This is a genomic window from Streptomyces sp. NPDC091682 (genome assembly GCF_044756625.1).
GTDB lineage: Bacteria > Actinomycetota > Actinomycetes > Streptomycetales > Streptomycetaceae > Streptomyces.
This window is the reverse complement of the sequence record NZ_JBIVTH010000001.1, coordinates 86252-143922: the sequence shown is the minus strand read 5'-3', so window position 1 is coordinate 143922 and position 57671 is coordinate 86252. Positions and strand designations below refer to the sequence as shown.

46 protein-coding genes (1 of these 46 cut by a window edge) are annotated in these 57671 nt (G+C 72.0%); 16 read left to right on the top strand and 30 right to left on the bottom strand.

Annotation, left to right across the window (positions count from 1 at the left end; all coding sequences use genetic code 11):
• The 3 genes from ACIQK6_RS00680 to ACIQK6_RS00670 all read right to left on the bottom strand — a co-directional run.
• On the bottom strand, positions 1-342 hold the 5' end (the start) of the coding sequence (locus ACIQK6_RS00680) for a VWA domain-containing protein (protein WP_329107713.1). It extends 852 nt beyond the left edge of the window; the window shows 342 of its 1194 coding nt (coding positions 1-342); the start codon lies at positions 340-342; the stop codon falls past the left edge of the window.
• Positions 343-506: 164 nt separating this feature from the next.
• On the bottom strand, positions 507-2774 hold the full coding sequence (locus ACIQK6_RS00675) for a DUF5682 family protein (protein WP_329099494.1): 2268 nt from the start codon (positions 2772-2774) through the stop codon (positions 507-509).
• Positions 2771-3877, bottom strand: coding sequence for an AAA family ATPase (locus ACIQK6_RS00670; RefSeq protein WP_329099495.1), 1107 nt, complete (start codon positions 3875-3877; stop codon positions 2771-2773). Before ACIQK6_RS00670 ends, ACIQK6_RS00675 begins: the two co-directional genes overlap by 4 nt.
• A 134-nt stretch (positions 3878-4011) precedes the next feature.
• Here ACIQK6_RS00670 and ACIQK6_RS00665 point away from each other — a divergent pair, with 134 nt between their 5' ends.
• Positions 4012-5352 carry an SWIM zinc finger family protein gene (locus ACIQK6_RS00665; protein WP_329099496.1) on the top strand — a complete coding sequence of 447 codons (1341 nt, stop codon included), beginning with the start codon at positions 4012-4014 and terminating at the stop codon, positions 5350-5352.
• Between the two features lie 261 nt (positions 5353-5613).
• Positions 5614-7197: a DUF5691 domain-containing protein gene (locus ACIQK6_RS00660; RefSeq protein WP_329099497.1), complete on the top strand. Its 1584-nt coding sequence runs from the start codon at positions 5614-5616 to the stop codon at positions 7195-7197.
• Positions 7198-7571: 374 nt separating this feature from the next.
• Here the strand turns inward: ACIQK6_RS00660 and ACIQK6_RS00655 are convergent, their stop codons facing one another.
• Positions 7572-7973 (bottom strand): cobalamin B12-binding domain-containing protein, encoded by a 402-nt coding sequence (locus ACIQK6_RS00655; RefSeq protein WP_150258834.1) that lies wholly within the window; start codon positions 7971-7973, stop codon positions 7572-7574.
• Between the two features lie 174 nt (positions 7974-8147).
• On the opposite strand from ACIQK6_RS00655, the gene ACIQK6_RS00650 reads away from it, so the two are divergent.
• Together ACIQK6_RS00650 and ACIQK6_RS00645 are read left to right on the top strand one after the other, a co-directional pair.
• Positions 8148-8927, top strand: a complete 780-nt coding sequence (locus ACIQK6_RS00650) for an esterase/lipase family protein (protein WP_402694053.1) — start codon at positions 8148-8150, stop codon at positions 8925-8927.
• Between the two features lie 164 nt (positions 8928-9091).
• The gene (locus tag ACIQK6_RS00645; protein WP_402694052.1) at positions 9092-10741 is read left to right on the top strand and encodes a peptidoglycan DD-metalloendopeptidase family protein; all 1650 of its coding nucleotides are present in this window, start codon (positions 9092-9094) and stop codon (positions 10739-10741) included.
• 131 nt (positions 10742-10872) lie between these two features.
• On the opposite strand, the gene pcrA is transcribed toward ACIQK6_RS00645, so the two are convergent.
• The gene (gene pcrA, locus ACIQK6_RS00640; protein WP_329099499.1) at positions 10873-13395 is read right to left on the bottom strand and encodes a DNA helicase PcrA; all 2523 of its coding nucleotides are present in this window, start codon (positions 13393-13395) and stop codon (positions 10873-10875) included.
• Entirely contained in the window at positions 13379-13729 is a 351-nt protein-coding gene (locus ACIQK6_RS00635) for a helix-turn-helix domain-containing protein (RefSeq protein ID WP_329099500.1), read from the bottom strand. Before ACIQK6_RS00635 ends, pcrA begins: the two co-directional genes overlap by 17 nt.
• A gap of 170 nt (positions 13730-13899) precedes the next feature.
• Here ACIQK6_RS00635 and ACIQK6_RS00630 point away from each other — a divergent pair, with 170 nt between their 5' ends.
• Together ACIQK6_RS00630 and ACIQK6_RS00625 are read left to right on the top strand one after the other, a co-directional pair.
• Positions 13900-14253 (top strand): hypothetical protein, encoded by a 354-nt coding sequence (locus ACIQK6_RS00630; RefSeq protein WP_329099501.1) that lies wholly within the window; start codon positions 13900-13902, stop codon positions 14251-14253.
• Between the two features lie 143 nt (positions 14254-14396).
• Complete coding sequence (locus tag ACIQK6_RS00625) at positions 14397-15464, top strand: NlpC/P60 family protein (RefSeq protein ID WP_329099502.1); 1068 nt, start codon at positions 14397-14399, stop codon at positions 15462-15464.
• 21 nt (positions 15465-15485) lie between these two features.
• On the opposite strand, the gene ACIQK6_RS00620 is transcribed toward ACIQK6_RS00625, so the two are convergent.
• The 4 genes from ACIQK6_RS00620 to ACIQK6_RS00605 all read right to left on the bottom strand — a co-directional run bounded on the left by ACIQK6_RS00620 (position 15486) and on the right by ACIQK6_RS00605 (position 19908).
• Complete coding sequence (locus ACIQK6_RS00620) at positions 15486-16583, bottom strand: NYN domain-containing protein (protein ID WP_329099503.1); 1098 nt, start codon at positions 16581-16583, stop codon at positions 15486-15488.
• Between the two features lie 139 nt (positions 16584-16722).
• Complete coding sequence (locus ACIQK6_RS00615; RefSeq protein WP_329099504.1) at positions 16723-17826, bottom strand: alpha/beta hydrolase-fold protein; 1104 nt, start codon at positions 17824-17826, stop codon at positions 16723-16725.
• A 91-nt stretch (positions 17827-17917) separates the two neighbouring features.
• On the bottom strand, positions 17918-18616 hold the full coding sequence (locus ACIQK6_RS00610) for a LuxR C-terminal-related transcriptional regulator (protein ID WP_382510935.1): 699 nt from the start codon (positions 18614-18616) through the stop codon (positions 17918-17920).
• Positions 18613-19908: a PspC domain-containing protein gene (locus tag ACIQK6_RS00605; RefSeq protein ID WP_329099505.1), complete on the bottom strand. Its 1296-nt coding sequence runs from the start codon at positions 19906-19908 to the stop codon at positions 18613-18615. The genes ACIQK6_RS00610 and ACIQK6_RS00605 overlap by 4 nt, the downstream gene beginning before the upstream one ends.
• A gap of 131 nt (positions 19909-20039) precedes the next feature.
• Between ACIQK6_RS00605 and ACIQK6_RS00600 the strand changes: the two genes are divergently transcribed.
• Entirely contained in the window at positions 20040-21377 is a 1338-nt protein-coding gene (locus ACIQK6_RS00600; protein ID WP_329099506.1) for a PspC domain-containing protein, read from the top strand.
• Complete coding sequence (locus tag ACIQK6_RS00595) at positions 21364-21588, top strand: hypothetical protein (RefSeq protein WP_329099507.1); 225 nt, start codon at positions 21364-21366, stop codon at positions 21586-21588. Before ACIQK6_RS00600 ends, ACIQK6_RS00595 begins: the two co-directional genes overlap by 14 nt.
• On the opposite strand, the gene ACIQK6_RS00590 is transcribed toward ACIQK6_RS00595, so the two are convergent.
• The 6 genes from ACIQK6_RS00590 to ACIQK6_RS00565 all read right to left on the bottom strand — a co-directional run bounded on the left by ACIQK6_RS00590 (position 21534) and on the right by ACIQK6_RS00565 (position 27776).
• Positions 21534-22049 carry a TQO small subunit DoxD gene (locus ACIQK6_RS00590; RefSeq protein WP_329099508.1) on the bottom strand — a complete coding sequence of 172 codons (516 nt, stop codon included), beginning with the start codon at positions 22047-22049 and terminating at the stop codon, positions 21534-21536. The genes ACIQK6_RS00595 and ACIQK6_RS00590 overlap by 55 nt on opposite strands.
• Positions 22050-22067: 18 nt before the next feature.
• Positions 22068-23324 carry a hypothetical protein gene (locus ACIQK6_RS00585; RefSeq protein WP_329099509.1) on the bottom strand — a complete coding sequence of 419 codons (1257 nt, stop codon included), beginning with the start codon at positions 23322-23324 and terminating at the stop codon, positions 22068-22070.
• Positions 23325-23426: 102 nt separating this feature from the next.
• Entirely contained in the window at positions 23427-24188 is a 762-nt protein-coding gene (locus ACIQK6_RS00580) for a class II aldolase/adducin family protein (RefSeq protein ID WP_402694051.1), read from the bottom strand.
• A 295-nt stretch (positions 24189-24483) separates the two neighbouring features.
• Complete coding sequence (guaA, locus tag ACIQK6_RS00575; RefSeq protein ID WP_329099512.1) at positions 24484-26070, bottom strand: glutamine-hydrolyzing GMP synthase; 1587 nt, start codon at positions 26068-26070, stop codon at positions 24484-24486.
• A gap of 70 nt (positions 26071-26140) precedes the next feature.
• The gene (locus ACIQK6_RS00570) at positions 26141-27004 is read right to left on the bottom strand and encodes a helix-turn-helix domain-containing protein (RefSeq protein ID WP_402694050.1); all 864 of its coding nucleotides are present in this window, start codon (positions 27002-27004) and stop codon (positions 26141-26143) included.
• 13 nt (positions 27005-27017) lie between these two features.
• The gene (locus ACIQK6_RS00565; RefSeq protein ID WP_402694049.1) at positions 27018-27776 is read right to left on the bottom strand and encodes a DUF6879 family protein; all 759 of its coding nucleotides are present in this window, start codon (positions 27774-27776) and stop codon (positions 27018-27020) included.
• A gap of 794 nt (positions 27777-28570) precedes the next feature.
• Between ACIQK6_RS00565 and ACIQK6_RS00560 the strand changes: the two genes are divergently transcribed.
• A complete protein-coding gene (locus ACIQK6_RS00560) occupies positions 28571-28834 on the top strand; it encodes a chorismate mutase (RefSeq protein ID WP_030763088.1) in 264 nt (87 codons plus the stop codon).
• Between the two features lie 257 nt (positions 28835-29091).
• Here ACIQK6_RS00560 and ACIQK6_RS00555 read toward each other — a convergent pair whose 3' ends face one another.
• From ACIQK6_RS00555 to ACIQK6_RS00525, 7 genes are all read right to left on the bottom strand, one after another.
• Positions 29092-30792, bottom strand: coding sequence for an LPXTG cell wall anchor domain-containing protein (locus tag ACIQK6_RS00555; RefSeq protein WP_402694048.1), 1701 nt, complete (start codon positions 30790-30792; stop codon positions 29092-29094).
• A gap of 189 nt (positions 30793-30981) precedes the next feature.
• Positions 30982-32769, bottom strand: a complete 1788-nt coding sequence (locus ACIQK6_RS00550) for a GMC oxidoreductase (RefSeq protein ID WP_402694047.1) — start codon at positions 32767-32769, stop codon at positions 30982-30984.
• A 12-nt stretch (positions 32770-32781) separates the two neighbouring features.
• A complete protein-coding gene (locus ACIQK6_RS00545) occupies positions 32782-34413 on the bottom strand; it encodes a succinic semialdehyde dehydrogenase (protein WP_402694046.1) in 1632 nt (543 codons plus the stop codon).
• 103 nt (positions 34414-34516) lie between these two features.
• Positions 34517-36142, bottom strand: coding sequence for a serine/threonine-protein kinase (locus ACIQK6_RS00540; RefSeq protein WP_329099520.1), 1626 nt, complete (start codon positions 36140-36142; stop codon positions 34517-34519).
• A 125-nt stretch (positions 36143-36267) separates the two neighbouring features.
• Positions 36268-38793: a protein kinase gene (locus ACIQK6_RS00535; RefSeq protein ID WP_402694045.1), complete on the bottom strand. Its 2526-nt coding sequence runs from the start codon at positions 38791-38793 to the stop codon at positions 36268-36270.
• Positions 38794-38871: 78 nt separating this feature from the next.
• A complete protein-coding gene (locus ACIQK6_RS00530; protein WP_402694044.1) occupies positions 38872-41061 on the bottom strand; it encodes a serine/threonine-protein kinase in 2190 nt (729 codons plus the stop codon).
• Positions 41062-41783: 722 nt separating this feature from the next.
• Positions 41784-43490, bottom strand: a complete 1707-nt coding sequence (locus ACIQK6_RS00525; RefSeq protein WP_329099523.1) for a glycerol-3-phosphate dehydrogenase/oxidase — start codon at positions 43488-43490, stop codon at positions 41784-41786.
• Positions 43491-43718: 228 nt separating this feature from the next.
• Between ACIQK6_RS00525 and ACIQK6_RS00520 the strand changes: the two genes are divergently transcribed.
• The 3 genes from ACIQK6_RS00520 to ACIQK6_RS00510 all read left to right on the top strand — a co-directional run bounded on the left by ACIQK6_RS00520 (position 43719) and on the right by ACIQK6_RS00510 (position 45837).
• Entirely contained in the window at positions 43719-44948 is a 1230-nt protein-coding gene (locus ACIQK6_RS00520; RefSeq protein WP_329099524.1) for a nucleotide sugar dehydrogenase, read from the top strand.
• A gap of 115 nt (positions 44949-45063) precedes the next feature.
• Positions 45064-45531, top strand: coding sequence for a hypothetical protein (locus ACIQK6_RS00515; RefSeq protein ID WP_329099526.1), 468 nt, complete (start codon positions 45064-45066; stop codon positions 45529-45531).
• 138 nt (positions 45532-45669) lie between these two features.
• Positions 45670-45837, top strand: coding sequence for a hypothetical protein (locus ACIQK6_RS00510; RefSeq protein ID WP_329099527.1), 168 nt, complete (start codon positions 45670-45672; stop codon positions 45835-45837).
• Positions 45838-45909: 72 nt separating this feature from the next.
• Here ACIQK6_RS00510 and ACIQK6_RS00505 read toward each other — a convergent pair whose 3' ends face one another.
• The 4 genes from ACIQK6_RS00505 to ACIQK6_RS00490 all read right to left on the bottom strand — a co-directional run bounded on the left by ACIQK6_RS00505 (position 45910) and on the right by ACIQK6_RS00490 (position 50537).
• Entirely contained in the window at positions 45910-47034 is a 1125-nt protein-coding gene (locus tag ACIQK6_RS00505; RefSeq protein ID WP_329099528.1) for a GuaB3 family IMP dehydrogenase-related protein, read from the bottom strand.
• 142 nt (positions 47035-47176) lie between these two features.
• Entirely contained in the window at positions 47177-48676 is a 1500-nt protein-coding gene (gene guaB, locus ACIQK6_RS00500) for an IMP dehydrogenase (protein WP_329099529.1), read from the bottom strand.
• 259 nt (positions 48677-48935) lie between these two features.
• Positions 48936-49565: a sigma-70 family RNA polymerase sigma factor gene (locus ACIQK6_RS00495; protein ID WP_030389108.1), complete on the bottom strand. Its 630-nt coding sequence runs from the start codon at positions 49563-49565 to the stop codon at positions 48936-48938.
• A 360-nt stretch (positions 49566-49925) separates the two neighbouring features.
• Positions 49926-50537: a response regulator transcription factor gene (locus tag ACIQK6_RS00490; protein ID WP_003948568.1), complete on the bottom strand. Its 612-nt coding sequence runs from the start codon at positions 50535-50537 to the stop codon at positions 49926-49928.
• A 380-nt stretch (positions 50538-50917) separates the two neighbouring features.
• Here ACIQK6_RS00490 and ACIQK6_RS00485 point away from each other — a divergent pair, with 380 nt between their 5' ends.
• Positions 50918-51244 (top strand): WhiB family transcriptional regulator, encoded by a 327-nt coding sequence (locus tag ACIQK6_RS00485; RefSeq protein WP_030011164.1) that lies wholly within the window; start codon positions 50918-50920, stop codon positions 51242-51244.
• Positions 51245-51388: 144 nt separating this feature from the next.
• Here ACIQK6_RS00485 and ACIQK6_RS00480 read toward each other — a convergent pair whose 3' ends face one another.
• Complete coding sequence (locus ACIQK6_RS00480) at positions 51389-52288, bottom strand: LysR family transcriptional regulator (protein ID WP_402694043.1); 900 nt, start codon at positions 52286-52288, stop codon at positions 51389-51391.
• 89 nt (positions 52289-52377) lie between these two features.
• On the opposite strand from ACIQK6_RS00480, the gene ACIQK6_RS00475 reads away from it, so the two are divergent.
• The 3 genes from ACIQK6_RS00475 to ACIQK6_RS00465 all read left to right on the top strand — a co-directional run bounded on the left by ACIQK6_RS00475 (position 52378) and on the right by ACIQK6_RS00465 (position 54676).
• Entirely contained in the window at positions 52378-53064 is a 687-nt protein-coding gene (locus tag ACIQK6_RS00475) for an MOSC domain-containing protein (RefSeq protein WP_329099532.1), read from the top strand.
• Between the two features lie 31 nt (positions 53065-53095).
• The gene (locus tag ACIQK6_RS00470; protein WP_329099533.1) at positions 53096-53869 is read left to right on the top strand and encodes an SDR family oxidoreductase; all 774 of its coding nucleotides are present in this window, start codon (positions 53096-53098) and stop codon (positions 53867-53869) included.
• Positions 53870-53965: 96 nt separating this feature from the next.
• Complete coding sequence (locus ACIQK6_RS00465; protein ID WP_402694042.1) at positions 53966-54676, top strand: ester cyclase; 711 nt, start codon at positions 53966-53968, stop codon at positions 54674-54676.
• A gap of 79 nt (positions 54677-54755) precedes the next feature.
• Here the strand turns inward: ACIQK6_RS00465 and groL are convergent, their stop codons facing one another.
• A complete protein-coding gene (gene groL / locus ACIQK6_RS00460; RefSeq protein WP_329099535.1) occupies positions 54756-56384 on the bottom strand; it encodes a chaperonin GroEL in 1629 nt (542 codons plus the stop codon).
• A 110-nt stretch (positions 56385-56494) separates the two neighbouring features.
• Positions 56495-56803, bottom strand: coding sequence for a co-chaperone GroES (gene groES, locus ACIQK6_RS00455; protein WP_030011064.1), 309 nt, complete (start codon positions 56801-56803; stop codon positions 56495-56497).
• Positions 56804-57671 lie beyond the last annotated feature (868 nt).

Genomic DNA, 57671 nt, shown 5'->3' with positions numbered 1-57671 from the left:
GGCGGCCAGGCCCAGCCGCTCGATGGCATCGCGCTGCATGACCTGGACCACGGAGCTCGGGAAGTACGTACGGATGTCCCCGAGCCAGCGGGCCACGTTCGGCGCGGACCCGCCGAGCCCGGCCGACCGTGCCCCCGACGTCCTGCGGGACCCCGCCTCGCCGCCCCCGCCGTACAGGGCGCCGAGCGCGGCGTCCATCGCCGCGTCCCGCCCGGTCAGCGCGCAGCCGGTGCCATCGGCCTCTCCCCCGCCGAGCACCATCCGCCACCGCCTGAGCCGTTCGCCTCCGGCGGGGTCTGCGGTTTCGTGTCGTACCCCCGCGTCCATGTCCTTGCCGCCCATCCGTCCGTCCCCCTGCACTCGTCGTGTTCCCTCTGTAAAACCCGCCGTAAAACCCGGCGCCGATTGAGGCGCTCTTCCAGCCCCGTCAGGGGCACCTCCCGGCGGTAGCCGGGGGAGCCTGAGGCGCGGGGTCCGGGGCGCAGCCCCGGCAACGGCGCCGCACCTCACGCGGCGAGCAGCATCCGCACCAGCCCCACCACCGCGTCCGCCCGCACCGAATCCAGCTCGGGGGCGAAGCCCGCCGGGGCCGAGGACGCCGAGGCCGCGGCGACCGCACCGCCGGGGCCACGTCGCACCAACTCGCCCAGGGACCGCTTCACGCCCGGCTCGTACGCCCCGAACGTCCGCCGCAGGAGCGGGAGCACGTCGGTGAACGCGCGCTCCGGGACCCCCACCAGCCAGGTGTCGATCAGGCCCAGCAGCCGGTCATCGTGGAGCAGCAGAGTGCCCCCGCCCGAACTCCCGCCGGCGAAGCCCTCGATCCAGCCCGCCGCATCGGCCGGGGAGGACGCCGGGGAGAGGGCGAGCCCCATCAGCCGGGCCGTCTCCTCGGCCGGCAGCCGACCGTCGTCGAGGAGCAGCCGGGCCGCCCGGCCGCGGATCAGGCCGGGCACGGTGTCCCGGCCGGCCAGCGTGGCGAGCACCGCGGACCAGCGCTCCCGCAGCCCCTCGTCGGCGTCCGCCAGCAGGCCGATCGCTCCGTGCACCCCGTCCACGTGACCGCGCATCTCCGCCGCCGCGTCGGCGTCCAACCCGGCCGTGCAGGCCGACGGCAGTGCCACGCATATCCGCTCGGCGAGCCCGGCCGCCACGGCGCCGAGCGCCGTCGCGTCGGTGCCCCGGACGTCCCCGTACCGCAGCGAACGGGCCAGGGCCGGCAGGGCCTTGGCGAGCCGCGCCACGTCGGTGTCCAACGCGGCCCGGTCCGCGAGGGCCCGCAGTACGGCGGGCAGCGCCTGCGCGAGCCCGGCCAGCAGGCACTGCTCGGCCAGGGCCGTCACCTCGCCCAGCTCCTCGGCCCCGACGGCGTCCGCCTCGGCCTTGGCGGTGGCCGCGCCGAGGACGGTGGTCCCCCATATCCCGGCCTCGGCGATCCGCACCGACAGCTCCGGCTCCCACCGCAGCCGCCAGGTCTCCCGGAAGGTTCCGGTGCCGGCCCGGGAGGCGGTCGGCGTGCCCCAGCCGATGCCGAGCAGTCGCAGCCGGTGCAGCAGCAGGGACTTCGCGGTGTCGGTGTCCTTGCGCAGGTCCAGTTCCAGCTCGCGGTCCTGCGCCTCGGCCTTGAGCCGCAGCGTGCGCTGCTGTCGTGTCAGGTCGCGCTGGAGGGGTACGACGGGGGCTCCGTCCGGGACCTCGCCGAGCACGTCACCGACGACGAGCCGGTCCTCGATCAGTGCGAGCGGTACGTCGGAGCCGTCGCACATCACCGCCCGGACCGCTTCCAGGGTCTCCGTCAGCCCGGGCAGCGGCCGGCCCCGCATCGCGGCGAGGGTCTCGGCCAGCCGGACCGCCTCGATGACGTGTGCCGAGGAGACCTGTCGGTCCTCCTCGCGCAGCAGGCCGGCGACCTTGGTCAGCCACCGCTCGACGGGTCGGTCCCGGGCGGAGAAGAGGTGGGCGTACCAGCCGGGCGAGGTGATCCCCGCGCCGTACCCGCCGGCCCGGGCCAGCCTGCGGTGGGTCCAGGGCACCCAGGTGGTCTCCACCTTGACCTTGGGCAGGCCGCTCAGCAGGGCCTTGTCGGCGGCCACGGTGGCCTTGGCGCGCAGCGCGGGGACGTGCCAGGCTCCGCACACCACGGCGTAGGCGTCGCCGAACTCCCGGCGGGCGGCCCGCATCCGCTGGCGCATGTACGCCTCGCGCACGAGGTCGCGCTGGTGGCCGCCGTCGCCGTACGCCTCGCGCAGGGCTCCCATGGCCTCCTCGAGCGCCTCGAAGGCGCCGAGCACGTCCTCCCTCACGCCCCCGGCGCCGCGGTGCTCGACCACGTCCTCCCACCAGCGCTCGGGGTCGTCGTACCCGGCGGTCTCGGCCAGCACGGCCAGGGGGTCCAGCCGGACGGCATCGGGCCCGGCCCCTTCCTGTCCGTCCCCTGCGGCGGCGAGCGAGTGCGCCGCCGGGAGGTCGATGAACCGGACCGGAACGTCGTGCTCCTGGGCCCAGCGGATGGCCACCCACTCGGGTGAGAACCCGGCCAGCGGCCAGAACGCGGCCCGGCCCGGGTCGTCCGCCGCGTGCGCGAGGAGCGCGACGGGCGGCCGCATCCCCTCCTCGGCGGCGAGCGGCAACAGCGCGTCCCCCTCGGGCGGGCCCTCGATCAGCACCGCTTCGGGCCGAGCCGTCTCCAGGGCCGCCCGCACGGCACGGGCCGATCCCGGCCCGTGGTGCCGTACGCCCAGCAGCAGCGGACCCTTCGTCGGGCTCGGGCTCATACGGTCACCTCCCGGCAGGCCCGGTAGAAGTCCTTCCAGCCGTCGCGCTCGCGGACCACTGCCTCGAGGTACTCCTGCCAGACCACCTTGTCGGCCGCCGGGTCCCGGACCACGGCGCCGAGGATCCCGGCGGCCACGTCGGAGGGGCGCAGGACGCCGTCCCCGAAGTGGGCGGCCAGGGCCAGGCCGCCGGTGACGACGGAGATGGCCTCTGCGGTGGACAGCGTGCCGCTGGGCGACTTCACCTTCGTACGGCCGTCGTCGGTGACGCCGTCGCGCAGCTCGCGGAAGACGGTGACGACGCGGCGGATCTCCTCCAGGCCCTCGGGCGCGGCCGGCAGGTCGAGGGCGCGGCCCATCTGGTCGACGCGGCGGGCGACGATGTCGACCTCGGCGTCGGCGGTGGCGGGCAGGGGCAGCACCACGGTGTTGAAGCGGCGGCGCAGTGCGCTGGAGAGCTCGTTCACCCCGCGGTCGCGGTCGTTGGCGGTGGCGATGAGGTTGAAGCCGCGCACGGCCTGCACCTCTTCGCCGAGCTCCGGTATCGGGAGGGTCTTCTCGGACAGGACGGTGATGAGGGTGTCCTGGACGTCGGCGGGGATGCGGGTGAGCTCCTCGACGCGGGCGGTCATGCCGTCGGCCATCGCCCGCATGACCGGGCTGGGGACGAGCGCCTCGCGGCTGGGGCCGTGGGCGAGCAGCCGGGCGTAGTTCCAGCCGTACCGGATGGCTTCCTCGGGGGTGCCGGCGGTGCCCTGGACGAGGAGGGTGGAGTCTCCGCTGACGGCGGCCGCGAGGTGTTCGGACACCCAGGTCTTGGCGGTGCCGGGGACGCCCAGAAGGAGCAGGGCGCGGTCGGTGGCCAGGGTGGTGACGGCCACTTCGACGATGCGGCGCGGCCCCACGTACTTGGGGGTGATCACCGTGCCGTCGTCGAGCGTGCCGCCGAGCAGGTACGTGGCGACGGCCCACGGGGAGAGCTTCCAGCGGGTCGGGCGGGGCCGGTCGTCGGCGGCCGCCAGGGCTTTCAGTTCGTGTGCGAAGGCGTCTTCGGCGTGCGGTCGCAGAGCCTCTGCTCGCTGCTCGTTCTCGGGCGTGGTCATGGTCCCCCTCCAAAGCTCGGCAGCCGCTCCCGACTGCTGACTCCACGGTGCACCACGCCACTGACAACGGACCCTGCCGATAGCGTTGTTGCTGGTCAGAGCGATTGTCAGTGGCGGTCTCTACGGTTGTTCACATGACTGATCAGGGGGACCGCTGGACAGCGGAGCAGGTATTGGATCTGGCTCCTGACGATGCCTCACGCAAGGCGGGGGGCAGACTCGGCGGGGCGGGACCGTGGTCGCAGATCGGAGGTTCCGCTTCCGGTTCTGTGTGGGGCTTGTGCAAGGGCAGCGGCAGCAAGCCGTACCGCACGGTCGTGGACCTCACGGGCCCCGCGTACAAGTGCTCCTGCCCGAGCCGGAAGTTCCCCTGCAAGCACGCCCTGGGGCTGTTGCTGCTCTGGTCGGCCGAGGGGGTCGGCGAGCCGGGCGAGGCTCCGGAGTGGGCCGCGCAGTGGCTGGCGGACCGGGCGGCCAAGGCCGCTCGGCCGCTCGGCGGGAGGGCCGCGCCGGTCGACGAGGAGGGGGCCCGGAAGCGGGCCGAGCGGCGGGCGGCGCGCGTCGGCGCGGGCGTCGCCGAGCTGGAACAGCGGCTGGCCGATCTACTGCGCGGCGGCCTCGCGGGCCAGGAGCAGGTGGGATACGCGGGGTGGGAGGAGACCGCGGCCCGCATGGTCGACGCCCAGGCGCCCGGACTGGCCTCCCGGGTAAGGGAGTTGGGGACGATACCCAGTTGCGGCCCCGGCTGGCCGGCCCGGATGCTGGAGGAGGCGGCGCTGCTGCACCTGCTCGACCGGGCGTGGCTGGGGTTGGCCGGGCTGCCGGAAGAGCTGGCGGCGACGGTGCGCAGCCGCGTGGGACTGCCGGCCTCCGGGGAGGGGGAGGCCGTACGGGACCGGTGGCTGGTGCTCGCCCAGTACGACACGGTCTCGCCGGACGGTCGGCTCACCACCCGCCGGATATGGCTGCACGGGCTGGCGGGCGGGCGGCCCGCCCTGGTGCTGGACTTCGGACCGCCGGGGCGGCCACCGGGGCTGGCACTGCCGGTGGGGCGGGTGCTGGAGGCGGAGGTGCACTTCCGGCCCGGGTCGGCGGGGCTGCGGGCGGACCTCGGTGAGAGGTTCGCGGCAGCTGCGCCGTGCGCGGGGGTTCCGGCCGGGGTGAGCACGGGGGCGGCCCTGGAGGCGTACGGGGAGGCCCTGCGGCAGGACCCGTGGCTGGAGTCCTGGCCGGTGGTGCTCGGTCCGGTGGTTCCGATACCGGGAGAGCTCGGCTGGCAGCTGGCGGACGCGGAGGGCACCTCCGCCCTGCCGGTGCCCCTCACCGGGGGCGGCCGCTCCCGCGGGGGGCTTTGGCAGCTGGCTGCGTTGTCGGGCGGAGGCCCGGTGACGGTGTTCGGCGAGTGCGGGCACCGCGGCTTCACCCCTCTGACGGCCTGGCAGCCGGGCTCGACCGAGCCCGTCGCCCTGTCCTGATCAGGAACGGAAACAAAGAACACATCGCTGGGGGCCTGGGGGGGCCTGTGCCGTCACGCGGGGGCGGCGAGGAAACGTGCGGCGCCGGGGGCTCCGCACGCGGAACGACGACGAGCCGGGGGGCTTGCATGAATGACAACCACGCCAGCTGAACGCGAGCAGGCATACGGGGACATCGACAGCTCCGGTCCCGTGGAGGGGGCGGGACCGGAGCCCATGACGCGACGGACGACCGACGACGAGGGACTAGGGAGGGGCCCGATGGACAAGAGTGACGAGGGGTACGGGGAGTGGGAGGAGCTGGTCGCCGCCGCGCTGCTGGGCACCGAGCGGCGCCGGGGCGGGGGTCCGGCGGGCTCTCCGGAGGCGCTGCTGGACGCGGCGGCCGTGCACGCCGTACGGCGCCGGGCCGGGCTGCGCCCGGCCGAGGCCGGGCCGCGCCCAGAGCCCGCGCCCCGGGACCCCCGGCCGGCGCCACCGGAGGCGGCCGGCCACAGGCTCGCGCAGCTGCTGGCCGGCCGCAGCGGCCCGGTCAACGGCGGCGGGCGGCGCGGGACCGCCCCGGACCTGACGGAGCTGCTGCCCCAGTGGCTGGCCGCCGCCGCGCGGCACGGCTACCGCTCGCCGGCCGCACTCGTACCGGCGCTGCTGGACGCGGCCCGGGCCCGTACGGACCTGCGGCCGCAGGCCTTGGCCCTGGCGGGGACGCGGGGACTGTGGCTGGCGCGGATGAATCCGGACTGGCGGTTCGCCCTGCGCGGCGGTTCGGGCGGCACCGGGGAACTGCCGGAGGTGACGGACCGGGCGGCGGTGGAACGGCTGTGGCAGGAGGGACTGTTCGCGGAGCGGGTGGCCCTGCTCGGAGCCGTCCGGGCCCACGAGGCTGCGGCCGCGCCGCGGCTGCTGATGACGACCTGGGCCACCGAACGGGCCGAGGACCGGCTGATGTTCCTCGATTCGCTGAGGGTCGGGCTGTCCGCGGGGGACGAGCCCTTCCTGGAGGCGGCGTTGGGTGACCGCAGCCGCAATGTCCGTGCCACGGCCGCCGAATTGCTGTCGGCGCTGCCGGACTCGGCGCTGGCCGGACGGATGGCCGAGCGCGCACTGGCCTGCGTGGGCCCCGAAGGGGTGACGCCGCCGGCCGAGTGCGATGCGGGGATGCTCCGCGACGGGGTGGTCAAGCGGCCGCCCGCCGGACGCGGGGAACGTGCCTGGTGGCTCGGCCAGTTGGTGGAGGCTGCGCCACTGTCGTGCTGGCGGGAGCGGTTCGGGGGGCTCGGCCCGGCGGAGATCGTGGCGCTGCCGGTGGCCGCGGGCGACGGCTGGACGGAGGAGCTGCACGCGGCGTGGTGCCGGGCCGCCGTGCGCCAGCGCGACGCGCCGTGGTCGCGGGCCCTGCTCGGCCCGGCGTCCGCGCCGCCCGCAGCGGGCCCGGGAACGGCCTCGCTCGCGGAGCGGGCCAAGCTGCTGGAGACCCTCCCGCACGCGGAACGGGCGGAGTGGGTGGCGGAGTTCATACGGGCCCACGGACTGTCGGAAGCGTTCCAACTGCTCGGGGTGTGCGTCGTGCCGTGGGCGGGCGCGCTGGGCCAAGCGGTCGTGGACGCACTGGACACCGCCCGCGACGCCGGCAGCTACCCGTGGAGCTTCAGCGGGGTGATGGGCCTCGCGGAGCGCTGCCTCGACCCCGCAGAAGCGGGCCGGCTGGAGGCCCTGACCACGGCCGTGGAGGACCTGCCGGACGCTGCTCCCGGCGCAGCCGCGTACTGGGCCGAGGCGTTCCAGCGGCTCGTCTCGACCCTTCGCCTCCGCGCGGCGATGCTGGCCGAACTGGCCCCGGCCTAGCCCGTCCCTTCCGGATCTCGCCGGACGAGCCCGGGACGTCCGGTGCGGTGCACCCTCCACCAGCTACCGCCGGGAGGGGATCCGGACGGAACGACGTCCTCGAGCGGGGCGTCCTCGAGCGGGGCGTCCTCGAGCGGGCCCGGCCGGATCCTGAAGGACGGCCCGGTCCGGCGCCGGCCGGGGGGCCGCGCCGCAGGAACCGAGGGCTGGGGCCTCCGATCCGGGGTCCGTGCCCCGAACGCCGGCGAGGCCGCATGTACGCCTGCTGGCGTCGCACGGATGCCGGGGCTCCGCGCGACACCCCGCGCCGCAACGGCTCGCGGGGCGCGGCACGGCGCAGTCACGCCGCCCGACCCCTGCCGAACCGCCGGAGGCTACTGACGGACGTGGGCGCGGACCCAGTCCACGATGGCGGTCGTCGTCGCGCCCGGCGTGAAGATCTCGGCCACGCCCTTCTCCTTCAGGGGGGCGATGTCGTCCTCCGGGATGATGCCGCCGCCGAAGACCTTGATGTCCTCCGCGTCGCGCTCCTTGAGGAGTTCCAGCACGCGCGCGAAGAGCGTGTTGTGCGCGCCGGAGAGGATCGAGAGGCCGATCGCGTCGGCGTCCTCCTGGATGGCGGTGTCCACGATCTGCTCGGGGGTCTGGTGGAGGCCGGTGTAGATGACCTCCATGCCCGCGTCCCGCAGCGCCCGCGCGATCACCTTGGCCCCGCGGTCGTGGCCGTCGAGACCCGGCTTGGCCACCACCACACGGATCGGACCGGTCACACCCATCGCACTGCCTCCCGAGTGAACGAACGTTAAGTACAGCATCGCGCACGCCGCCGTTTCGCGGTCAATCACGAGGGGGAAATCACACGTGGGACGGCATTGCGCCACCGTGCCGGCAGCCGCACGGCACGGTGGTGCGAGCGCCGCGATCCCGCAGAGGCTCAGGGGAGGCCGTCAATGGGGCTGTCCATACCCATGTCCATGCCCTTGTCCGGCGCCGCGCTGCGGGCCGGTGCTCTCGAGATAGTGGTGTTCGGCGGGCACCTCCTGCTGTATCCCACCGGAGTGTGCCAGGAGAAGGTCACCACCCGCCCGCCCGCGACACGGCCGCCGGTCCTCCTTCTCCACGGGTTCACCGACAACCGGTCCGTCTTCGTCCTGCTGCGCCGCGCCCTCGGGGCGGGAGGTCGGCACGTGGAGGCGTACAACTACTCGCCCTTCACCCTCGACCTGCGCGTCACCGCCCGTCATCTCGCCCGGCGCGTCGAGGAGCTGTGCGAGCGCACCGGACAGGAGCGGGTGGATCTGGTCGGGCACAGCCTGGGCGGGCTCGTCGGCCGGTACTACGTGCAGCGGCTCGGCGGCGACACGCGGGTCCGGACCCTCGTCACCCTCGGCACCCCGCATTCCGGCACCCGGGTCGCCCCCTTCATGGACGCGCACCCGCTGATCCGGCAGATCCGCCCGGACTCCGAGGTGCTGACCGAACTCGCCGCTCCGGCGCCCGGCTGTGCCACACGGTGCGTGGCGTTCTGGAGCGAGTTCGACGCGATCATGACCCCGGTCGCGACCGCGCGGATCGAACACCCGGATTTGTGTGTGGAGAACGTGCAGGTCACCGGTATCGGACATCTCGCACTAGCCATCCATCCCGCCGTCATCGCGGCGGTCCGGCGCACCCTCGAAGGGCCCGGTCTGGCCGCCGTCACGGGCTCGGACACCGCCTCCGTCGCCTAGCCGACGAGCAGCCAACAGTCGAACTAATTTCGAACTCAAGGCCAAGGGTCCGCATTTCGACGACCGAAAGACGGCCGAATGCCCGGTTCCGGAGATCTGGGGACCCGGCGAAGATTGTCGTGGCGAGTAACCGCCGGGTACAGTCACGCCACTGCTCTCCTCCGGTGAACCTCGAGTTCCCGGCCACCCAGGCCCCCACTGCCGAGGCGAAAGAGAAGTTGGTGAACGACCGCCCCACGTCGGGCCAGTACCCGGATGCCGGGTACGACGGCCTTTCCACCACCGCTTTCGCTGGTGACTCGACCTACGTTTCCTATGAAACGCAGGGCCAGGGGGTCAACTACGCCGCCTACGGCTCCTACGACACCGGTGCGTACGACACCACCGCGTGGGCCTCGCAGGACAGTTACCCGTCCACGTTCCCGACCCAGGGCGCACTCGAGGACACCACCGGGAGCTGGGACGCGAGCGCCTGGAACACGCCGAGCGCGGACTACTCCGGCTACGGGCAGTACCAGCAGCCCTCCTTCGGCTACGACACCACCGGCGAGCAGACCGGACACTGGGCGATGCCGGGCTACGGCACCACCGGCACCGAGACCGGCGCCTACGACGCCACCGCATGGAACACCGTCGTCGAGACCCCGGCCCAGCCCGAGGCCGCCTACGTGTACGAGTACCAGCCCGCGCCGGAGCCCGAGCCCGTGCAGCAGGAGTACGCGTACGGGGCGACCACCGTCGGCTACGCCTACGAAGCCACCCAGGCAGTCGTCATCGACTCCGGGAACCAGAGCGGATTCGAGACCGGTTTCGAGGCCGGTTTCGAGACCGGAGCGGACACGTACAGCGAGACCGCCGTCTTCGAGGTGCTCTCCGACGAGATGCCTCAGGTCCCCGAGGCGCCTGAGGCACCCGCGGTGCCCGCGGTCCACGACCTCCCCACCCAGGCCATGCCGGTGACCTCGGCTCCGCGCTCCGCGCGCCGGACCGCCGCCAAGGGCAACGGCAAGGCCGGCGCCGGTGCCAAGGCGAGCAACAGCAGCAAGAGCGGCAGCTCCACCAGCGGCGGCAACAGCCGTCGCCGCACCCCGGCGAAGCGTTCCGCCTTGCTGACCGTCGCCGTGCCCTCCGCCTGTGTGATGGGCGTCGCGGGTGTCGCGGCCGCCTCCGTCGGCGGCCTCACCGGCACGGACCGGCCCGCCGAGGAGCCCACCACGATGGCCGCGCCCGACCCGGCTTCGGTGAAACCGGTCGCGGCGAACACCAAGCTCGACACCCAGATGGTCGCGCTCAGCGCCGATGCGGGCGACTTCGCCGACCGCGCGAGCCGCACGCAGGAGCGCATCGACCTGCGCGAGCGCCAGGAAGAAGAAAAGAAGAAGAAGGCGGAGGAGGCCGCGGCCAAGGAGGCCGCCCGCCCCAAGTTCGCCATCCCCGTCCAACAGCACGGCCTGAGCGCCAACTTCGGCCAGGCCGGCGGCATGTGGATGTCGGTGCACACCGGTATCGATTTCCCGGTCTCCTACGGGACGCCGGTCATGTCGGCCACCGACGGCACCGTGCGCACCCAGTACAACAGTGCCTACGGGAACATGGCGATAGTGACCGCGCCCGACGGCACCGAGACCTGGTACTGCCACCTCAGCTCGACCAAGATCCGCGGTGGCAAGGTCAAGGCGGGCGATGTCATCGCCTACTCCGGCAACTCCGGCAACTCCACCGGCCCGCACCTCCACTTCGAGGTCCGGCCCGGCGGCGGGTCCGCGATCGACCCGCTGCCGTGGCTGCGCAGCCACGGCCTGGACCCGACGTAACCGACCGGCGCGACCGGCCGGCGTAAGCGCCCGGCGTGAGCGCCCGGTACGACCGGCCTGCGCATCCGGCCCGACACGCTCCCCCGGCCTGATCGCCGCGCGGCCCGAAGGCCGCGCGGCCGCCCGCCGTCCTACAGCTTCTGCACCGGCGCGTAGCGCAGCAGCAGCCGCTTGGGCTTGTCGTCCCCGAAGTCGATGGTGGCCTGCGCGTCCGCGCCCGCTCCCTTGACCTCCATGACGGTGCCGAGTCCGAACTGGTCGTGCGTGACCCGGTCCCCGACCACCAGGGCAATGACCGGCTTGTCGGCAGCCCGCCGCGTGGCGAATCCGGACGGACCCGACTTCGTACGCGACGAGGACAGGAACGCCTCCGGCGAGGTACCGAACGTCGCCCTGCCCGATCCCGAAGAAGACGACCCGTACCCCGAACTCCGCATCGGACCGGCCGGCTTCTGGGTCGCGCCCGTCCGCTTCCACTGGAGGTACTCCGCCGGAATCTCCTCCAGGAACCGCGACGGCGGGTTGTACGACGGCGTGCCCCACGCGCTGCGCATGCTGGAGCGGGTCAGGTAGAGCCGCTCGCGCGCCCGCGTGATGCCGACGTACGCGAGGCGGCGCTCCTCCTCGAGTTCCTTGGTCTGGCCCAGCGCCCGCATGTGCGGGAAGACCCCGTCCTCCATGCCGGTCAGGAAGACCACGGGGAATTCGAGGCCCTTGGCGGTGTGCAGGGTCATCAGTGTGATGACGCCCGTGCCCTCGGTGTCCTCGTCCGGGATCTGGTCGGAGTCCGCGACGAGCGCGACCTGCTCCAGGAACTCGGCCAGGGTGCCGGACCCGGGAGCCGGGGCGCCGGTCTCCGCGGCCTCGGCCGCCGCGGCCTCCCGCGCCTGCTCGAACTCCAGCGCCACGGCCGCGAGCTCCTGCAGGTTCTCGATGCGCGTCTCGTCCTGCGGGTCGGTCGACGCCTGGAGTTCGGCGAGGTAGCCCGTCCGCTCCAGCACCGCCTCCAGGACCACCGCCGGGCCCGCGCCCGAGTCGACGATCGTGCGCAGCTCTTCCATCAGCACGTTGAACCGCTTCACCGCGTTGGTGGAGCGCGCGGCCATGCCGAAGGCCTCGTCCACGCGGCGCAGCGCCTGCGGGAAGGTGATCTTCTCGCGCATCGCGAGGGCGTCGATCATCGCCTCGGCGCGCTCGCCGATGCCGCGCTTGGGCACGTTCAGGATGCGCCGCAGCGGGACGTTGTCCTCCGGGTTCGCCAGGACGCGCAGGTACGCGAGGACGTCGCGGACCTCCTTGCGCTCGTAGAAGCGGACGCCGCCGACGACCTTGTAGGGCAGTCCGACCCGGATGAAGATCTCCTCGAACACGCGGGACTGCGCGTTGGTCCGGTAGAAGATCGCGACGTCGCCCGCCTTGGCGTCGCCCGCGTCGGTGAGCCGGTCGATCTCGTCGGCGACGAACTGGGCCTCGTCGTGCTCGGTGTCCGCGACGTAGCCGGTGATGACGGCGCCGGTACCGGCCTGGGTCCACAGGTTCTTGGCGCGGCGGTTCTCGTTGCGCTCGATGACCGCGTTGGCCGCGGAGAGGATCGTCTGCGTGGAGCGGTAGTTCTGCTCCAGCAGGATCGTCGTCGCGTCCTTGTAGTCCTCTTCGAACTGGAGGATGTTGCGGATGGTCGCGCCGCGGAAGGCGTAGATCGACTGGTCGGCGTCACCCACCACGCACAGCTCGGCCGGGGGCAGGTCCGGGTAGCCGGTGCCGACCAGCTCGCGAACCAGCGTGTACTGGGCGTGGTTGGTGTCCTGGTACTCGTCGACGAGGACGTGCCGGAAGCGGCGCCGGTAGTGCTCGGCGACGTCCGGGAACGCCTGGAGCAGGTGGACCGTGGTCATGATGATGTCGTCGAAGTCGAGGGCGTTGGCCTCGCGCAGTCGCCCCTGGTACATCGCGTACGCCTGGGCCAGGGTCTTCTCGAAACCGTCGACGGCCTGGTCGGCGAAGGCTTCCTCGTCGATCAGCTCGTTCTTCAGGTTCGAGATCTTGGCGTTGAAGGCCTTCGGCGGGAACTTCTTCGGGTCCAGGTCCAGGTCCCGGCAGACGAGCGCCATCAGGCGCTTCGAGTCGGCCGCGTCGTAGATCGAGAACGAGGACGTGAAGCCGAGCCGCTTGGACTCGCGGCGCAGGATGCGCACGCACGCACTGTGGAAGGTGGAGACCCACATGGCGTTCGCGCGCGGGCCGACCAGACCCTCGACGCGCTCCTTCATCTCGCCGGCGGCCTTGTTAGTGAAGGTGATCGCCAGGATCTGGCCGGGGTGGACGTTCCGCGCGGACAGCAGGTGTCCGATGCGGTGGGTCAGCACCCGGGTCTTGCCGGAGCCGGCGCCGGCCACGATGAGCAGCGGGGAGCCCGCGTGCACCACGGCCGCGCACTGCTGCTCATTGAGCCCGTCCAGGAGCGTCGCCGGGTCGATGACGGGCCTGGGGGCGCCGTCCCGGTAGTACGCGTCCCCGGTCATGGGTACGTCGAACCGCCCCCCGAAGAGGTCGTCCGCGCCCGCTTCGGGGGCGGCGTGGTCCTCGGGCGGCGGCGGGACCTCGTCGGAGGGGGTGAGGTCCGCCAGGAAACTGTCGTCAAAGAGGCTGCTCATCGCATTCCGAGTCTAGGGGGCGGGACCGACAGGCCAGCACGAGTTCGAGCAGCCCGGGGAAACGGAGCTCCAGGTCCTCGCGGCGCAGCGCGAGGAAGAGCTTGCGGCCCTGCGGGCGCTGGCAGATCACACCGCTCTCGCGCAGCGTCTTGAGGTGGTGCGTGACGCTGGAGCGGGGCAGGTCCGGGACGACCTCTCCGCAGAACGCCTCCCCGCCGGAGGACAGCTTGCGGACGATCTCCAGCCGGACGGGGTGTCCGAGCGCCGCCAGGACCTCGACCAGTTCGATGCGGTCGACGGCGGGGTGGGTCGGCTCGGCGGCGGCAGCAGGCATGACCCCACTGTACGCAGTTCTCGTACGGACATGGCCAAATCGTTCGAAGATTCCGTACGGTCCGTGCCGGCGGCAGCGACCGGTACCTCCCCGGAGGAGCGGCCGGAGGCCGTCGCGGGCGAGCTGACCCGCTTCCTCGGCCGACCGGGCCGCCTCGTACGCTCGACGCCATGGACGCACTCATCAACGCCTTCGTCGGCCTGCACATCATCGGGATAGCCGCGCTCCTCGGCGGTTTCCTGACCCAGATGAAGGCGATGAGCGCGGGCACCGCCCGTTTCACGCCCGCCATGCTGCACGGCGCGCTCACCATGCTCGTCACCGGCGTGCTCCTGGTCGGCTTCAACCAGATGGCCGGGGACCCCGTCAACAACATCAAGGTCGGCGTGAAGCTGGCCGTCCTCTTCGTGATCCTCTGCCTCGTCTACGTCAAGCGCGACGAGGAGCACGTGGACAAGGCCCTGTTCGGCGCGGTCGGCGGGCTGACCGTGATCAACATCTTCATCGCCGTTCTCTGGCACTGACCCACGCCGGAACGATCCATTCCGGTCCTCTGCAGCCAGCTCCGGTCGGATCGGGCCACTTGCGGTCATCTCGTCATCCGCCCGTTACCTGCGGGTCTAGCGTCCTCCTCCAGGCACCGACAGAGGAAGGACGTGAGGCCCTGGTGGCCAGTCATCGAAAGCCCAGGCAGCGCCCGCTCTCCGGCGGCCCGGTTCGGACGACCGCCGCCACCCTCGCCCTCGCGGGCGCTGCCACCGCCACCGCCTTCGAAGGCGCCGCCCAGGCCGACCCCCGGCCCACCCTCGCCCAGGTCACGTCGGAGGTGGACCGGCTCTACGAGGAGGCCGAGGCGGCGACCGAGCGGTACAACGGGGCGAAGGAACGGGCGGACGAGGCCGAACGCACACTGACCGGACTGCGCGAGGAGACCGCCCGCAAGACCGACCAGCTCAACACCGCCCGCAGCGCGCTCGGAACGCTCGCCGCCTCCCAGTACCGCAGCGGTTCCCTGGGCACCACCGTCCAGCTCGCGCTGGCGTCCGACCCCCAGGAGTACCTCTCCCAGGCCGCCTTCATCTCCCGCGCCGGGGACCGCAACGCCGCCGGGATCACCACCGTGCGCCGCCGGCTCGACGAGGTCGGCAAGCTCCGCGAGCGGGCCACCGGGCACCTCGCCGAACTTCGCACCCGCCAGGACGAACTCGCCGCCCACAAGGCGGAGGCCGAGGAGAAGCTGACCGCCGCCAAGAACCTGCTGGCCCGACTCACCGCCGAGGAACGGGCCGCCTACGAAGCCCAGTCGTCCGGCGGGCCGACCGCCGCTCCCGCAGCCTCCGTCCCCGTTCCGTCGCGGGGCGGCACGCTCCCGCCCCCGTCCGACGGTTCGCGCGCGGCCCGCGCCGTGGCCTTCGCGCACGGGGCGATCGGCAAGCCGTACGTCTGGGGCGCGACGGGCCCGGGGTCCTTCGACTGCTCCGGCCTGACCCAGGCGGCCTGGCGCTCGGCCGGGGTCTCCCTGCCCCGCACCACCTACACCCAGATCAACGCCGGCCGGCGCGTGTCCCGCGACCAGCTGGCCCCCGGCGACCTGGTGTTCTTCTACTCCGGGGTCACCCACGTCGGCCTCTACGTCGGCAACGGCCAGATGATCCACGCCCCGCGCCCCGGATCAACGGTCCGGCTCGCGCCGATCGACTCGATGCCCTGGGCCGGCGCCTCCCGCCCCGCGTGACCCCGGCCCGGAAGGGCCCGCTCATCCCCGGGCGCAGTGGCCGCAGGTGCCGCGCCGACGGAAGTAGTAGGCGAGGGTCGCGGCGCCCAGCGCGACGCCCCACGGCACCCACAGCATCGCGGGGTAGTTGGTCCCCCAGCCGAAGGGCTGGTCCCCGCCCCGGATCATCTGGAGGCCGCCGGGTACGAGCACCACGGACACCAGCAGGGCCGGGACGATCGCGGTGGCGAGGGCGACCGGCCGGCCCGCCTTGAACGGCACCCACCGCGGCCAGACCTCGCCCCAGCGCGCGACCAGCCCGTGGGTCAGCACGCCGCCGACGGTCGACGCGATCGCGAGGCCCAGCCCGATCCCGAGCATGCCCGGGGTGTCCTGCATGTCCTGCATGAACGCGTCGGTAATGCCCAACGGGTAGCCGAAGAACCAGGCCACCCGGGTCACGTCGTACGGGATGCTCGACAGCACGGCGACAGTTACGGCCCTGCGCCCCCAACGGGCCGCCGACTCCGGCGCGGTCCAGGCCGCGGCCCGTCCGCCGCGCCCGCAGTGCACGCACAGTCCGCGGGTGCGCCGCTGGTGGGCCAGCACGGCCAGGGTCCAGAGCACCCCGCCCAGGAACAGGACCAGCAGGTTGTCCCGGTGCCAGTAGAGGATGTCGCCGACGCCGTCCTGCGGGCCGGGCACCCCGGTGAAGGCGAACACCACCAGGAGCGGCGCGAAGGCGACCACGGCGATCAGCGTGTAGTCCTGCAGCACCACCGTGAGCGCGAGGGCCTGCGCCCAGCCGAAGCCGAGCAGGAACCGCCGGGCGGCGCTGCCGCTCGCCGGGCGGCGTGCCATGAGCACCCCGCAGACCGCCCCCGCGAGGCCGAGCGCGGCAATGATCGGGCTCACGACGGCGGCCGGGCTCGGTTCGAGGATCGATCCGGTCGAGCGGTCCTCGGGAACCGGCCCGAACGGGTAACCGGCGCCGCCCAAGGCCCAGTACAGCCCGGCCAGTCCGTAGGCGAGGGACCACGCGGCCGCCGCGTACGGGGCCCAGCGGGGCCAACCCGACCACCACCGGCGGCGCACCGCCGCCTTGACCTGCTCGTTCCTGCAGTTCACCGCATGTGCCATGACCCTGGTCCCCCTTGGATTTCGTCCTGGGACCAGACTCCCGGCCAGCGGGGGCCGGGCACATCGGCCGACCGGCAGAGATCGGCGGCGGGATCCGCGGGGCCGTCCGCCGATCGGCGGACGCAGGGCCGGGCGCGGGCTACGGGGCCTTGACCACGCCGCTCAGCCAGCCGAAGGTCTGCGGCAGCTGCTTGGACCACGATTCGAGGTTGTGCCCGCCGACGACCTTCTCCGCGTGCACCACGGTCGGGCTCTTGGCGATCGCCTTGAGGTCCGTACCGGACAGGTAGCCGTCCTGCTCGGCCCCCGACATCCACAGCGACACCGCGGGCGGGGTGGGCGCGGCCTGGAGCCAGTTCTTCAGGTTGTGCGTCTTGCGCAGTTCGGGGTCCTTGGCGACCAGCGACGAGGGCTCCTGCCCCGGGTCGTTGTAGCCGGAGAGGGAAACGGCGGCGCTGTAGCGGTCGGGGTGGGCGATCGCGAGCTTGGCGGCGCAGTAGGCGCCGGCCGAGTAGCCGGCCACGCCCCAGGTGCGGGCCTCGTCCGAGGCCCGGAAGTTGTCGACGACCATCTTGCGGACGTCGACGCTGAACCAGCTGTCCGCGTTGACCTTGCCGGGGATGTTGGCGCAGCCGGTGTCGCCGTTGCCGAGCAGCATGGCGCGCGGCGAGACCAGGATGAACGGCTGCACCTTGCCGCTCTTCATCAGCGGCTCCAGCACCTCGTGCGCCTTGAGCCCCTGGAACCAGGACTTCCCCGTGCCCGGTATGCCCGGTATCAGCTCGATCACCGGGAACTTCTTGTCCTTGTAGGCCGGGTCGTCGTACTGCGGCGGCAGCCACACCATGACATCGCCCTTGACCCCGGAGATCTTGCCGTCGAGCTCGGTCTTCTGAACCCGCCCGCCGACCCCGTCCACCGGCTGGAACTGCTGCTTGACCTTCGGCGCCTCTTCGACCTTCTTGCCGCCGAGACCGTCCGGGCCGAGGTCGGGGGCGGCCGTGACGTACTTGCCGGTGCCTAGCAGGTCGCTCCAGGAGGCATAGAAGTGCTCGGCCCGGTTCACCGCGACGAACACCACGGCAACGGCTGTGACCTGGGCGAACACCACCATCAGGGCGCGCAGAATGGTGCGGACGGCGGCCGGGCCGCGCACCTTGCTCCACACGGCCAGCGGAAGGACGACGGCGATCACCGTCAGGGCGATCACCGTCGCGAAGAAGGGTGTACCGGTCAAGCTCATCACGCCACCCTAGAGGGCGATGTGCGCGCTCCCGGTTGCCAGGTCGGCCTGCGGCGTGGGTCACACCGCAGGTCAGACCTCTGCCCGGGGCTCAGACCAGGCGGCGGGCCGTCGCCCAGCGGGTCAGCTCGTGCCGGTTGGAGAGCTGGAGCTTGCGCAGGACGGCCGAGACGTGCGACTCGACCGTCTTCACCGAGATGAAGAGCTGTTTGGCGATCTCCTTGTACGCGTACCCGCGCGCGATCAGCCGCAGCACCTCGCGCTCGCGCTGCGTGAGCCGGTCCAGGTCCTCGTCGACCGGCGGCGCATCCGTCGAGGCGAACGCGTCGAGCACGAAGCCCGCCAGCCGCGGCGAGAACACCGCGTCCCCGTCCTGGACCCGGAAGACCGAGTCCACCAGGTCGGTGCCGGTGATGGTCTTGGTGACGTACCCGCGCGCACCGCCCCGGATGACCCCGATGACGTCCTCGGCCGCGTCCGACACCGACAGCGCCAGGAACCGCACGGGGTTCACGGCCGCCGCCATCAGCGGGGCGCAGCGCCGCAGCACCTCGACGCCGCCGCCGCCGGGCAGGTGCACGTCGAGCAGGACCACCTCGGGCCGGGTGGCGGTGATGACGGTGACGGCCTGGTCGACGTCGGCCGCCTCGCCGACGACCTCGACGCCCGTCCGGTCGGTCTCGCCGATCTCGGCCTGCACCCCCGTACGGAACATCCGGTGGTCGTCGACGAGCACCACCCGGACGCGCCTGGTCTCCCCCACGCCTGCGTTCTCCCCGGCCTCGGTCATCCTGTGTTCGCCGCCCTCTCCATCTCCAGCTCGACTTCCGTGCCGCCGTCGGGCGCGGACCGCAGCCGTGCGGTCCCGCCGTTGCGCTGCATCCGGCCGATGATCGATTCTCGTACGCCCATGCGGTCGCCGGGTACCGCGTCGATGTCGAAGCCCGGTCCGCGGTCCCGTACGGACACGAACACGGTCTGCCCCTCCACCTCCGCGTACACCTGTACGGGCCCGCCCTCGCCACCGTACTTGGCGGCGTTGACCATCGCCTCGCGCGCGGCCTGGATCTGTGCCGCGAGCCGCTCGTCGAGCGGGCAGTCACCGACGACCACGACCTCGATGGGGACGCCGTGGTGGTCCTCCACCTCGGCGGCGGTCTTCTTCACGGCCTCCGCGAGGGTGGCCGGCTCCTGCGCCTCGTCCTTGCCGGTGCCCTCGGGCTTGTACAGCCAGTTCCGCAGTTCGCGTTCCTGCGCCCGCGCGAGGCGGCGCACCTCGGAGACGTCCTCCGCGTTGCGCTGGATCAGGGTCAGGGTGTGCAGCACCGAGTCGTGCACGTGGGCGGCGACCTCGGCGCGCTCCTGGGCGCGGATGCGCATCAGGCGTTCCTCCGACAGGTCCTGGGTCATCCGGATCAGCCAGGGTCCGGCGAGCAGGGCCACGCCGACGAGGACGGCGAGGGTGGCGGTGAGAACGTTGCCGAGCTGTGCGGCGGAGCCCCGTACGACGATGAAGACGGTCAGGCCCATCCCGACCAGGACGACGCCGGCGAGGGCCCGCGCGACCTGGAAGAGGCGTCCGCGCCGTTCGGCGGCCGTGGACCAGTGGGCGCGGCGGGCGTTGTCGGCCTGCCGCCACACGAGCACCACCCCGGCCCCGACCAGCAGCGTCGGCCACACGTACCGGCCGGACGCGCCGCCGAGCTGGACCTTGGAGATGAAGATGCCGGCACCGATGAACAGGGCGATCAGCGCGGTGATCTGCCCCCGGTCGGGCTTGCGCACCCGACGCGTGCCGTCGGGGAAGGTCTCGAAGAAGGAGCGGTGTCCGGTCCGGCCGCCGACGCCGAGCGGTACGAAGACCCAGAACGCGGCGTACAGCAGCACGCCCAGCCCGTCGCCCCACATGAACAGCAGGAGGAACGCCAGGCGGACCCAGCCCACCGGAAGCCCGAGGTGCCCGGCGAGACCGCGCGCGACACCGCCGAGCATCCGACCGTCGGCGCTGCGGTAGAGCTTGCGCTGCGGCACCTCGTCGGCGTCCGGTGCGTGCGGGGTTCGGGGAGCGGCGGCTACGGGCATGTCACCAAGGGTCACACGCCCGGCGGGGGCCGGTCATCAGGGCATCCCCCCACTTGTACCGGGGGGATATCAGGGTTGCACCAGGGTAGGGCCCGGTGCCGTCCGCTCCTGCGGCCCGTCACCATGGACCCATGACCGAAGTACACGACGCCCCGCCGGCCGGGTCCGGGGCCCCGCGGGCCGCCGACGGCAGGCCGCTCCTGCGCCGCAGCAAGCGCGACAAGGTCCTCGCGGGCGTGTGCGGCGGCCTCGGCCGGTACTTCGACCTGGACCCGGTGGTCTTCCGCATCGTCCTCGGTGTCCTCGCGGTCACCGGCGGCGTCGGTCTGATCTTCTACGGCTTCGCGTGGCTGCTGCTCCCCCTGGAGGGCGAGGAGGACAGCGAGGCGAAGAAGCTGCTGACCGGCCGGGTCGAGGGGGCCACGCTGGCAGCGGTGTTCGCCGCGCTGGTGGGCTGCGCGCTGTTCCTGTCGATGCTGGACAACGGCGGGCTGGCGGCCTTCTCGGTGCTGGTCGTCCTGGCGCTGGGCGGGGCCTCGTACTGGTCGCAGCGCAAGCGGCACACCGGCGGGCCCGAGGCGCAGGCGCCCGAGGCGGTCGGCAGCGTCCCCCGGGCCGCGCACTCGCCCGCCCCGCCGGAGACGAAGGCTCCGCCCGTCCCCGGCGGACCGTCCTGGTGGCGGGACCCGCTGGTCAAGGACGGCACGACCGGTCCGGTCGGCGGGACGGGGTACCTGTGGGGGCCCGACGACTCGGCGGACCCGGTGGTACCCGGCCGCACCCCGGCGGCCGCGAAGGCGCCCGCCGCCCCGACCCGTCCGCGCAGCGGCATCGGCGGCATCGGCGGCCGGGTCTTCGTGCTGGCGCTGCTCGCCGGGGTCGCGGGGACCGCCGCCACCTGGGAGGGCAATCCGCTCGGCGAGGCCCTGCAGACCGGGCTCGCCGCCGCGCTGGTCGTCTTCGGTCTGGGCCTCGCGGTCAGCTCCCTGCTGGGACGCACGGGCTTCGGCACGGTCGTACTGGCCGTGTGCACCGCGGGCCTGCTCGCGGGCGCGGCCGTCCTGCCACGGGAGATCAGCACGGACTGGCGCGAGGTCGAATGGCGTCCGGCCGCGGTGGCCGACGTGAAGCCCGTGTACGAAGCGGGCACCGGGCTCGCCACGCTGGACCTGAGCCGCCTGGACGTGCCGAAGGGCACCAAGGTGGCCGTCGAGGCGTCCATCGAAGCTGGCCGGCTCAAGGTGGTCCTGCCCAGGGAGGTCACCGCGCTGGCCGACGTCACCGTCCGGCGGGCGGGCGACATCCAACTGCCCGGCGACTACGCGGGCCGCATCGAGCGGGCCGGGCCCGGGGAGCAGAACCGTACGGAAACCCTCGAGCCGGCTCCCGGCACCGAGGCCGGCGGGACGATCGAACTGCACCTCGGTGCGGACTTCGGACAGGTGGAGGTGGCCCGTGCGGCGTCATGAGTTCCAGCCGGGACGGCTGATCGCGGGACTGGTCCTGGTGGTGGCGGGCGTGCTCTACCTGCTCGACGGCACCGGCGAGGCGGACCTGCCCTGGTTCGCGGTCGTCCCGATCACCATGGGCGGGCTCGCCCTCGCCGCGCTCGTCGGGCTGGTGACCTACGCCGTACGCCGGGACAGGCGCGACCGGATCACCGAGTCCAGCGACAGGTAGGGCGCCCCGGCGAGGATCAGCGGGGTCCACGCCATCAGGTAGATCAGGTCGTTGCCGTAGTAGTACGGGGTCACCGCCCACGACACCGTGAGCCACAGGCTGAGCGCGATCAGCGCCCCGCCGACGGCCGCGATGCGGGTCAGCAGGCCGGCCAGGGCCCCGAGGCCGACCAGGATCTCCCCGATGGCCAGGGCGACGGCGAAGCCGACGGGCGAGTTCAGCGACAGGTCCACGAGGCCGGGGATCGCGGAGGTGTCGCGCACCCCGCGCATCTGGTCGCCGATGGAGCCGTCGCCGGAGGCGGAGAGGAACGCCGGGTCGGTCAGTTTGTCGAGACCGGCGTACACGAAGGTCACGCCGAGGAAGAGCCGCAGGGGCAGCAGCGCGTGCCGGGAGGCCAGCTCGCGCAGGCCCACGACCTCGCGAGGGGCGTCGGTTTCAAGAACATCGGTTCGGTTCACGCGACATGTGTACCCCGATCACTCGGCAACATCGATGGTGCAGCGGTTGGATTCCACCCCCGCGGCCGTGACCACCTGGATCTCGACGCGCCCCGGCTCCACCTCCGCCGGGACCGGCACGGTCAGCACGGAGTCGGAAGGATTGGTGAATCCGCCCGCCACCGGGACCAGCGGCACGTGCACGTGCACCGCCCCGATCCGTACCACCAGACGGGCCAGCATCTCCGGCGTCTGCGCCCCGGGCGGCACGAAACCCACGCCCCGGATCTCGATGTCGTCCCCCGGGCGGACGGCCGCGTCCAGATCCCCGGGCTCGCGTCTGCGCACCACCGACAGCACCAGTGGGCGGCTGCCCTCCGCGTACTTCGCCGCCAGGTACACGGCGGCCGACAGGGCCACCAGCAGGGCCAGCGCCCAGGGCAGCTGCGGCAGCCGGGCGGGGAAGCGCGCCAGCGAGGCCGTCGCGTAGGCGAGCACCACCGTCGAGACCAGGACGTACTGCGCGTCCGGGAAGCTCCCGCGGCCCGCGTCGTCCGTCAGGAGGTCCGCCCCGCGCGGTCGGTCGGCCGGCAGCTTCTGCAGCCGCTGGCCCATGATCCGTACGGAGACCACGCGGCGGACCAGCACCGCGACGGCCGAGGTCAGCGAGACCACCGCCAGCAGCGGCAGCGCCCGGTCCAGCGCGAGGCCGGCGTACAGCGCCTGCCGTTCGGGTCCGGGCGCCGAGGCGGCCAGCCGCAGCGCGGGCAGCAGCGTGGCGAAGGCCGTCAGCACCACCCAGGCGGTGGGCACCGCCTTCGAGGTGGACAGCCGGTTGTCCTCCCCGACCAGCGGGGCCAGCAGCCCGCCGCGCACGGACTGGGCGCGGGCCGCGACCGTGAGCAGTCCGGCCAGCACCAGGGCCGCCAGCAGCCCGGCGGTGCGCGCCGTGGACCAGCCGGTGCCGAGCGCGGCGGCGACCTGCACCAGCAGCAGGACCCCGGCGGCGATCCAGATGGCGAGGACGGCCCGCCGCGAGAACAGGTACAGCCAGGAGTTCCCGGCCTCCCGGCCCCGGTCGGCGACGGTGCGGGCCGACAGGGTCAGCTCGTCGGAGACCCACTGGCGGGAGGCGCCGAGCGAATGGGCCACGGCGGCCGGCACGCCCTGCCCGGAGGCGAACTCGTCGCGCTTCTCCAGGAACGCCGTCACCGCGCGGCGGTGGCCCTCGCGGGCGCACTCGTCGCAGGCGCAGGCGGTGGTGTGGGTACCTCGGGACATCTCTTGGACAGCCACGTACGTGCCGCCTCTCTGAACTACGGTGCAATGCCAGCGAATTGTGCACCACTGCGGCAGTGCTCCGGATTGCGCACGATGTCAGAGCAGGTGATTAACGGTTCATGATGTTGACGCCACCAGCTCTCTGAGCGGCTGGTAGCTCACCCACGCGGCCAGATCGGACCCGAACCGCTCGCGGGTCGAGGTCGCGGCGCGGTGGTCGATGGGCACCGGCTTGCCGGCGGCCCGGGCGATCAGCTGCACCTGTGCGGCCCGTTCCGCCTCGATGAACCACCAGACCGCGGCGTCCACCGAGTCCCCCACCGTCAGCAGTCCCCGGTTGCGCAGGACCAGTGCCTTGTACGGGCCGAGTGCGAGCGCGGTCCGCTCCGGCTCGTCCGCCCCGGAGTACTCGTCGAGGAGCGCGTGGTCCTCGTAGAAGGCGCAGGCCTCCTCGGTGATCGGGGCCAGCAGTTCGCCCAGGGCCGCGAGGGCCCGCCCGTACGGGCCCTGCGCGCGGACCACGGCGACCACCTCGGGCCGCCTGCGGTGAACCGCGGCGTGCACGGCGAAGGCCAGCTGGTTGACCCGGTGCCCGCCCCGGACCACCCGCCCGTCCCCGTCGACCAGCAGCAGGTCGGCGGCGGTGAGCGCGGTGAAGGCCCGGCCGAAGGGGTTCACCCAGTAGCAGTCCTCGAACTCCGGGTCCCGCGCGGTGATCTGCCCCGCCACCCCGTCCCCGTACCCGAGGCGCCCCAGCAGCCGCAGCGCCTCGGCGAGCCGCTCCTTGCGGTGGGCGCGCGCCGCGTCGACGGTGTCGTGCACGGGCGGCATCTCGAAGCCCAGCCGCTCCACGGGCACGGGTAGGGGCTGGTCCGGCATGGGCGCTCCTTCGAACGGCTCGGTTCGCCGCGCAAGGTACCCGGGGCCCTGCCAAGTGGCCAGAGGAACGGCGAAGCCGCCGCACCAGCGGGGGCGGCGGCTTCAGCAGGGTGCGCGACCCTGGGGGCGCGCGGCGTGTGGGGATCTAAAAGGACTACTCCCACTCGGTGACTCCTCCCCCTCGCGCACACACGAGGGGGCTTCTCACTTGGGGTCGAAACCCCTCATCACGGCCAAGCCCTGACCGCTGCCGAAGCAGGATCGAAGCGTACTACGCCGCGTCACGGCTGCGGCGTCATTCCCACTCGATGGTGCCCGGGGGCTTGCTCGTGCAGTCGAGGACCACCCGGTTCACCTCCGGCACCTCGTTGGTGATGCGGGTCGAGATCCGGGCGAGCACCTCGTACGGCATGCGCGTCCAGTCCGCGGTCATCGCGTCCTCGGAGGAGACGGGGCGCAGCACGATCGGGTGGCCGTAGGTGCGGCCGTCGCCCTGGACGCCGACGCTGCGGACGTCCGCGAGCAGCACGACCGGGCACTGCCAGATCTCACGGTCCAGGCCGGCCGCGGTCAGCTCGTGACGGGCGATGGCGTCGGCCTCGCGGAGCAGGTCCAGGCGCTCCTTGGTGACCTCGCCGACGATGCGGATGCCGAGGCCGGGGCCCGGGAAGGGCTGGCGCTGGACGATCTCGTCGGGCAGGCCGAGCTCCTGGCCGACCATCCGGACCTCGTCCTTGAACAGCTGGCGCAGCGGCTCGACGAGCTCGAACTCGATGTCGTCGGGAAGCCCGCCCACGTTGTGGTGGGACTTGATGTTGGCGGTGCCGGTGCCGCCGCCGGACTCGACGACGTCCGGGTACAGGGTGCCCTGCACGAGGAAGGCGACCGCGGGGCCGTCCTCCTGGAGGATCTCCAGCTGGGCCTGCTCGAAGACGCGGATGAACTCGCGGCCGATGATCTTGCGCTTGGTCTCCGGGTCGGACACGCCGGCGAGCGCGGTCAGGAAGCGCTCCTGCGCGTCGACGACCTTCAGCTGCACGCCGGTGGCGGCGACGAAGTCCTTCTCGACCTGCTCGGTCTCGCCCTTGCGCATCAGGCCGTGGTCGACGTAGACGCAGGTCAGCTGCGAGCCGATGGCCTTCTGCACGAGGGCCGCGGCGACGGCGGAGTCCACGCCGCCGGAGAGGCCGCAGATGGCGCGCTTGTCGCCGACCTGCTCGCGGATCGCCGCGATCTGCTCCTCGACGATGTTGCCGGTGGTCCAGGTGGGGGCGAGGCCCGCGCCGCGGTAGAGGAAGTGCTCGAGGATCTGCTGGCCGTGCGTGGAGTGCATCACCTCGGGGTGGTACTGCACGCCGTACAGCTTCTTCTCGTCGTTCTCGAAGGCCGCTACGGGGACGACGTTCGTCGACGCGGTGACGGTGAAGCCCTCGGGGGCGGCGGAGCAGGCGTCGCCGTGGGACATCCACACCGACTGGTTGTCGGGGGTGCCCTCGAAGAGGGTGGAGCCCGGCTTGGAGACGGCCAGCGGGGTGCGGCCGTACTCGCGGGCGCCGGTGTTGTCGACGGTGCCACCGAGGGTGACCGCCATCAGCTGGAAGCCGTAGCACATGCCGAAGACGGGGACGCCGGCCTCGAAGATCGCGCGGTCGAGCTGCGGGGCGCCCTCCTCGTACACGGAGGACGGGCCGCCGGAGAGGATGATCGCCTTGGGGTTCTTGGCCAGCATCTCGTCGACCGGCATCGAGCTCGGCACGATCTCGCTGTAGACCCGTGCTTCGCGGACGCGGCGGGCGATGAGCTGGGCGTACTGGGCGCCGAAGTCGACGACGAGAACCGTGTCCGGGGCGCTGTCGTGGGCGGCGGAGGGTGCTTCTGGCACGGGGCGGCCTTCCGGCGGAAGAGGTGGCTGTTTTGTCGATTCTAACGGGGGACGCCACCCCCTCTTCGTCTCACCATCCGAATCCCGGCACCCCCACTGCCTGACGTGCCCGGCTGATCACACGCTGTGCGTCCGCCCCGAAGGCGGCGGATTCACGAAGGGCCTGCCAGACCCGGAGGTGGGTGGCGACGCCGTCGGTGTCGTCCAGCCAGAGCTCTGCGTGCCAGGTTTCCACGACCACCTGCCGGTCGTCGTAGATCCAGAATCCGAGTCCTGGGGGGATCTGCAGGGGTGCTCCAAGGGGAACGATCCCCAGTTCCACGGTGTCGAGGCCGATCACGCCTTGCAGGCGGTCGAGCTGGGCGGCGAGTACCGAGGGCGGACAGATCCGAGCGTGCAGGACCGCTTCCCACAACAGGATCCGGTAGCGCTTTCCGGCGTCGTACAGTCCCTCTTGCCGCTTCATCCGGGAAAGCACGGCTTCTTCTATGTCCCTGGTCGTCTGGTGCAGCTCCGCGAAGCGGCTGAGGACCGCACGCGCGTAGTCGGGCGTCTGAAGCACTCCGACGACCCAGGACGATTCCCACGCGCGGAGCACACGCGCGTCCGCCTGCGCCTGGTTGTGCACATCCTGTACGGGCCGAAGTCCCCCGGCCAGCTGGCGGCGCCATGAACGGACACGGGACTCCAGTCCGCGCAGCCGGGACAGCAGCTCCTCCGCCGCTTCCGGTTGCTCGACTCCTGCCGCCCACGCCCTCAGGTCTTCGGCCGTGGCTGTCTGCCGGCCCGTCTCCAGCTTGCTGACCTTCGACTGCGTCCAGCCGAGGCGCGCCGCCAGCGCCGTACCGGTGAGCCGGCTCCCGGGGCAGGCCTGACGCAGCTCCCGCAGCCTTACGCCGAGGGCCGCTCTCGCCTGCTGGTAGTCGGTACTCACCGGTTGCCCACGCTCACTGCCGTTCGGCTGCCGCCAGTCCTGCGGCGAACGTCTCGTACGAAACGGCGTAATGCCAGGCCGTGTCCCGCACCTGGGCATAGCGGTTGACCTCAACCGGCTCAGTGATCAACTCAACGTCGAGCAGGTCGTCACCGTCGTCGAAATTCAGCACGGCGACGAGCCGGGAATCGAAGATCCGGAAATCCTCGGTCGGCAGCCGCAGCCGCTCGGCATCTGCACGCCACAGGTTGCGGATCTCCTCCCCGAGCGCGGCGTTCTTCTCGGTGTGGGCCATGAGGTAGCGCTGCCCCGAAGTCGGTTGGCTGTCGACAACGCGTACGCGACCAACGGTGGCCCCGCCCGATGTCTTCTGCCGCATGATCGTGCTCCACGCAGTTTCCATGTCCCATGACGGACTCTCGCCCCGCAGGAACTGGGCGTACGTGTCGGTGGCTTCGTCCGAGGCGTACCGACGGCGCGTCTCCAGCCGCCACGCGGTGTGCTCAAAGTTCTCGAACAGACTCCCGAAGGAATCCAGGTCGATGATGCGGGGCACGCGGACGACCTCCTTGGGGCCGAAGTCGACGAGCAGTTCACGCGGAACCACGATCGCCGCCTCACCTGGGGAGAGGTGGCGCAGCTGGGCGACGTCATCGGGATCGGTGAGCGGCGGTCCGTGGACTACGACCTCTCCGCTGTCGAGATCTTCGTGCACGGCGGGACAGCCGCCTTCACCGCTGCCCGTACCGTTGAAGCGCAACCTGCGTGCCATCGGTCCTGCCCCTTCGCCGCGCCAGCTCCGGCTTCAAAGGATGTCGGCTGCCACACAGGAATGTCGATGCATGGCCAAGCCCGGCAGAGGAATAATCGAGAATAGTCTCGCGTGGCCCCAACCGACTGTCTCTAGGGTGCCGTTCATGGCATCTCTGACCACCATGAGCCCGCCTGTGCACCTGTCACTTCCATCAGAGGCTCCGAGACCGGCCGCAGGCTGCGACGTGTGCGCAGCACTGGCGAACCAGCGCTCGGAGGCCCACCGGCGGAGTGACCGCTCGGCGGTATCGGACTACAACGTGGAGATCGTCGCTCACCGTGGGCGCAGCCGATGCTGAGCCCGCGAGTGAAGCTCCGGTTCGTCGCCCACACCATTCGGCACGCGCCTGAAGGCGGCGTCACCTACGAGGTCTTCTGCACGGCGTACCGCTGCGGGGCGGAGTCCGGGCCGCAGGACGAGCAAGGAGCAGCGCAGGACTGGGCGCTGCGGCACACAGGGGGGACCGGCCACCACCTCTTCCGGCGCGTGTACACGGACCACGCGCGCGTCACGCGCGCCTCTGAACCGTCTCACCATCCGAACGCGATTGGTCCGGAAGGAGACGGAAGGTAGTGTTCGCGCCATGCGCAAGCAGCTGAGCTTCGTCTTTACCTATGGCACCGGTCGGTCCGGTCGCCATGGGTCCTCGTGATGCTCGCTTGAGCCACTGACTTCCCAGAGCGCCCCGGTCCGACAGGACCGGGGCGCTCTGGCGTTTCCGCTCCTGTCGGCACACACCTTCAGGAGAGACCATGACCACGATCACCACCACCCCCGAGCAGCTGATCGCCGACTCCCGTACGCGCATCGACGCCCTCGACGACCGGATCATCGGCCTGATCCAGGAACGGATGGCCGTCTCGACGGTCATCCAGGACGCCCGGATCGCGTCCGGCGGGCGCCGGGTGCACCTGTCGCGCGAGATGGAGGTGCTGTCCCACTGGAGCGATGCGCTCGGAAAGCCCGGCACCGCCCTCGCCATGACCCTGCTGGAGCTGTGCCGGGGACGCGTGTGACGGCTGTTCGTCACCCGTCCGGGCCGTGACCGGCCCCGGGGCCCTTCGTTGGTGAGGGTGTCCGCGTCAGCCAGCCGCGGAACCGCAACACCATGCGTGGATCCGCTGGAGCGATGAGACGCACGCCCCGTGGAGCGTACGTCGTGGGACCTCGCTCCTTCGCGTGACCGGACGGCAGGGGACAGCAGCCCGGTCACCCCGTAGAGGACGGCCGGCCCGGGGGACGCCCCGGGCCGGCCGTTCTGCGTCGTCGCGCGTTACGCGTGCCCGCCCGCCTTGCGGCGGAACGCCAGGAACAGCCCGCCGCCGACGGCCAGGAGCACCGCGCCGCCGAGCGCGATCGTCCGGGCGGAGCTGCCGGTGGAGGCGAGGCCGCCGTTCGCCGTGACGCCCGTACCGGTGGCCGAGGTGCTCGGCGAGGCGGTCGCGGTGGGCGTCGCGGAGCCGGTCGGGGCCGGCGTGGCCGAGGTGGTGGCGGTCGGGGTCGGGGCCGGTCCGCTGCCCTTCGCATTGATCACGAAGGCCGCCTTGTTGTTGGCGTGGTTCGGGTCCCAACGCTGGCCCGTGGTGCCCTCCGGCGTCCATGCGCCGACCGTGATCGAGCCCCTGGCGTCCGCCACGACCTTCTCGATCTTCAGCTGGAACGGGTAGGCGAACGTCTCCTTCTCCCCCACGACATGGCCGGTGGAACAGAAGTAGCGCGGCGCGCCCAGGGTCTGCTCGCGGTGGGTGCCGTCGGCGTTGACCCCCGTGCAGCCGGCCGGGACCTTGGTGACCTTCGCGCCCGCCGGGATGACGATGTCGGTACGGGCGACGTCCTCGCCGGAGCGCAGGTGGGCGACCCACGCGGGGCCGTCGTTGCGGAAGCCGAAGTCGGCGGTGACCGTCTCGCCGACCCCGCCCTTGAGGGACACGCCCGTGGCCACCAGATCGGCGGTGTTGCGCGTCGTGAAGTCGAACTCCCGGATGTTGTTCCAGGGGTCGAGGTCGGGCGCCGGCTGGGCGGAGCGGGCCGCGGCCTTGGGGGCCTGCTTCGCCGCCGCCAGCTTGTGGCCGGCCGCGGGCGCGCGGTTCTTCGCCGCCTTCGACTGGTCGCCGGCCGCGGGCGCGCCGCCCTTCGCCGACTTCGGCTGGTCGCCGGCCGCGTACACCGCGTAGGTCAGGCCGTCGATGAAGGCGTGCGGGGCGGCCTTGAGGGTCAGCGGGCCGTCGACGCCGTAGACCGCGTCCGGCTCGTACTCGCCTTCCAGCAGGCACTGCACCGTGGTCCAGCCCGTGGTCCGCGGCTGGCCCGCGCGGGTGTCGTCGGAGTAGGAGCAGTTGTCGTACTGCTCGACCAGATCGATGCCGTGCGTGGTGCGCATTTCGAGGACCACGCCGTTGACGGGGTCGGTGCCCTCGTTGGCGAAGATGATCGACAGGTTCTGCTCGTCGCCCGGCTTCTGCTCCGCCTTCAGCGGGGCCCGGTCCAGAACCAGGTCGGGGCCGCCGACGCGCACCTTGGTCGTGGCGGACGTGAAGGTGGCGCCTTCCGCCGTGCCGGTGAGCGTCAGGTCGGCGGTCGCGCCGACCTTGCTGTCCTTGGCCGCGGTGAGGTCCAGGTCCACGACGGTGGTCTCGCCCGTCCACAGCGCCCAGCGCTTGCAGGTCACGGCCGCGGCCGTGAGCTTGCAGTCCGCGCCCTTGTCCTTGGCGAGCTGCACGTCGGCGACGCCCTTGAGACCGCTCAGATCGATCGTGAAGGTGCTCTGGCGGTCGAACGTCTTGGCGGAGTCGTTGACGATCCGGAACTTCACCGAGGTCTTCTGCGGCTCACCGCCCTGCCCGGGGTACGGGCGCAGACCGATCCCGGCCGGTCCGGCCAGGGTGAAGACGGGGTCCGCGGCGTGTGCGGGAGCGGTGGCCGGCCCCAGGGCCACGAGGGCACCGGCAGCCAGCAACGAGATGCGCTTTCTCATGCAGCCGTTGACCGTCGAACATCAGTCGCAGTTGCACACTTCATCGTGTGATCGACACCACAGCCCGGCACGGCGGATTCCGATACAACCATCAAGGCTGAACATCTGTCACGTATGTACCGCGGTGGGTACCGCGCTCGGAGGGGGAGCGCGGTACCCACCGCTGTCGCAGCACCGGTTGCGCGTCCCTCACGGGCTGCGTGGCGGAACCTCCGGGACCGCCACGAACGGCAGCCGCAGCGCGCCGAAGGCATCCTTCGGGACCGCCGGACGGACCGGCTCCACCGCGTCCAGGCGCGCATACGCGGCCCCCTGCTCGGGCCGCGGGTCCCGATCGCCGTTGTTCGGCCAGTACGACATCGCCCGTTCCGCCTGCGCGGTGATCGTCAGCGACGGGTTCACCCCGAGGTTCGCGGAGACGGCCGAGCCGTCCACCACCGAGATGCCCGGGTGCCCGTAGAGCCGGTGGTACGGGTCCACCACGCCCTCTTCGGGCGAGGCGCCGATCGGGCAGCCGCCCAGGAAGTGCGCGGTCAGCGGGGTCCCCATCAGCTCGCCGATGTTGCTGCCCGGGAAGCCGTTGATCTCCTCGGCCAGCAGGGTCGCGGCCTGCGTGGCCTCGGCGATCTGGACCGGGTTGGGGGCACCGTGGCCCTGGCGGGCGGTCAGCAGGCCCTTCCCGATCCCACCGGGCTTGCGGTACGTGGTCAGCGAGTTGTCCAACGACTGCATGACGAGGCCGATGATGGTCCGCTCCGACCAGCGCCGGTTGGACAGCGAACGCGCCAGCTGCACCGGGTGGCGCACGGTCCGGCCGAGCCAGGCACGGACCCGGTGCTTGCTGTGGGGCACTTGGAGGACGGTCATGAACCCCATGGCGTTGGAGCCCCTGCCGTAGCGGACGGGCTCGATGTGGGTGTCGGCGTTGGGGTGGACCGAGGAGGTGATCGCCACGCCCCGGGTGAAGTCGGCCCGGCGGTCGCCCCCGTGCCGCTTGCGGTAGCGGCGGTCGTCGGTCTGCGCGCCGACCAGGCCCTCGGAGTTGGTCCGGGTCAGCTCCCCGAGCCGGTGCGAGAGGCGCGGGAGCTCGCCGCGGTCCTTCATCGTGTGCAGCAGGGTCTGCGTGCCGTACGTACCCGCCGCGACGACGACGTACCGGGCGCGCAGCACCTTCGCCCGACCCCGGCGGCGGCCGTCGGTGGGGACGGTGCGGACGCGGTAGCCGCCCCCGGGGTGGTCGGAGAGCGCGGTGACGGTGGTCATCGGGTGGATGACGGCGCCGGCGCGTTCGGCGAGGTGCAGGTAGTTCTCGTTGAGGGTGTTCTTCGCGCCGTGCCGGCAGCCGGTCATGCACTCGCCGCATTCCGTACAGGCCTTGCGGGCGGGGCCGGCGCCGCCGAAGTACGGGTCGGGCACCTCGTCCCCGGGCCGGACCTTCGGCTGGGCATCGCCGTCGTCGCCGTCGCCGAAGAAGACGCCGACCGGGGCCATGTGGAAGGAGTCCGCGACGCCCATCTTCGCCGCGGCCGCCTTGAGGTGGACGTCGGAGGGGGTCATGGTCGGGTTGAGGCGCACCCCGAGCATCCGCTTGGCCTGCTCGTAGTAGGGGGCGAGCTCCTCGTGCCAGTCGGTGATGGAGGCCCACTGCCGGTCCTCGAAGAAGGCGGTGGGCGGCACGTACAGCGTGTTGGCGTAGTTGAGCGAGCCGCCGCCGACACCGGCGCCCGCGAGCACCATCACGTTGCCGAGCAGATGGATCCGCTGGATGCCGTACAGCCCGAGGACCGGGGCCCACAGGTAGTTGCGCAGGTCCCAGCTGTTCTTCGGCAGGCTCTCGCGGGTGAAACGGCGCCCGGCCTCCAGGACGCCGACCCGGTAGCCCTTCTCGGTCAGGCGCAGCGCCGAGACCGATCCGCCGAATCCCGATCCGATGACGATGACGTCGTAGTCGTACGACTCAGACTCAGACTCAGACACGGTGCTGCCCCTTCAGCGGAGTCGGAGGGCCTTCATGACCTTGAGGCTGCGGGTCATGAACGCCGCGTACTTCTCGTCGTCCATGCCCAGCGAGGGCGCCATCGGGAGCAGCCGCTGGTGGGCGACGGTCTGGGCCTCGGTGTACTTGAGGATGCCCTCGGAGCCGTGCCGGCGGCCGAGGCCGGAGTCCTTCATGCCGCCCATGGGTGCCTGGGCGCTGCCGTAGGCGGGGGCGTAGCCCTCGTTGATGTTGACGGTGCCGGTGCGCAGCCGGGCGGCGACGGCGTGGCCGCGGCGGGCGTCCTTGGTCCAGACGCTGGAGTTCAGGCCGTACGCGGTGGCGTTGGCCTCGGCGATCGCCCGGTCCTCGTCGGTGAAGCGGTAGATCGAGACGACGGGGCCGAAGGTCTCCTCGCCGCACACCGCCATGGGGGCCTCGACGCCGTCGAGGATGGTGGGCTCGTAGAAGAGCGGGCCGATGTCGGGGCGGGCGGTACCACCGGCGACGAGGGTGGCGCCCTTGGCCACGGCTTCGTCCACGTGCCGCCGTACGGTCTCCAGCTGGCGCTCGCCGACCAGGGAGCCCATGTCGGCGCCGTAGGCGAGCGAGGCGCCGAGCCGCATGGCCTTCGTACGGGCGGCGAACCGCTCGACGAAGGCGTCGGCGACGGAGGCGTGGACGTAGAGCCGCTCGATGGAGATGCAGAGCTGTCCGGCGGAGGAGAAGCAGGCGCGGACGGCGCCCGCGGCGGCCTTCTCGATGTCGGCGTCGTGCAGCACGAGCATGGCGTTCTTGCCGCCGAGTTCGAGGGAGACCCCGACGAGGCGGTCGGCCGCGCCCCGCGCGACCTCGCGGCCGGTGCGGGTGGAACCGGTGAAGGAGACGTAGTCCGCGTGCCGGACCACTTCCGGGCCGACGACGGGGCCCTCGCCGAGGACGATCTGGAAGACCTCGGCGGGCAGGCCGGCCTCGATCAGCAGGTCGCGGGCCCACAGGGCGGTCAGCGCGGTCTCGGTGTCGGGCTTCATGACGAGCGCGTTGCCGGAGACGAAGGCGGGCAGGGCGTCGCCGACGGACAGTTCGAGCGGGTAGTTCCAGGGGGCGATCTGGCCGACGACCCCGCGCGGCTGGCGCAGCTCGGTGACCTTGGTGAGGGTGGGCATGGCGCCGGTGTGGCCCTTGGGGCGCAGGTAGCCGGGGGCCTTGCGCCCGTAGTGGCGGGCCGAGACGGCGACCGCCTGGACCTCCTCGTGCGCGTGCAGGCGGGCCTTGCCGGTCTCCAGCTGGATCAGGTCGAGGACCTCGGCCTGCCGGTCGAGGATCAGGTCGTGGAAGCGCAGCAGGACCGCTGCCCGCTTGGCGACGGGGACCGCCGCCCAGGCGGGCTGGGCGGCGCGGGCCCGGTCGAAGGCCTCGGCCACGTCCTCGGGGGTGGCCTCCGGGAGCTCCGCCAGCCGGTCCCCGGTGAAGGGAGTGTGGTTGGCGGTGCGGCCCGATCCGATCACCCCGCGGGTCAGCCGGGCGACCAGGTCGGGGGTCACCACGTCGGCGGCGGTGCGGGCACCGGCCGGGGCCGGGGCGACCGGGTTGGTGGGCTTCGGTGCGGTCCGGAGGGGGGCGGCGGGGGCCTGCGAGTCCGTCATGCCGGTGAGCGTATTGCGCCGGACAGCCTTTGGGTACCCGCCGGTAACCGGATTTTGCCTTTTCCGCCAGTGAACGCTGGCAGGATGGCGGGGTCGGGGTCGATCAGGACTTCCCGGCGGGTGGCTCCCAACCGCTGAGCACAACGTCGAACTGCTGCTCGGTCGTGGGCCAACTGTCGATCGGGCTCGAGATGTAGATGGCGTACTCCGTGCCGTCGGGGGCCACGTACATCTGCTCCTTGGCCCTGCGCGGGCCCGGGTGGTTCTGCTTCTCCGTCCAGGTGAAGTCCCAGAGCGCGGCCCGGGTGCTGTCCCGGAAGGTGTTCTGGTTCAACCGCACCATCTTGTAGTCGGTCCGCTTCGCGACCTGCTTCTCCAGGTCGAGGAGGTGCGCGTACGGGTCCTGGTAGTCAGGGGTGGAATCGGCGGCGATCCGGATGAAGTGCTTCCCGTCGTCCGGGGTGTAGTCGATCTGGTCGCCGTTCGCCTTGCGCGTCCAGCCCTCCGGAACGAACAGGGTGAAACCGGCGATGGGGTCGGTGACCTTGTTCCAGCCCGCCGGGGGGCCCGCCGCGGTGACCGCCTTGTCCGGGACGTCGTCCTTGCCCGTGTCCCCGGTGTACTTGAGCACCCCGAACACACCGCCGCCGCCGAGCAGCGCCGCCACCAGGGCCACGACCACGGCCCGCCCCCGCCAGCCCCCGGCCGGGTCGACGGTGGTCGCGGTGGAGGCGGCTGCTGTGGCGGTGGCCGTGGCCGCGGGCACCGGGGGCTCCTCCAGAGCGGCCGTCGCCCCGGATTCCGCCGACACAACCGGCACATCGAACCGTTCCTGCGCCGGGGCCAGCTCCTCCGGGGTCACCGCACGCGTGGGCACGTACGCCTGCGCCGCCTTCGGCTCGCGGCCCTCCATCGCCTCCAGCAGCATCCGCTCGGCCTCCTCGGCCGAGGGACGCTCCGTCGGATCCTTGCGCAGCAAGGACGTGATCACCGGACCGAGCGCCCCGGCCTGGCGCAACGCCGGCGGCTCGTCGTTGACCACGGCCTGCAGGCTGGAGATGGGCGACGTGCGGCGGAACGGCGAACGGGCCTCCACCGCCGTATAGAGGGTGGCGCCCAGCGACCACAGGTCGGAGGACGGGTCGGGAACGCCACCGGTGACGCGCTCGGGCGCCAGGTAGTCGATGGAACCGACGATCTCGCCGGTGCGCGTGATGGACGAGTCGCCCTCGATCGCGGCGATCCCGAAGTCCGTGAGCAGCACCCGGCCGTCCTTGGCGAGCAGCACGTTGCCCGGCTTCACGTCGCGGTGCAGCACCCCGACCGCGTGCGCGGCGCGCAGCGCGCCCAGCACGTGCAGGCCGATCCGGGCCGCCTCGCGGGGCTCGATCCGCCCGGCCGCCTTGGCCGCGTCCGCGAGGGAGGGCCCGTCGATGTACTCCATGACGATCCACGGCCGGTCGTCGTGCTCCAGGACGTCGTGGACGGTGACGACCGCCGGATGCTGGATCCGGGCCGCGGCCCGGGCCTCCTTCTGCGTCCGGGCGTGCATGACGTCCCGGTCGGCCTGGGCGACGTACAGACCCGCCGTCAGTTCCTTGACGGCGACGGTCCTGTGGAGCAGCTCATCATGCGCACGCCACACCTTGCCCATGCCGCCCCGGCCGATCGGCTCGACGAGCCGGTACCGGCCCGCCAACACGGCGCCCCCACCTGTCTGCTGTTCCACGAAACCCCGCCGCTCTCTGCACTTCAGGCCAGATTACGGAGCCCGGAGGGGCTGCCGGAACCGCCCGGGCGCCGAAAGACGGCACTGTGACGCAATCGCCGTACTGATCAGTCGTCAGTATCCCTTCAACCGCCCGCCTTGTAACTCGCCGTGGCCTTCTCGAAGACATCGGTGACCTTGGACTGCTCGTCCTCCGGACCGGTGACCAGGACGACGTGGTAGCTACCGCCCAGCGCCACGACGAAGTTGCGGGCGAAGACGTTGCGGCCGGTCCCGTCGATCCACGTGTACCGCCCCGTCGCGCGCAGTTGCTGGCCCACCTTGGTGCTCTTCACGTCGCCGACGGTCGACCAGGTCGACGTCCGGTACGGGGTCAGCTCCGGCTCCTTGTCCTTCTGGTACGCCGCCGGATCCGGATTCCCCTGGACCTTGTCGCGGCCGGGGACGACCGTCAGCACGAACTGCCCGTCGGTGTACCGGACCTGACCGGACTCATTGATTCCGCGACGTTCCCACCCGTCGGGCACGGCGATCTCGAAGTGCTCCGGGTCCTGTTGGGTGGTGTAACCGGCCGGGGCGGAAGCCGGGGCGGCCGGTGATTCGGCGGGCGCCGTCGTCTGCGGAGCGGGCTTGGACTCGGGCTTGCCCGAAGGGACCTGGGAGGGGCTCGGCTTCGCCGGCGCCTGCGCGGTGCTGCCCCGGGCGTCGCCCGCGGGCTCCTGGTCGGCGGCCCGGGGCAGGAACAGCATCGCGTACGCCACCCCGCCGGCGAGGAGGGCAAGGATCCCGACGAGCAGGCTCCGGCCGAGGGCGCGCGGCTTGCGGGGGCCCGCGGGGTTGCGGTGGCGCCCGTGGACCTCACCGCGGCGGCGTACGACGGGCAGCCGCGCCGGGTCCGGCTCCGGTAGCGGAAGCGCCCCGAACCCGGCGTCCGGCTCGGGCGCCGACCGTACGAGCGAGCGCAGCCAGCCGCGGAGCTCCTCGAAGTCGGGCCGCTCGGTGGGGTCCTGGCGCAGCAGCGACTCCACGATCGGGCGCAGTGCCCCGCACTCCTCGGCGAAGGCGGGCGGCTCCGCGCAGACCATCTCGACCAGCTCGGCGACGCTGTCCTCCGGGTACGGGGCGTGCCCCTGCACCGCGCGGTAGAGCAGCGCGCCGAGCGCCCAGAGGTCGGTGGCGGGGCCGACGGGGGCCGCGAGCTGCCAGTGCCCGTGCACGGGGCCGGCCTGCTCGGGCGCCCACCGCTCGGTGACGGCACCGACGACGGCCATCCGGGTCTGCCGCGCGCGCTCGGCGTCCAGGCCGGTCCGCGGCCCCGACCAGCCGCTGCCGGTGGGCTGTGACCGGTCGGGGGCGGCCGGGGCGGGTGCATCGGCCTGCCGGTAGCCCTGGGGCAGGGCGAGTTGGGCGGGCAGGGCGGGGCGCTCGGGGTGTTCCTGCGGTGCCCGCTCCGGATCCGGATCGGGATCGGGATCGGGATCGGGCAGCGGTACGGGATCGGGCAGGGGCTCGGGCTCAGGATCGGGTGCGGGCTCCGGTTCCGGCTCCGGGGCGGCCGCTGCGGGCAGCTCCGCCCGGCGGGGGGTCGCACCGTGCCAGGGCGCGACGGCGCCGGTCTCCGGGCCGCCGTACGGGTACGAGTACCCCTGCGGGAGGGTCGACCCCTCGGGGCGGCGCTCCGGCGGCGCACCGGCCTCGATCTCGGCCGCCGCCCCGGCCCTGCGCTCCTCGATGACCCGGGCTGCGGCCGCCCGCGCCCCGGCCCGGTAGGCGGCGATGGCCCCGGCCCGCGCGGCGGCCTGCAGGTCGGGGCGGTCCTGTCGACGGCCGGGGGTGATGTGATCGGTGTACCGCGGCCCGGTGTCGTACCCGGGGGCCACGAGCGGCGCGTACGCGACGTCCACCGGACCGGGGGTGGCGGGAGTCGGATCCGGGTCCGGCACCGGATCCGGGGCAGGAAGCCGAGTCGGGGCGGGGGATGGAGCCGGGATCGGAGTCGGAGCCGGCACCGGTGCGGTGGTGTTGGCGGTGGCGGTGGCGGTACCCCACGCCGTTCCTCCGCCGCCGGTGTCCTCGGCGCTCGGGACGGGGTCGTACCCGCACAGGGCCTCTTCCGCCGCGCCGACCGCGAGGCCCGTCAGCACGACGCGCCCGTCCTCGCACACCAACACCGTCCGGACGGTGATGTTCCGGTGCGTCCAACCGTGCGCGTGCAGCACCCGCAGTGCGGTCAGCACGTCCGACGCCACCTCGGCGGCCCGGTAGGGGCTCAGCGGTTCATCGGCAATCAGCGCGGCCAGCGGCCGGGCCGGGACCAATTCGCTCACTATCCACAACGACTCGCCCTCGGCGAACACGTCGAAGACCTGGTCCAGCCGCGGATGGTCCGGGATCGAAGCCGCGGCCTGCGCCGCCTCGATGGCGCGGCGCACGGCCGGCAGATCGGCGGGAGAACGGCGGGCCGCCGGGACGGCCCGCGGACCGTCCAGCAGCTCCGCGTCCACGACCTCCGGCAACGGCACCTGCCGTACGAGGACTTCCTGCCCGCTGCGGGTGTCAAAGGCGCGGGTCTCTATCAGTTCGTACTCGTCGGACGGCGGCACGGGCAGGCGGTAGCGGCCGGCCAGGATCCGGCCCGCGTACTCCTCCACTTCGCCTCCCCCGAGTGCGGCGGGCTCCCCATGGCCCCTCCGACACGATACGTCGCCGGGGCCGCCCGCGTCCCGAGGTCAGCCGAGCGGCTGGAAGGTCTCGAAGGCGACGTTGCGCATCTGGGTGCACTCGGGACCGTCCCACTGGTCGGCGGCGCAGCTGATCATGATGGCGTAGCCGTGCGTCGCGTCCAGCTTGAAGCCGCGGTTGAGCACCCGGACCTTCACGCCCTTCTGCTCACGCTCGAACTCCCAGTCGGCGACGGTCGGATAGCCCCGGTAGTCCACCACGTCGATGCGGATCTGCCGATACCCCTTGCTGCCGCCGCGGACACCGGCGACCGAATTGGTCCATGCGAGGCGCGCGTCATCGCCCGGCTGGCTGGTGTAGTCGACCTGGATCCGCGGGAAGCCGCCGCTTTCACGGGCGTAGATGCCGCCGGAGTTGTCTCCGGCTATGGCGATCTGCTTGAAGCCCTCGGGCATCGCCATCGAGAAGTGGAACCCGAACTCCTGGATCACGGCATATCCGGCCGGGACCGCGCCGCCCGCGCCGCCGGACGTGGAGCCCTGGCCCTGGCTCTGGCCCTGGCCCTGGCTCTGGCCCTGGCCCTGGCCCTGGCCCTGGCTCTGCTGGCCCTGACCCTGGCCCTGGCCCGGCTGACCTCCGGTGGCGGTACCCGTACCGGCGCTTGCGTTGCCGGCCGTCTCTCCCGTGTTCCCCGAGGGCTTCGGGGAAGTCTCCCCCGTCCCGCTGCTGCCGCTGCTGCCGCCCGGGTCCTTCGGGGCCGAAGCCGCCGGAGTGGGCTTGCCCTTGCCGCCCTTGCTCTCGTCCTTGGTGTCCTTGTCGTCGCCGCTGAAGGCGTAGACGATGAGCGAGCCGACGACCACCAGCATCACGACCACGGCCAGGGCCGTGAACACGATGGTGCGGCGCTGCATGACGTCGGTGAGCGGCGCCTTGACGGGGGACGCCTTGGACTTCGGCGGCTCCGCTGCGGAGACGGCCGTGGTGGCGGCCGCGACCGTCGCCGCCTTGCGGGCGGCCTTCAGCGCGGCGCGGGCGCGTTCGCGCTGCTCGCGGTCGCGGCGCTCACGTTCCTTCTTCGCCGCCCGTTCGGCCGCCTTCTCGGCCTTGTCCGCGGCAGCCTTCTCCACGGCGTCCTTGGCGTCGGCCAGCGATATCTGCCGGGTTTCCTCGGCTGCCGGAGCCGCTACGACCACCGGCTTGGGCTCGGGCGCCGCGAGGACGGCGTTCAGCATCGCCCGGGTGCGGGCGTCGTCGAGCCGGTGTGTCGGGTCCTTGGCGAGAAGGCCGTAGATGACCTCGGCCAACGGACCCGCGTTCTTCGGCGGGTCCACCGGCTCGGTCATCACCGCCGTGAGGGTGGCGAGCGCGGAACCCTTGTCGTACGGGGGCACTCCCTCGACGGAGGCGTACAGCAGACCGCCGAGCGACCACATGTCGGCGGGCGGGCCGGGCTTGTGGCCACGGGCACGCTCGGGGGAGATGTAGGAGGGGGCGCCGACGAGCATGCCGGTGGAGGTGACGGAGGGATCGCCCTCGACCTGCGCGATGCCGAAGTCGGTGAGGACGACACGGCCGTTGCCGGCGATGAGCACGTTCGACGGCTTCACGTCGCGGTGCAGGATCCCCTGGCCGTGCGCGGCGCGCAGCACGTCGAGCACCGCGAGGCCGACCTCGGCCGCGCGGCGCGGGGTGAGGGGGCCGTTTTCCCGTATGAACTCGGCGAGCGAGGGTCCCTCGATGAGCTCCATGACGATCCACGGCCGGCCGTCCTCGTCGACGACGTCGTAGACGGTGACGGCGCCACCACTGCGGATCCGGGCAATGGCCTTGGCTTCGCGGAGGGTACGGGTGATGAGGCGCCGCTTCTCGTCCTCGTCGACCCCGGTGCTGAAGCGGAGCTCCTTGACGGCGACGGTCCGACCCAGGGTCTCGTCCTGGGCCCGCCAGACGGTACCCATCCCGCCCTTGCCGAGCACGGTCCCCAGCCGGTAGCGCCCGGCCAGCAACCGTCCCTCGTCCTGCCCGCCCGCGGCAGCCTTGGCCGCGGCGGCCTTGACGGCGGCGGCCATGGCATCGGCCTTCTCGACGACGGGATTGCCCGCGGGCTTCGAAGCCGGCTTGGCACCAACGGCCTCCGCCGTGGCCGACCCGGCCGCCTTGCTCAACCCGGGCTTCGCCGCTGTGGGCTTCTCCTCGCCGGGCTTCGCCTCGGGCGACCCCGCCGCCTTGCTCAGCACGGGCTTCTCCCCGGGCGCTGCACCCGCCCGCTCGGCCCGGTCGGGCTCGGTCGCAGGCGCGGCGTCGGTCCTCGGCCCGCCCCCCGCAGCCTCTGCGGCGTCTGCCGGCTCCCCGGCGACCGGCCCGACAGCCTTGCCCGGCCCGGGCTTCGCAGCCGCGGGCACAGCGTCAGCCACCGGCCCGGCGTCCGAAGCCGCAGACGTCTCACTGGCGGGCTTCGCCGCCGGCGACCCCGCGGACTTGCTCAGCACGGGCTTCACCGCAGGCGACCCCGCGGACTTGCTGAGCACGGGCTTCGCCGCAGACGCAGCATCAGCCTGCTCGGCCCGGGCGGGCTTCGCCGCAGGCGACCCGGCAGCGTGGTGGTCCGCCGACTCCGCGGTAGGCGCAGCGTCAGCCACCGGCCCGGCATCCGCGGGCGCAGCCACAGCCTTCTCGCTGCCAGACTTCGCCGCAGGCGACCCGGCAGGCGAAGCCGCGGCGTCAGCCCCGGACTTCTCACTGCTGGGCTTCGCCGCAGGCGACCCGGCAGGCGACTCGGTGTGCTCCGGCTTCGACATGCGTCCCCTCTGCGATCGTGCCGCTGCTCCGCCTGCCCCAGCGGCTGAGCGACCCGGCGGCCGGGGCCCGCTGTAACCCGCCCCGGCAGAACCTTCATTCTTCCTCACTCCGCAACGGACGGGCGCCCCGGGTCTACGGTTCCCCCCTCCGCATCCCGGAGTTACAACGGAACGATGTCGGGCGCCCCCAGGCGCGCCGCGTCCGCCGTCTGGTCGTCCGGCTGGCGCTGCGACTCCCGCTCCGCCTGGACCCGCTTCTCGTAGTGCTCGACTTCCTTCTCGATCTGCTGCTTGTCCCACCCCAGCACCGGGGCCATCAACTCCGCGCACTCCCGCGCCGACCGCGTCCCCCGGTCGAAGGTCTCGATCGAGATCCGGGTCCGCCGCGTCAGCACGTCGTCCAGGTGCCGGGCCCCCTCGTGCGAGGCCGCGTACACGATCTCCGCCCGCAGGTAGTCGTCCGCACCGGACACCGGCTCGCGCAGTCCCGGATCGGCGGCCATCAGGTCCAGCAGTTCCTCCGTCAGCGATCCGAAGCGGTTCAACAGGTGCTCCACCCGCACCACATGAAGCCCCGTCCGGGCCGCGATCCGCGCCCGCCCGTTCCACAGCGCCCGGTATCCCTCCGCCCCCACCAGCGGCACGTCCTCCGTCACGCACTCCGCCACCCGCTGGTCCAGGCCGTGCACGGCCTCGTCGACCGCGTCCTTCGCCATGACCCGGTACGTCGTGTACTTGCCCCCGGCGACCACCACCAGCCCCGGCACCGGATGCGCCACCGTGTGCTCGCGCGACAGCTTGCTCGTCGCGTCCGACTCTCCGGCCAGCAGCGGCCGCAGGCCCGCGTACACGCCTTGGACGTCGTCGCGCGTGAGCGGCACCGCCAGCACCGAGTTCACGTGCTCCAGCAGGTAGTCGATGTCCGCGCTCGACGCCGCCGGATGCGCCTTGTCCAGGTCCCAGTCGGTGTCCGTGGTCCCCACGATCCAGTGCCGGCCCCACGGGATGACGAACAGCACCGACTTCTCAGTCCGCAGGATCAGTCCGGTGCTCGAATGGATCCGGTCCTTCGGTACGACCAGATGGATGCCCTTCGAGGCCCGCACGTGGAACTGGCCGCGTTCCCCGATCAGCGCCTGGGTGTCGTCCGTCCACACGCCCGTCGCGTTCACGACCTGCTTCGCGCGGATCTCGTACTCGCCACCCCCTTCCACGTCCCGCACCCGCACACCGACCACCCGTTCGCCCTCGCGCAGGAAGCCGATGACCCTCGCCCGATTGGCGCAGTGCGCCCCGTACGCGGCGGCCGTCCGCACGAGCGTGGTGACGTAGCGCGCGTCGTCCATCTGGGCGTCGTAGTACTGCAGGGCGCCCACCAGCGCGTCCTTGCGGAGCGCCGGCGCCACCCGCAGCGCGCGCGCCCGCGACAAGTGCCGGTGCACGGGCAGGCCGCGCCCGTGGCCGCTGGAGACCGACATCGCGTCGTACAGCGCGACGCCCGAGCCGGCGTAGATCCGCTCCCAGCCCTTGTGCTGCAACGGGTACAGGAAGGGCACCGGCTTCACCAGGTGCGGGGCCAGGCGCTCCAGCAACAGCCCGCGCTCCTTCAGGGCCTCGCGCACGAGGGCGAAGTCGAGCATCTCCAGGTACCGCAAACCGCCGTGGATCAGCTTGCTGGAGCGGCTGGAGGTGCCCGAGGCCCAGTCCCGCGCCTCCACCAGGCCGGTCGACAGGCCGCGCGTCACGGCGTCGAGCGCGGTGCCGGCGCCCACCACGCCCGCGCCCACCACCAGCACGTCCAGTTCCCGTTCGGCCATCCGGGTGAGGGCCTCGGCCCGCTGCACCGGCCCCAGTGTCGCTGTCCTCACGGCTGCCTCCCGTTGGTGCGGATGAGATCCCGCTCACATGCCCCGTTCCACGATTCTGACCGCCCGCACCCACATGAGCCACCGCCTGTGGACAACACAACGGTGGCGTTCACTCCGGAATGCGACATATCTGTCATATATAAGCCTAGTCTGACATTGCGCCAGCTCCCCTGTCCCCGGAGAACTTGCGCGGCAGCCCCCTCATGTCAGGGAAGGGACGGCACCCCCATGCCCGCAGACCTCGCCGTCATCGGACTCGGCCATCTCGGCCTCCCACTCGCCCAGGCGGCCGTCGCCGCCGGAATCGAGACGGTCGGCTACGACAGCGGTCCGGTCACGGACTCCACCCTCACCGCCGCCGAGGTCCGCCGCATGTCGGCGGCCGGCTTCCGGGTCACCACCAACCCCGCCGAACTCGGCCGGGTCCGCACGGCCGTCATCTGCGCCCCCACCCAGCTCGGCGCCGATCGCGCGCTGGACCTCTCCGCCGTCGGCGAGGCCGGCCGCGCGCTCGCCGCCCGGCTGCGCCCCCACACCACCGTGATCCTCGAATCCGCCGCCCACCCGGGCGTCACCGAGGACTACCTGCGGCCGATCCTCGAAGCCGGCTCCGGGCTGCGGGCGGGCCGCGACTTCCACCTGGCCTACTCCCCCAGCCGCCACGACCCGGGCAACCGCACCCACGGCATCTCCAACACCCCCAAGGTGATCGGCGGCCTCACCCCCGCCTGCACGGAGTCCGCGCACGCCTTCTACGCCCGCCTCACCGAGAAGGTGGTCCGCGCCCGCGGCCTGCGCGAGGCCGAGACCGTACAGCTCCTCGAAACGAACTACCGCCACGTCAACATCGCCCTCATGAACGAGATGGCCGTGCTCTGCCACGACCTCGGCGTCGACCTGTGGGACGTCATCCGCTGCGCCGAGACCAAGCCGTACGGGTTCCAGGCCTTCCGCCCCGGCCCGGGGGTCGGCGGCCACGGCGTCCCCCTCGACCCGAACTACCTCCCCCACACCACGCGCACCCCCGGCCACCCCCTGCGCATGGTCGGACTGGCGCAGGAGATCAACAACCGGATGCCCCAGTACGTCATCCAGCGCTCGGCCACCCTGCTGAACGAGCACGGAAAATCCGCCCGCGGAGCCCGCGTCCTGCTCCTCGGCGTCACCTACAAGCCCGACCTGGCCGACCAGGAGGGCTCCCCGGCCCGCGAGATCGCCAGCCGCCTCCTCGACCTGGGCGCGCTGATCAGCTACCACGACCCGTACATCACGGGCTGGCGGGTCAGGGACCAGCCGGTCCCCCGCGCCGAGTCGCTCTACGAGGCCGCCGCGAACGCGGACCTGACCATCCTGCTCCAGCACCACCGCACCTACGACATGCAGGGCCTCGCCGTGAAGGCCCAGCTGCTCCTGGACACCCGCGGCGCCAGCCCGGTGGGCGCGGCCCACCGCCTCTGAGCGCCGGAAAATCCCCCTGTCGATGTCCGACCGGCCTGCTAGCCTGCGGCGTCACTTATCTCGTACTTACACCCGAGGGGCGTAAGCACGCTCGAATCCCTGGGGGGATTTTCCAATGAGCCAGAACTTCACGCCGCCCGCGCCCGAGTCGTACACCCCGGTCGCCGCCCCGGCCCCGGTCCGCAGCGGCAACTTCGGCCTCGGCATCGTCGCCTCGGTCGTCGCGGCGATCGTCACCGGCGGCGTCTACGGCGCGATCATCGGCGCCAGCGGCTACCAGATCGGCTATGCCGCCGTGGCCGTCGGCGCGGTCGTCGGCCTCGCGGCCGGCAAGGTGGGCGGCTCCAACCCCGTTCTGCCCGTGCTCAGCGTCCTGCTGTCGCTGGCCGCCGTCTTCGGCGGCCAGCTCTTCGGCATCGCCTGGATGTTCGCGGACGAGCTCGGCACGACCGTCCCGGACCTGGGCATGGGCGTGCCCGAGCTGATCGAGACCTGGCAGAAGGTGTCCTCCCCGATGACCTTCCTCTTCCTCGCCATCGGCGGCTACGCCGCGTTCCAGGCGGCCCGGAAGGCCGGCCACTGACGCACCGGCCGCCGACGGGGCACTGAGCAGGCACGACGGGGCCGGCGGCCGAACCAGGCCAATGTCCAGCGGCGGGCGGCCCCTCCCACGCGCAGCGGCGCCGTCACGGCGTGGATCTGGCTGCTGGGCACCTTCACGGTGCTCTTCACCATCGCCACCGGCGTCGTCGTGTTCGCCGAGACGGACCCGGAACTGAGCCCCGAGGGGCCGGACTGGGGCCCGGTCTTGCTCTCGGCCCTCCTGACGGTGGCCTGCGCCTATCCGTGGACCGAATACCTGCGCAAGCGCCGGCGCGGCGAAGGCTGATCCTGCCACCACGTGCCGAAGGGCCCGGCCCCGAAACGGGGGCCGGGCCCTTCGGCACGTGGTGGCAGGAGGTCAGCGGCTGTGCTGCGAGTCCGCGATCGTGACCTCGACCCGCTGGAACTCCTTGAGCTCGCTGTAGCCGGTGGTGGCCATCGAGCGGCGCAGCGCGCCGAAGATGTTCATCGAGCCGTCCGGGGTGTGCGAGGGACCGGTGAGGATCTCCTCGGTGGTGCCCACGGTGCCGAGGTCGACCTTCTTGCCGCGCGGCACGTCCTCGTGGACGGCCTCCATGCCCCAGTGGTTGCCCTTGCCGGGCGCGTCGGTGGCACGGGCCAGCGGGGAGCCCATCATCACGGCGTCCGCGCCGCAGGCGACGGCCTTCGGGATGTCGCCGGACCAGCCCACGCCGCCGTCGGCGATGACGTGCACGTAGCGGCCGCCGGACTCGTCCATGTAGTCGCGGCGGGCCGCGGCCACGTCCGCGACGGCGGTCGCCATCGGGACCTGGATGCCGAGCACGTTGCGCGTGGTGTGCGCGGCGCCGCCGCCGAAGCCGACGAGGACACCGGCCGCGCCGGTGCGCATCAGGTGCAGGGCCGCCGTGTAGGTGGCGCAGCCGCCGACGATGACCGGGACGTCGAGCTCGTAGATGAACTGCTTGAGGTTGAGCGGCTCGGCGGCGCCCGACACGTGCTCGGCGGAGACGGTGGTGCCGCGGATCACGAAGATGTCCACGCCCGCGTCGACGACGGCCTTGGAGAACTCGGCCGTGCGCTGCGGGGAGAGCGCGGCGGCGGTGACGACGCCGGAGTCGCGGACCTCCTTGATGCGCTGCCGGATCAGGTCCGCCTGGATCGGAGCGGCGTAGATCTCCTGGAGGCGGCGGGTGGCGGCCTCCTCGTCCAGCTCCGTGATCTCGTCGAGCAGCGGCTGCGGGTCCTCGTACCGGGTCCACAGGCCTTCTAGGTTCAGCACGCCGAGGCCGCCGAGCTCGCCGATGCGGATGGCGGTCTGCGGGGAGACGACCGAGTCCATGGGGGCGGCCAGGAAGGGGAGCTCGAAGCGGTACGCGTCGATCTGCCAGGCGATCGAGACCTCCTTCGGGTCCCGGGTACGCCGGCTCGGGACGATGGCGATGTCGTCGAACGCGTACGCCCTGCGGCCGCGCTTGCCGCGCCCGATCTCGATCTCAGTCACGTGTGGTGGCCTTTCCTCTGGGTCTGCCCGTCCAGTATCCCCGAACGCCGGGGGCCCGCGTTCCGGTGACCGCTGTACGGACGGCTGCGCGGGCACGGCGAAGGGGCGGGCCCGACGGGCCCGCCCCCTCACCTCATGCCGTTCAGCCCTTGCGGGAGTAGTTCGGCGCTTCGACCGTCATCTGGATGTCGTGCGGGTGGCTCTCCTTGAGGCCCGCCGAGGTGATCCGGACGAACCGGCCGCGGTCCTGCAGCTCGGGGACCGTGCGGCCGCCCACGTAGAACATCGACTGGCGCAGGCCGCCGACGAGCTGGTGCACGACCGCGGAGAGCGGACCCCGGTAGGGGACCTGGCCCTCGATGCCCTCGGGGATGAGCTTGTCGTCGCCGCCCACGCCCTCCTGGAAGTAGCGGTCCTTGGAGAAGGACTTCTGCTCGCCGCGGGACTGCATCGCGCCGAGCGAACCCATGCCGCGGTACGACTTGAACTGCTTGCCGTTGATGAAGAGCAGCTCGCCCGGGGACTCCTCGCAGCCCGCGAGCAGCGAGCCGAGCATCACCGTGTCGGCACCCGCGACCAGGGCCTTGGCGATGTCGCCGGAGTACTGCAGGCCGCCGTCGCCGATGACCGGGACACCGGCCGCCTTGGCGGCGAGCGAGGCCTCGTAGATCGCGGTGACCTGCGGGACGCCGATGCCGGCGACGACGCGGGTGGTGCAGATGGAGCCGGGGCCGACGCCGACCTTGATGCCGTCGCAGCCGGCGTCGATCAGCGCCTGCGCACCGTCACGCGTGGCGACGTTGCCGCCGATGACGTCGACGGTGGAGTTCGACTTGATCTTGGCGACCATGTCGCCGACCAGGCGGGAGTGACCGTGGGCGGTGTCGACGACGATGAAGTCGGCGCCCGCCTCGATCAGGGCCTGGGCGCGCTCGTACGCGTCGCCGGCGACGCCGACGGCCGCGCCGACGAGGAGCCGGCCGCCCTTGTCCTTGGCGGCGTTCGGGTACTTCTCGGCCTTGACGAAGTCCTTGACCGTGATGAGGCCCTTGAGGATGCCCGCGTCGTCGACCAGCGGAAGCTTCTCGATCTTGTGGCGGCGCAGCAGCTCCATGGCGTCCACGCCCGAGATGCCGACCTTGCCCGTGACCAGCGGCATCGGGGTCATGACCTCGCGCACCTGGCGGCTGCGGTCCGACTCGAAGGCCATGTCGCGGTTGGTGACGATGCCGAGGAGCTTGCCGGCGGGGTCGGTGACCGGGACGCCGGAGATGCGGAACTTCGCGCAGAGCTCGTCGGCCTCGCGCAGCGTCGCGTCCGGGTGCACCGTGATCGGGTCGGTGACCATGCCGGACTCGGAGCGCTTGACCAGGTCGACCTGGTTGGCCTGGTCGGCGATGGAGAGGTTGCGGTGCAGCACGCCGACGCCGCCCTGCCGGGCCATGGCGATGGCCATGCGGGACTCGGTGACCTTGTCCATGGCGGCGGACAGCAGCGGAACGTTGACGCGCACGTTGCGCGAGATGAGGGAAGAGGTGTCGATCGCATCAGGCGCCATGTCCGACGCGCCCGGCAGCAGCAGCACGTCGTCGTAGGTCAGTCCGAGCGTGGCGAATTTGTCGGGCACTCCGTCGGCGGTCATGACACCTTCCCAATGGTCTTGCTCAGCGCGGATGTCCATGCTAACGGGATCCCGACGCGTCTCATTCCACGACCAAGGTCAAGCAGAAGTTTCGTCACTTCCTACGATTGCGGCCCGTGGCCGAGGCCCACGCAGAGCCATGTGGAGCCACGCCGAGCTGTGCGCACGGACCGGCACGGAGCCCTTCCGGGCCGTTTCGAGCCGCTTCGAGCCGTACGGACCGCGGCGGGCCACGAGACCGCGCGGCCCGCACGGCTGCCTACTGCTCGGCGAGTGCCCGCAGCCGGCTGAGCGCGCGGTGCTGGGCCACGCGCACGGCCCCCGGGGACATTCCGAGCATCTGGCCGGTCTCCTCCGCGGTCAGCCCGACGGCCACCCGCAGCACGAGGAGCTCGCGCTGGTTCTCCGGGAGGTTGGCCAGCAGCTTCTTGGCCCAGGCGGCGTCGCTGCTGAGCAGCGCGCGCTCCTCCGGGCCCAGCGAGTCGTCGGGCCGCTCCGGCATCTCGTCGGAGGGCACGGCCGTGCTGCCCGGGTGCCGCATGGCGGCCCGCTGCAGGTCGGCGACCTTGTGCGCGGCGATCGCGAAGACGAAGGCCTCGAAGGGCCGCCCGGTGTCCCGGTAGCGCGGCAGCGCCATCAGGACGGCGACGCAGACCTCCTGCGCCAGGTCCTCCACGAAGTGACGAGCGTCACCCGGCAATCGCGAGAGCCGGGTGCGGCAGTAGCGGATCGCGAGGGGGTGCACGAAGGCGAGCAGGTCGTGCGTGGCCTGCTCGTCACCCTCCACCGCCCTGCGTACGAGCGCGCTGACGCCCCCGGCACTGCCGCCTTTGGCGGCGCCGGTCGGGCCTGTGGCCGCGGGTGACCCCAGGGCCTCGTCGTCGCGCATCAATCCATGGTGCCTTGGCGCCGGAGCATCCGCGCCGCCATGGCCCTTGTTGTGCATCGAAGCGTTATGAGCAGGTGCGCCGGAACTCATCATCTGCGCCCTCCCCTCCCGCTCGGCCGAATAGTCCCCGAGAGACTCCACACCCTCAAGGATGCGGCATCGCGCACGAAGCGAGACGTCCCCCGGATTGTGCCCCGCCAATCCCCGGGTGCGCACCGGGTACGGCGGGGACGGGGATGCCCTCGATCAGACGAGCCGTCGAGGGCGGCGCGCCGCCCCGTCCGCAGGTGGCGGACGGGACCTCTCCCGACCATCCGCGGCCTGTGGCGGACCGGGCCGGGCCCGGCCACGACCGGGAGGTCAGCGAACCAGACCCCAGCGGAAACCGAGTGCCACCGCGTGCGCCCGGTCCGAGGCCCCGAGCTTCTTGAACAGCCGGCGGGCGTGCGTCTTGACCGTGTCCTCGGAGAGGAAGAGCTCGCGCCCGATCTCCGCGTTGGACCGGCCGTGGCTCATGCCCTCCAGCACCTGGATCTCGCGCGCGGTGAGCGTGGGCGCGGCGCCCATCTCGGCCGAGCGGAGCCGGCGCGGGGCCAGTCGCCAGGTCGGGTCGGCGAGGGCCTGGGTGACCGTGGCCCGCAGTTCGGCGCGCGAGGCGTCCTTGTGCAGGTACCCACGGGCGCCGGCGGCGACCGCGAGGGCCACGCCGTCCAGGTCCTCGGCGACCGTCAGCATGATGATGCGGGCGCCGGGGTCGGCCGAGAGCAGTCGACGGACCGTCTCCACACCGCCCAGCCCGGGCATCCGTACATCCATCAGAATCAGGTCGGAGCGGTCGGCGCCCCAGCGGCGGAGGACTTCCTCGCCGTTGGCAGCCGTCGTCACACGCTCGACGCCGGGCACGGTGGCAACCGCGCGACGGAGCGCCTCTCGGGCAAGCGGGGAGTCGTCGCAGACGAGGACGGATGTCATGACCGCCCTCCGCAGCTGCTGATGCGCGTCACCTTGAGCCTCCAGGCTGGTACGTATCGTCACCTGTGCGGTCGATGCCCCCGGACACCTGTCCGAGAACTTATTGGTTCAACCGCCTTCGCACTCTCAACGATGGTCACTCGAAAGAGTTACGGGTCGGACGGACACCTTCAGCACTCTACGTGAGGAAGCGATCACGGCGCTGGAGCCACGAGCCGCTTGTCCTCCATCTGGAGCTATGCCCTATTTGGCGGCTTTCCTTCCGTTTGGCACGTGTCTGAGGCTAGATTCCCAATGAGTCATATTTACATCTACTCCGACAGTAGGTGTGGAGACATGGACCGTATCCGCCTCAGTACCGGCACCAAGAGGGACTACCAATGGCAGATTTCTCCCGCCTCCCCGGACCGAACGCCGACCTCTGGGACTGGCAGCTGCTAGCCGCCTGCCGCGGGGTCGACAGCTCTCTCTTCTTCCACCCGGAAGGCGAGCGGGGCGCGGCCAGGAGCGCGCGCGAGGCCTCGGCTAAAGAGGTCTGCATGAGATGCCCGGTGCGTTCGGAATGCGCCGCGCACGCACTCGCCGTCCGAGAGCCCTACGGGGTGTGGGGCGGCCTCACCGAGGACGAGCGCGAGGAACTGATGGGCCGCGCCCGGCACCGCCTGATCCCCGCGTCGAGTGCGATCGGACCGATCGCGCCGAACTGAGAGTCGCCGAAACGTCCGAAGGAACGTTTCCTCGAATCACCAACACACCCGGGCGTGTCGCCGCCCGGCCCGCGTTTCACCCGTTCGGCCGTACCCGGCCCCACGACGTGTGCGCCCCCGGCCGCCGCCGGGGGCGGACGCGCGTCAGCGCGCGGCCGCCCGCTCCAGTTCGGCCAGGGTCGCGGCCACGGCCGGCACCCGGGCCAGGTCGGGCAGGGTCAGCGCCACCACCTCGCGCTCGACGGCCGGCTCCACCGACACCGTGCTCACACCCTTGGCCCGTACGGACTCCACCGCGAGCTCCGGCAGTACCGCCACGCCCAGCCCCGCGCCGACCAGGCCGACCACCGCCGGGTAGTCGTCGGTGGCGAAGTCGATGCGCGGGGTGAAGCCCGCGCCCTCGCACACGTCCACCAGATGGCGACGGCAGCGCGGACAGCCGGCGATCCAGGGGTCGTCCGCCAGCTCCGCCATGCCCACGCGCTCCGCCCCGGCCAGCCGGTGCCCCTCGGGGACCAACCCGACGAGCCGGTCGGTCAGCAGCGGCCGCACCACGAGGTCGTCCCACTCCGCGGCGGAATGGTCCGCCCCGCCGTACCGGAAGGCCAGCGCCAGGTCGCAGTCGCCCTCGCGGAGCATCTCCACCGAACGCGGCGGCTCCGCCTCGACCAGCGAGATGCGGGTCCCGGGGTGCTCGGCGCGCATCGCGGCGAGTGCGGTCGGCACCAGGGTGGAACTGCCGCTGGGGAAGGACACGAGCCGGACCCGACCCGCGCGCAGCCCCGCGATGGCCGCGACCTCCTCCTCCGCGGCGGTCAGCCCGGCCAGGATCCCCGCGGCATGGCGGACCAGGGCCTCGCCCGCCTGGGTCAGCCGCATCTCGCGACCGGTGCGGATCAGCAGCGGGGTGCCGGCCGACTGCTCCAGCGCCTTCATCTGCTGGGAGACGGCGGGCTGGGTGCAGCCGAGCTCGCGGGCGGCGGCCGAGAAGGACCCGGTCCCGGCGACGGCGCGCAGAACCCGGAGATGGCGTGCTTCGATCACCCTTCGAGCATAAGCCCTACTTTGATTTCCACGCCAATACTCCGGTGTCACTTTGAGGCGGCTCCGGTTAGCGTGATCCCATGGGCTCCATGCAATTGATCTCTGTGAACCTCGGCCGCGCCACGGCTGTCGACTACACCGACGCGGAGGGCGGCATGACGGGCATCGGCAAACGTCCCGTGCCCGGACCGGTCCGCGTCGTCGCCCCGGGCCCCAAGGCCACCGGCCTCGGCAGCGGCCTGGAAGGTGACGCCATCTGCGACCGGCGCCACCACGGCGGCGACCACCAGGCCGTCTACGCGTACGCCCGCGAGGACCTGGACCTGTGGGAGCAGCTGCTGGGCCGCGAACTGCCCGGCGGGCTCTTCGGCGAGAACCTCACCACCTCCGGCATCGACCTGAACGCCGCGCGGATCGGTGAACGCTGGCAGGTCGGCGCGGACCTCGTCCTCGAAGTGGCCTCGGCCCGCATCCCGTGCCGGACCTTCCAGGGGGCCATGGGCGAGGCCGGCTGGGTCAAGCGGTTCACCGAGGAGGCCCGGCCGGGAGCGTACCTGCGGGTGATCGAGGAGGGTTCGGTCTCCCCCGGCGACCCCATCCAGATCGTCCACCGACCGGACCACGACGTGACGGTGCAACTGTGGTTCCGCGCCTTCACCACCGAGCGGGCGCTGCTGCCGCTCACCCTGGCCGCGGGCGAGGCGATGGAGCCGAAGGCCCGCGAGCGGGTTCGCCTGTGCGTGGAGAAGTACGGGGCGGGGACCGGGGCGAGGTAGCACCGTCATCCCGGGAAGCTAGGTTGCGCCTATGACGACTGCGTTGATTACGGGATCCACGGCGGGCATCGGCGCCGCCTTCGCCCGGCGGCTGGCCGCCCAGGGGCACAATCTGGTGCTGGTGGCGCGCGACACGAAGCGGCTCGGCGAGCAGGCCACCGAGCTGCACGACCGGCACGGCATCGAGGCCGAGGTGCTGGCCGCCGACCTCTCCACGGAGGAGGGCATCGCGGCGGTCGAGGATCGCCTCGACGACCGCACCCACCCGGTGGACCTGCTGGTCAACAACGCGGGCTTCGGCAACAAGGGCCGCTACCTCGAAGTCTCCATGGCCGACGAGTTGACCATGCTGAAGGTGCACGTCGAGGCGGTCCTGCGGCTGACCTCGGCGGCCACGGAATCGATGCGCTCGCGCGGCCGGGGCGGCGTGATCAACGTGGCCTCGGTGGCCGCCTTCGTACCGCGCGGCACGTACGGGGCGAGCAAGGCCTGGGTCGTGCAGTTCACCCAGGGTGCGGCGCGGGACCTGGCGGGCTCCGGGGTGCGGCTGATGGCCCTGTGCCCCGGCTTCGTCCGGACGGAGTTCCACCAGCGGGCCGGCATGGGCACGGACAACATCCCCGGCTGGATGTGGCTGGACGCCGACAAGCTGGTGACCGCGGCCCTGGCCGACCTGGCCCGCGGGAAGACGGTGTCGATCCCGGACCCGCGGTACAAGGCGCTGATGGGCGTGGTGAAGCTGACGCCGCGCGGACTGCTGGGCGGGGTGTCCTCGCGCACGGGCCGCAAGTACGGCCCCCAGTAGCCCTGGAGGGCGCCCCGCGGGGCCCCTTCACGAGCGGCCAACCGGGGGAAATCTCCCTAAACTGGACCTGTCCCATCCAGCGCGGGAGGCGACGCGATGACATTCGTACAAGTGATCGATTATGAGACCAGGCGGTTCGACGAGATGAACGCGCTCATCGACCGCTGGGCGGAGCAGAGCAGCGGCCGGCGCACCGCCACGCACACGATGATCGGCCAGGACCGCGAGGCCCGGAACCACTACGTGGACATGGTGGAGTTCGCCTCGTACGAGGAGGCCATGAAGAACTCCCACCTCCCCGAGACGGACCGGATGTTCCAGGAAATGGTGGCCCTCTGCGAAGGCATGCCGAAGTTCATGAACCTCGACGTGGTCCGCGACGAACACCTCAACAAGCAGCTCGCCAACCGGGTGTTCGAAGAAGCGGCCATGGCCGGGAACATGAGCGTCCTCGACGAGTGCTTCGCGACGAACTACATCGACCACGACGCCAGCAGGGCGGAGTCCACCGTCATCGGACGCGAGGCCATGAAGTCGGACATGGAGACGTGGCGCGCGGGCTTCGACATGACCTTCGAGCCGACGGCCCAGCTGGCCGAGGGCGACATGGTCACGACGGTCTGGAAGTGGCGCGGTACCCACAAGGGCTCGTTCATGGGGGTCGCACCGACCGGGAAGACGTACGAGATGTCCGGGAGCACCACGTTCCGGTGCCTAGAAGGAGAGATCATCGAGGGCTGGTGGCACTACAACCCCGGAGCCCTGCAACAGCAGATGGGCGGAACGGGTTCGCCGTACGGAACCTGAGGCCCCATCACGGGGAAGGCAACGGGAAGGCCCCGCTCCGCGACTGCGGAACGGGGCCTTCCCGGCGTGGTGCGCGCGATCAGTGGCTGTGGCCGTGACCGTGGCCGTGACCGGCGTCGCCCTCGTCCTCCGCCGGCTTCTCGACGACCAGGGTCTCGGTCGTGAGCAGCAGGGAGGCGATGGAGGCGGCGTTCTCCAGCGCGGAACGGGTGACCTTCACCGGGTCGATGACGCCGGCCTTGACCAGGTCGCCGTACTCGCCGGTGGCGGCGTTGAAGCCCTGGCCCTTGTCGAGCTCGGCGACCTTCGAGGTGATGACGTAACCCTCGAGACCGGCGTTCTCGGCGATCCAGCGCAGCGGCTCGACGGCGGCGCGGCGCACGACCGCGACACCGGTGGCCTCGTCGCCCGACAGGCCGAGGTTGCCCTCGAGGACCTTCACGGCGTGGACGAGCGCGGAGCCACCGCCGGAGACGATGCCCTCCTCGACCGCGGCGCGGGTCGCCGAGATGGCGTCCTCGAGACGGTGCTTCTTCTCCTTGAGCTCCACCTCGGTGGCGGCGCCGACCTTGATGACGCAGACGCCGCCGGCGAGCTTCGCCAGGCGCTCCTGCAGCTTCTCGCGGTCCCAGTCCGAGTCGGTCGACTCGATCTCGGCCTTGATCTGGTTGACGCGGCCGAGGACCTCGTCGGAGCTGCCGCCACCGTCGACGATGGTGGTGTCGTCCTTGGAGATGGTCACGCGGCGGGCGGAGCCCAGTACGTCCAGACCGGCCTGGTCGAGCTTGAGGCCGACCTCCTCGGCGATGACGGTGGCACCGGTGAGGGTGGCCATGTCCTGGAGCATCGCCTTGCGACGGTCACCGAAGCCGGGGGCCTTGACGGCCACCGCGTTGAAGGTGCCGCGGATCTTGTTGACGACGAGGGTGGAGAGCGCCTCGCCCTCGACGTCCTCGGCGATGATCAGCAGCGGCTTGGAGGCGCCGGCCTGGATGACCTTCTCCAGCAGCGGCAGCAGGTCCTGGATCGAGGAGATCTTGCCCTGGTTGATCAGGATGTACGGGTCGTCGAGGACGGCCTCCATACGCTCCTGGTCGGAGACCATGTACGGCGAGAGGTAGCCCTTGTCGAAGGCCATGCCCTCGGTGAACTCCAGCTCCAGGCCGAAGGTGTTGGACTCCTCGACGGTGATGACACCGTCCTTGCCGACCTTGTCCATCGCCTCGGCGATGAGCTCGCCGACCTGCTGGTCCTGCGCGGAGAGCGCGGCCACGGCGGCGATGTCGGACTTGTCCTCGATCGGGCGGGCGGTCGCGAGGAGCTCCTCGGACACGGCCTTGACCGCGGCGTCGATGCCCTTCTTCAGGGCGGCCGGGGAAGCACCCGCGGCGACGTTGCGCAGACCCTCGCGGACCAGCGCCTGGGCCAGCACGGTGGCGGTGGTGGTGCCGTCACCCGCGATGTCGTTGGTCTTGGTCGCCACCTCCTTCACGAGCTGCGCGCCCAGGTTCTCGTACGGGTCGTCCAGCTCGACCTCGCGGGCGATGGTGACACCGTCGTTGGTGATGGTGGGGGCGCCGAACTTCTTGTCGATGACGACGTTGCGGCCCTTGGGGCCGATCGTCACCTTGACCGTGTCGGCAAGCTTGTTGACGCCGCGCTCGAGGGCGCGACGGGCGTCCTCGTCGAACTTCAGGATCTTCGCCATGGGAGCGGTTCAGCCCTCTCGAAAACTAGGTTTAACGAACCGCGCCCCTCGCCGCCCGGCAATCAGCGGGGTGACCAGGGGCGCAGCTCAAGCAAACTTCTTGAAGCGAATTACTTCTCGACGATCGCGAGCACGTCGCGAGCCGAGAGGACGAGGTACTCCTCGCCGCTGTACTTCACTTCGGTGCCGCCGTACTTGCTGTACAGCACGATGTCGCCGACGGTGACGTCCAGCGGGAGACGCTGGCCGTCCTCGAAGCGACCCGGGCCCACCGCGAGGACGACGCCCTCCTGGGGCTTCTCCTTCGCGGTGTCCGGGATGACCAGGCCGGAGGCCGTGGTCTGCTCGGCGTCGAGCGGCTGGACCACAATGCGGTCCTCAAGCGGCTTGATGGCAACCTTGGAGCTGGCGGTCGTCACGATCCGACCTCCCCCTTCGGAGATCCGGGGTTAACTGTCTGAGGTGGCGACCAGGTCGATCCGTCGTCGCGGGTGCCGGACCTGCCTGTCGCTGTGTTGGCACTCACCGGGGGTGAGTGCCAGGTGCGAGACTATTCCGGCGATTAGCACTCGGTCAAGCGGAGTGCCAATTCTCGACGCCGGGTGTTGCGGGGCCCCTGCGGGGGGCTCGGCGGATTTGCGGCTCGGTGGCACGTTTCCCTCGTGTCGAGGTGGTTCGCCTCAAACGCCGGCGGGGCTTCAAAGGGTGGGGCGGTGCCCCGCAGGAGGGTCTCCTCGGCTCGCGCCAGGCGGCCGCGGTTCTGCCGTTCGGCCTGGGTTGCGCGCTCGTCCTGCGGGGACCCTCCTCCGTGTCCCCACCCCACGGCACGGCTCCGACAGCCCAACCTTGTCCCCCACCTGCCCATGAACCTGCACCCCCAACGGGTGACTGACCCCGTTCCCGATGGGCCTGCACCGCCAACGGGTGAGCAGCCCCCTTCCCCATGGGCCTGCACCGCCGACGGGTGAGCGGCCCCCTTTCCCCGTGGGCCTGCACCGCCCGGGGGGAGCGGTGTGTTTCCCGGTGGGCCTGCGGCGCCAACAGGTCAGTGGGGGGCTTCCCTGTGGGTTTGTGCGGCTGAGGGGAGGGGGGACGTGGTGGGGTGTCCCCGCAGGACGAGGCGCTACCACCGAGCACAACCGAGACGTGCCCGCACGCGCCGAGCCGAGGAGACACCCCACCACGGCCCCCGGACCGACCCACACCAACAACCCCCCCCCCCCCACCCCCCCCCCCCCCCCCCGCGCGGGGCCCCCCCCCCCGCCCCGCCCGCGGTTGTGGGGCGGG

Coding starts and splice junctions, on each gene's coding strand:
- ACIQK6_RS00675 (WP_329099494.1), bottom strand. CDS start 2,774: ATGAGCCCGAGCCCGACGAAGGGTCCGCTGCTGCTGGGCGTACGGCAC.
- ACIQK6_RS00670 (WP_329099495.1), bottom strand. CDS start 3,877: ATGACCACGCCCGAGAACGAGCAGCGAGCAGAGGCTCTGCGACCGCAC.
- ACIQK6_RS00665 (WP_329099496.1), top strand. CDS start 4,012: ATGACTGATCAGGGGGACCGCTGGACAGCGGAGCAGGTATTGGATCTG.
- ACIQK6_RS00660 (WP_329099497.1), top strand. CDS start 5,614: ATGGACAAGAGTGACGAGGGGTACGGGGAGTGGGAGGAGCTGGTCGCC.
- ACIQK6_RS00655 (WP_150258834.1), bottom strand. CDS start 7,973: ATGGGTGTGACCGGTCCGATCCGTGTGGTGGTGGCCAAGCCGGGTCTC.
- ACIQK6_RS00650 (WP_402694053.1), top strand. CDS start 8,148: ATGGGGCTGTCCATACCCATGTCCATGCCCTTGTCCGGCGCCGCGCTG.
- pcrA (WP_329099499.1), bottom strand. CDS start 13,395: ATGAGCAGCCTCTTTGACGACAGTTTCCTGGCGGACCTCACCCCCTCC.
- ACIQK6_RS00635 (WP_329099500.1), bottom strand. CDS start 13,729: ATGCCTGCTGCCGCCGCCGAGCCGACCCACCCCGCCGTCGACCGCATC.
- ACIQK6_RS00630 (WP_329099501.1), top strand. CDS start 13,900: ATGGACGCACTCATCAACGCCTTCGTCGGCCTGCACATCATCGGGATA.
- ACIQK6_RS00620 (WP_329099503.1), bottom strand. CDS start 16,583: ATGGCACATGCGGTGAACTGCAGGAACGAGCAGGTCAAGGCGGCGGTG.
- ACIQK6_RS00615 (WP_329099504.1), bottom strand. CDS start 17,826: ATGAGCTTGACCGGTACACCCTTCTTCGCGACGGTGATCGCCCTGACG.
- ACIQK6_RS00610 (WP_382510935.1), bottom strand. CDS start 18,616: ATGACCGAGGCCGGGGAGAACGCAGGCGTGGGGGAGACCAGGCGCGTC.
- ACIQK6_RS00605 (WP_329099505.1), bottom strand. CDS start 19,908: ATGCCCGTAGCCGCCGCTCCCCGAACCCCGCACGCACCGGACGCCGAC.
- ACIQK6_RS00600 (WP_329099506.1), top strand. CDS start 20,040: ATGACCGAAGTACACGACGCCCCGCCGGCCGGGTCCGGGGCCCCGCGG.
- ACIQK6_RS00580 (WP_402694051.1), bottom strand. CDS start 24,188: ATGCCGGACCAGCCCCTACCCGTGCCCGTGGAGCGGCTGGGCTTCGAG.
- ACIQK6_RS00565 (WP_402694049.1), bottom strand. CDS start 27,776: ATGGCACGCAGGTTGCGCTTCAACGGTACGGGCAGCGGTGAAGGCGGC.
- ACIQK6_RS00560 (WP_030763088.1), top strand. CDS start 28,571: ATGACCACGATCACCACCACCCCCGAGCAGCTGATCGCCGACTCCCGT.
- ACIQK6_RS00555 (WP_402694048.1), bottom strand. CDS start 30,792: ATGAGAAAGCGCATCTCGTTGCTGGCTGCCGGTGCCCTCGTGGCCCTG.
- ACIQK6_RS00545 (WP_402694046.1), bottom strand. CDS start 34,413: ATGACGGACTCGCAGGCCCCCGCCGCCCCCCTCCGGACCGCACCGAAG.
- ACIQK6_RS00520 (WP_329099524.1), top strand. CDS start 43,719: ATGCCCGCAGACCTCGCCGTCATCGGACTCGGCCATCTCGGCCTCCCA.
- ACIQK6_RS00515 (WP_329099526.1), top strand. CDS start 45,064: ATGAGCCAGAACTTCACGCCGCCCGCGCCCGAGTCGTACACCCCGGTC.
- guaB (WP_329099529.1), bottom strand. CDS start 48,676: ATGACCGCCGACGGAGTGCCCGACAAATTCGCCACGCTCGGACTGACC.
- ACIQK6_RS00495 (WP_030389108.1), bottom strand. CDS start 49,565: ATGCGCGACGACGAGGCCCTGGGGTCACCCGCGGCCACAGGCCCGACC.
- ACIQK6_RS00490 (WP_003948568.1), bottom strand. CDS start 50,537: ATGACATCCGTCCTCGTCTGCGACGACTCCCCGCTTGCCCGAGAGGCG.
- ACIQK6_RS00485 (WP_030011164.1), top strand. CDS start 50,918: ATGGCAGATTTCTCCCGCCTCCCCGGACCGAACGCCGACCTCTGGGAC.
- ACIQK6_RS00475 (WP_329099532.1), top strand. CDS start 52,378: ATGCAATTGATCTCTGTGAACCTCGGCCGCGCCACGGCTGTCGACTAC.
- ACIQK6_RS00470 (WP_329099533.1), top strand. CDS start 53,096: ATGACGACTGCGTTGATTACGGGATCCACGGCGGGCATCGGCGCCGCC.
- ACIQK6_RS00465 (WP_402694042.1), top strand. CDS start 53,966: ATGACATTCGTACAAGTGATCGATTATGAGACCAGGCGGTTCGACGAG.
- groL (WP_329099535.1), bottom strand. CDS start 56,384: ATGGCGAAGATCCTGAAGTTCGACGAGGACGCCCGTCGCGCCCTCGAG.